Genomic DNA, 57056 nt, shown 5'->3' with positions numbered 1-57056 from the left:
TCCGCCGCTTCTCGGCGACGTGCTCCGTCTCCCGCCGCGCCAGCGTGGTCTCGAAACCGGCGCTCTCGACCGGATACGCCGCGCCGTGCGTGCGCCGGATCAGCCCGCGGCGCTCCAGCTCGCTCAGATCGCGCCGTACGGTCTCGCGGGCCACCCCGAACTCCGATGCCGCATCGGCGACCTCGACCCGTCCGGTCTGCCGGGCGAGCGCGAGGATGCGGCTCTGGCGTTCCTCGGCCCTCATGGCTCTCTCCTGCCCTGTGTGATCCGCTTGGCGTGCCCGGCCCACCGTGTTCCGTTCGGTCACGGCACTGCCCGTTTCTGCCCGCATGCAGGTTTATAGCAACCGGGCCGGTGCGCGGAGCTGCCCGTAACAGCACCGAACATGCCCGTTTCTGCCCGCCCTCAGACGCTTCTCCACCGGCTTCCGGCCCGGTCCGGTGCCCGTACGGGCCGGTGGCCGGGCCCGGGCCGCGCGCCGGGGCCGGTCCGGGTACGCCGGGGCCGCGCCGGTGGTGCGAGCCACGGTGGCACTTAGGCTGGACGGCATGAGTGCGGAGATGCGGTCGTTGGCGGTCACTGCGATCGTCCAGGAGGAGGAGTGCGCGGTGCTGCGGGTCAGCGGAGAGCTGGACCTCCGCACCGAGCAGGCGTTCCTCGCCGAGGCACGGTCCATCGTCTCGGCCGGCCACCGCTTCCTCGTGCTCGATCTGACCGCGCTGCGCTTCTGCGACTCCCGGGGGCTGAGCTGCCTGCTCGCCCTGGAATGGCTGTGCCGCCGCCTGGAGGGCCGGCTCTTCCTGGCGTCACTGGGCGTACGGATGCTGCGGCTGCTGGTCGGCACCCAGTCCCTCGGCGTCTTCTCCTGCTACCCCACGGTCGGCCATGCGCTGGCCGCCGTCCCCGACGGCAGCCGCCCGTCCTGGCCGCCCGGACCGGAGAGCCCCGCGAGCTGACGGGGCCATGTGGGGGATCGATCACGCCTGTGAGGGAAGGTCCCGTCACGGCCGGTCTGACACCTGAGTGTGACGTTCCCCAGGCCCGGCCCGGCCGGCCCCTCGCCCGGCCCCCTCACGGCGCCGCGCCGGCCCGCAGCGCGTCGATCAGCGCCGCCACCGACGGCCGGTCGCGGGCGGCGGCCCCGACCGCGACCACGATGTGCCGCTCGACCACCTCCCGCAGCGGCAGCGACACGATCCCCTCCGACCGCAGCCGCAGCATCAGCTCGGTCAGCGGTGCGACCCCCAGACCCGCCCCCACCATCGCCAGCGACGTCGCGGTGTCCGTCACCTCGTGCGCCACCCGCGGCTCGAATCCGGCCCGCCGGCAGGCCGTCCGGACGGCCCGCCCGTAGTACGAGCCGGGCGCGGGCAGGATCCAGTCGCAGTCCGCGGCCCCGCCGAGCGGCAGCGGCGTCCCGAAAGCGCCGGACCGCTCCTCCGGAACCGCCAGCGAGAACCGCTCCGAGCGCAGCCGCACCAGCTCCAGCGCGCCGTCCCGGTCCAGCGGCGCGTCCGGATAGTCCAGCCCCAGCGCCAGATCCACCCGCCCGGCGGCGACCTCCGTGTACGCCAGGTCCACGTCCACCTCACGGCTCTCCACCCGCACCCCCGGGTGCCGCGCCGCCAGCCGGCGCAGCGCCGGCGGCAGCAGAACGGCCGCCGCCGTACCGAAGACCCCCAGCCGCAGCCGCCCGGACACCTCGCCGCGGGCCCGCTCCAGGGCCGCCACCGCCTCGGCCTGCGCGCCCAGGATCCGCTCCGCGTGGACGGCGAGGGTCTGCCCGGCGTCCGTCAGCTCCACCCGTCGCCCCGCCCGCCGGACCAGCTCCGTACCGGTGGCCCGCTCCAGCGCGGCGATGTGCTGGGAGACCGCGCCCGGCGTATAGCCCAGGGCGGCAGCCGCCGCGGTCATCGTGCGGCTCCGGGTCAGCTCCCGTAGCGTCCTGAGCTGAACGCCCGGCAATTCCATGGCGGCACCCTACCGATGAGCACCGCGCGCCCCGGCGAAACCCCCGAATGCCCAGACCTCCTCATAGATCACGTCCAGCAACTCTGCATGGACGGGTGACGGCCTTCCCGCCACCATCGGAGCGACCGGCCTCCGGATCGCACCGGTGGCCGCGACGCCCGCACGACCGCGCGGTACGCGACGACGGGAAGACAGGAAGGCGCTCCGCATGGCCCCGAGTACGGCTTCTGGTCCCTCAACCCCCGACCCCCTGCCCGATCCCCTCCCGGAGGCCGCCGATGTCGTGATCATCGGCGGCGGGGTGATCGGTGCCAGCATCGCCTTCCACCTGGCCGAGGCGGGCGCCGGCCGGGTGCTGCTCCTGGAGCGCGAACTGCCCGCGTCCGGTTCGTCCGGCAAGCCGATCGGCGGGGTACGCGCCCAGTTCTCCGACCCGCTCAACATCCGGCTCGGCCTGCGCAGCCTGGACGCCTGGCGGGACTTCACCCGGCGCCCCGGTGCCGATGTCGGCCTGGAGACCGTCGGCTATCTCTTCCTGCTCGGCAGCGAGCGCGAACTCGCCACGTTCACCGAGGGAGTCGAGGTCCAGAACGCCCACGGCGTGCCCAGCCGGATCATCACCCCCCGCGAGGCCCATGAACTCTGCCCCTACCTCGACCCCTCCGGCCTCGTCGCCGCCGCCTTCTCGCCCACCGACGGCTACGCCCTGCCCCGGGCCGCCGTGACCGGCTATCTGCGCGCGGCCCGCCGCCTCGGCGCCACCGTCCGCACCCGCTGCCCGGTCACCGCCATCGACACCGCCGACGGCGCCGTCCGGGCCGTCCGCACCCCGCACGGCACCGTCCGCACCCCCGCGGTGATCTGCTGCGCGGGCGCCTGGTCCGGCGCCGTCGGCGCGATGGCGGGCGTCGACCTCCCCGTCACCCCGCTGCGCCGCCAGATCGCCTTCACCGGCCCGCTGCGCCCGGCGCCGCCCCGGATCCCCTTCACCCTCGACTTCGACTCCACCTTCTACTTCCACAACGACGGCGCCGACGGACTCCTCATCGGCCTCTCCGACCCCGCCCAACAGCCGGGCTACGGAAGGGAGTTCAGCCGAGAATGGCTGACCTCGTGCCGCGCCGCCGCGGCCCGCCGGGCGCCGGAGCTCGCCGGACTGCCCGTCACCGGCGGCTGGGCCGGCCTCTACGAGCTGACCCCCGACCGCAACGCGCTGATCGGCGAGGCCGGCCACCTGGACCGGTTCCTCTACGCCACCGGCTTCTCCGGCCACGGCTTCCTCCAGGCCCCCGCGGTCGGCGAAATCGTCCGCGACCTCTACCTGCGCCGCGAACCCTTCCTCGACGTCGGCCCGCTCGCCGCCACCCGCTTCGGCGCCGGGCACGCCGCCCGCCCCGAGGCCCACATCATCTGAACCGCCCGCACCCGGGAGTCCCGTATGGCCTTGGTCCCCACCTGGCGGCTGCGCGCCGCGTTCGCCCGCCGGCTGTCCGACATGTACGGAACCGAAGTCCCCGCCTACACCACCCTGCTGGAGGTCGCCGGGCAGATCAACGACGAGGTCGCCGGCCGGGACCCGGACGCCGGCCGGCTCGGCAGCATCAGCCGGGTCACCGCCGAGCGGCACGGCGCCATCCGCGTCGGCACCCCCGGCGAACTCCGCCAGGCCGCCCAGGTCTTCGCCGCTCTCGGCATGCACCCGGTCGGCTTCTACGACCTCCGGGACGGCGACATCGGCGCCGTCCCCGTCGTCTCCACCGCCTTCCGCCCCACCGACACCGACGAACTGGACCGCAACCCGTTCCGCGTCTTCACCTCCCTCCTCACCGCCTCCGACCGCCGCTTCTTCGACGCCGACCTGGAATCCCGGCTCACCGCCTTCCTCGCCCGCCGCCGCCTCTTCCCGCCCGAACTCCTCGAACTGGCAGAGCAGGCGGAGAAGGCGGACGGGCTCGACGAGCCCGCCGCCGAACGCTTCCTGACCCTCGCCGTCGACGCGTTCCGGCTCTCCACCGAACCCGTGGACCGCGCCTGGTACGCGGAACTGGAGCGGATCTCCGCCGTCGCCGCCGACATCGGCGGGGTCGCTGCCACCCACGTCAACCACCTCACCCCGCGCGTGCTGGACATCGACGCCCTCTACCGGCGCATGGGGGAGCGCGGCATCACCATGATCGACCGGATCCAGGGGCCCCCGCGCTGGGACGGCCCCGATGTCCTGCTGCGCCAGACCTCCTTCCGCGCGCTGGCCGAACCCCGCGCCTTCCGCGAGCCCGACGGCCGGGTCACCAGCGGCGCGCTGCGGGTCCGCTTCGGCGAGGTCGAGGCCCGCGGCATCGCCCTGACCCGCGCCGGCCGGGCCCGCTACGACGCCCTCACGGCGGAGACCGACCGCCGGATGGCCGAGCACCCCGACGCCGACCGCGGGCAGAGCGCCCGCGCCCTGTGGCAGCGCGACTTCCCCCGCACCGAGCACCAACTGGCCGTGGAACGGCAGGCGTTCTTCACCTACCACCCGGTCCCCGACCGCCCGCGCGACGGCCACCACCCGCCCGCCGACCTCGCCGGACTGCTCACCGGCGGCTGGCTCACCGCCCGCCCCATCGTCTACGAGGACTTCCTGCCCCGCTCCGCCGCCGGCATCTTCCACTCCAACCTCACCGGCGAAGGCACCCGCGACGCCCGGCGCACCGGCACCCGCTACGACGCCCACCGCCTCTCCGCCGCGATCGACCGCCCGGTGCTCGACCCCTTCGCCCTCTACGCGGCCCAACAGGACCGCTCCCTGCGCCAGGCCCTCGGCACCCTGGGCGCCGATGCCGCACTCCGCGCCCTGGACGACGCCCCCGATATGTAGCTGATGACCCGTCAATTCACTATTGATCAAGGAGTTACGCGATGACCCCGGCCACCGCCCACCCCGCCGCCCCGCGCCTGCCCGACACCGCCGCGCTGCGCGCCCGCGCCTCGTCCGCACTGCGCCGCTGCGGCGCCCGGGACCTCGATACGTATGCCGACGCAGCGGCCACCGGCCCCACCCTCCCCGCCCGCACCCCGCTCACCGGCGCCGCCCTCGGCCATCTCCCCGCCACCACCCCCGGCCAGGCCGAGGCGGCGCTCGCCGAGGCGCACCGCACCTTCCTCACCTGGCGCACCGTCCCCGCCCCCGTACGCGGCGCCCTCGTCAAACGGCTCGGCGAACTGCTCACCGCCCACCAGGAGGACCTCGCCGACCTGGTCACCATCGAGGCCGGCAAGATCCGCTCCGAAGCGCTCGGCGAAGTACGCGAGATGATCGACATCTGCGACTTCGCGGTGGGCCTCTCGCGGCAGCTCTACGGCCGTACCATCGCCGGCGAACGCCCCGGCCACCGGCTCTCCGAGACCTGGCACCCGCTCGGCGTCGCCGGGGTGATCTCGGCCTTCAACTTCCCGGTGGCCGTGTGGTCCTGGAACACCGCCGTCGCCCTGGTCTGCGGCGACCCGGTGGTCTGGAAGCCGTCCGAGCTGACACCGCTCACCGCACTCGCCTGCACCGCGCTGCTCGCCCGGGCCGCGGCCGACACCGGCGCACCGGCCGGTGTCCACCATCTCCTGCTCGGCGGCCGGGAATTCGGTGAGATGCTGGCCGACGACCCCCGGGTGGCGCTGGTCAGCGCGACCGGTTCGGTGCGGATGGGCCGGCAGGTCGCCCCGCGGGTGGCCGCGCGGTTCGGCCGCTGCCTGCTGGAGCTCGGCGGCAACAACGCCGCCGTCGTCACCCCCTCCGCCGACCTCGACCTCACCGTGCGCGGCATCGTGTTCGCCGCCGCCGGGACCGCCGGGCAGCGCTGTACGACGCTGCGCCGGCTGATCGTCCACGAGGACGTCGCCGAACCGCTCATCGAGCGGATCGTGCACGCCTACGGCCAACTCCCGCTCGGTGACCCCTTCGACGCGGCGACCCTCGTCGGCCCGCTGGTCGACACCGCCGCCGGGACGGCGATGGCCGAGGCGCTCGCCGCCGCCCAGCGCGACGGCGGCAAGCTGCTCGCCGGCGGCGACCGCTGCCTCGCCGCGGAGGCCCCGGAGGCCGCCTATGTCCGCCCCGCCCTCGTCCGGATGCCGGCCCAGACCGAGATCGTCCGTACCGAGACCTTCGCGCCCATCCTGTACGTCCTGACCTACCGCACCCTCGACGAGGCCATCGCCCTGCACAACGGCGTCCCGCAGGGCCTCTCGTCCAGCATCTTCACCCGCGACCAGCGGGAGGCCGAACGCTTCCTGGCCCCCGACGGCTCCGACTGCGGCATCGCCAACGTCAACATCGGCACCTCGGGCGCGGAGATCGGCGGTGCGTTCGGCGGCGAGAAGGAGACCGGCGGCGGCCGGGAGTCCGGCTCCGACGCCTGGCGCGCCTATATGCGCCGGGCCACCAACACCGTCAACTACTCGGCGGACCTGCCGCTGGCCCAGGGCGTCAACTTCCTTTAGCCCAGAGGGTGTCGGCCGGGCGGACCGAAGCGATCGACCCTCCTTGTGTCAGTGCAGGGCGCGTCCCAGGTCGCGTACCAGGGTCGGTGACGGACGGGGGATCTCCCCGAAGTCCTCGTCGTCGCCCTCCACCACCAGCTGGTTGATGACGCTCTCCAGCGCGGCCGGCAGGGCGGGCGCCAGCCCGCTGTGCCACTGGACGAGGAGGTTGTGCCGGGCGTCGTCCGGCAGCAGCTGCTTCTCGTCGAAGGCGGCCACCGCCCGGCGCTCCTCGTCGGGCGCGTGTGCCGCCTGCTCGCGCCAGTAGGCCGCATCGCGGAACTCGCCGTCGCGGCGGTGGGCGAGGTACAGGCAGTAGGCGGCGGTGCGGCTGCCGGCGCCGGCGCCGAAGTGCCACCAGAAGTGCGCCGCGTCGGTGCGTCCCGTGATGTGCAGCAGGCAGGCGAAGACCAGCGCGCCCTCGGGGTCGATGTGGTGGTCGTCGACCAGCCGCTCCAGACTGGCCGCAGCCGCCGCCGCGTTGACGACCAGCGCACAGGCCAGCTGGAGCTCGTGCGTGGCCTCGTCCCGGGCGCTCGGGTAGCCGCTGGGCGCCCCGAGGTCGGGCCGGACGATCGGCGGCGGCACCGCAGCGGGCGGTACGACCGCCCGCTGATCCGGCTGATCGGGCACGCCCGCGCCGGTGCCCCGGCGGCCGAGGCCGTCGAGTGTGCCCGCCTCGTCGAGATCGCCGAAGTCGGCCAGCCCGTCGATGCCGGCCACCGCGGCGGCGGCACTGAGCAGCGTCTCGACGGTCTCCCGGCGTTCGAGCGGATCGCTGTACCACATGGTCCGTTCCCCCATATCCGTGTCCCTGATCTATCCCTGGTCGATTCCGAGCGCGCCGGCGAGCCTGCGCTTGCCCCGGCTCGCGTACGAGCGCACGGTGACCTCGTCCACCCCGAGCAGCGCGGCGATCTGCGCGTCGCTGTACCCGATGACATGCCGCAGCACGATCACGTCGCACTGCCGCTCCGGCAGCCGCGAGATCGCCGAGTAGAGGCCCAACTGGCTCTCCAGCATGGCGAATTGCTGCTGGCACTCGCGCAGCAGCGCATGTGTGACGACCGCGAACGCGGCGGTCTCGGTCAGTGCGATGGGCTGCTGGTGGTCGTAGAGCCACTCCACCACCCGCTCCTTGAGCACCGCCCAGGCGTACGCCTCCACCGACGCCTGCCGCAGGGCGTGCGGCCACACCCGGCCGAGCTGTTCGTACGCGGCGCGGGTCACCTCGCGGGCCGCGGCCTCGCTGCCGGTGTGCAGATAGGCGTAGGTGGACCACTTCCGGGCGTGGGTCGCCAGGAACGCCTCGAAGGTGATCGATAACGATCCGTCGTCGTCCTGCGGGCCGATGGCTATCTCCACTGTGGCAGCGCGGGCCGGGCTCCATGCCGGCGGATGTCGGTCCCGGTCTCTGCTCACGCACTGTCCTCGTTCCGTTCGCCGTGCACCGCCGCGATGGCGTCGGGGGCGGCGACCGCAGCGGGAGGGTGTCTGCCCTCACCTTCCAATGAACAGGAAACCGAGCCGTTTTGTGGCACCCGAACGCAAATAGTCCTGCGCTCCGTATTCATATGACTACCCATGACGAAGTTTGGTCAGGGAACCGCCCCACGTGACTGACTGTCATTGACCGTGATCCCGGCCCGACCGGAACGGGACGTCGCATGATCGGTCCCCGCCGCATGATCGGACCCGGTCAGGGGCAGTGCTCCCCCCAGCCGGGTACGCGGGGACACCGGCAGCGGGGAGGCGGCACACCATGAGCGAACACGAGCCGGTCGTGGACCTGCAACTGGACCGGGCCCATGCGTCCCGGATCTACGACTACATGCTCGGCGGCAAGACCAACTTCCTCGCCGACCGGATGGCCGCCGGCAGCGTCCTGGGCGTCTTCCCGGCCGCTCTGGTGGCCGCCCGGATCAACCGCGAGTTCATGCACCGCGCCACCCGCCATCTCGCGCGCTCGGGCCTGCGCCAGTTCCTGGACATCGGCACCGGCATCCCCACCCCGCCGAACCTGCACGACATCGCCCAGGGCATCGCCGCGGACTCCCGGGTCGTCTACACCGACAACGACCCCATCGTCCTCGCCCACGCCGCCGCCCTGCTCCTCAGCACGCCCGAGGGCCGCACCGCCTACGTACAGGCCGATGTCACGGAACCCGACAGCATCCTGACCGCACCACAACTTCGCGACACCCTCGACCTGACCAGGCCGGTCGCACTCAGTCTCAACGCCCTGATGCACTTCGTCACCGATGACGGCCGCGACCGCGCGCACGCCATCGTCGAGGCCCTCAAGGCCGCCCTGCCCAGCGGCAGCACCCTGGTGATGACCCATGCCACCGCGGACTTCAGCCCCGGAGCGATGAACAAGATCATCAGGATCTACCGCGACGCGGGCACCACCCTCCAGTTCCGCACCCGCGCCGAATTCCGCCGCTTCTTCGACGGCTGGGAGCTGCTGGACCCCGGCGTCACCCTCTCCCACCAGTGGCGCCCCGACCACCCCGAGGACGCCACCCACGTCACCGACGCCGAGGCCGCCTGCTACGCCGCCGTGGCCCGCAAGCCCTGACCCGGGCGGTGCCCCGGCTCACTCCTTCCGGTAGCCGTACGCCTCCCCGGCCGCCGCCGCGACCGCCGCCAGATCCGCCCCGGCCGAGGCGCTGACCACGGCGGCCACCGCGCCTTCCACGAACGGGGCGTCCACCAGCCGTGCCGCCTCCGGCAGTTCGTCCCCCTCCGCGATCATCGCCTTCACCGTCAGCACGGCGCTGCCGAGGTCCACCAGCAGCGCCACCCCCGCGCCCCGGTCGACCTCCCGTGCCGCCGCGGCGATCAGCTCCGCGCTCGTCCCGAGCCCGCCGTCCGGCGTCCCGCCGGCCGCGGCCACCGGAGCCGTCGCGCCACCTCCGGCCAGCCCCACCGCCAACGCCGCGACGGACGCGGCGACCTCCTTGCTGTGCGACACCAGCACCACCCCGACCATCGGGCCGCCGCTCATCGCGCCACCTCCGCCAGGGCCGCGAACAGCAGGGCCGACGACGTCGCCCCCGGATCCTGATGGCCGATACTGCGTTCCCCCAGGTAGCTCGCGCGCCCCTTCCTGGCCAGGAGCGGAACCGTGGCCAGCGCCCCCTCCTCGGACGCGGTGGCCGCCGCGTCGAACGACGTCTCCAGCGCCTCGATCCCGGGCACCAGCGCGTCCAGCATCGTCTTGTCCCCGGTCGTCGCACCCCCGAGTTCCTCCACGGCCGCCACCCCCGCCGCCAGCCCCGCCCGCAACTGGGCCGCCGTCACCTGCGGCGCCTCGCCCAGACTCTTCCCGGCCCGCCGCAGCAACGTCCCGTACAGCGGCCCGGATGCCCCGCCCACCGTCGAGATCAACTGCCGCCCGGCGGCGACCAGCACCGCACCCGGCGTCGCCGGCGGCTGTGCCGCCACCGTCCTCACCACGGCGGCGAACCCCCGCTGCATATTGCTCCCGTGATCGGCGTCCCCGATAGCCGAGTCCAGCTCGGTGAGCCGCTCGGCCTCCCGGTCGACCAGGCCGGCCGCCGCCGCCATCCACCGCACGAAAAATCCCGCGTCAAGGATCACCTCGGACACGTACCACTCCTTTTCACCGTTCTCACCCGTGAGCACCCACGCCCGCGCCGCACCGGAATCCGCGCAGGTATGCAGGAATACGGCCGCGATGCCCCTCAACACCCCCAGCGCAGCCCCGCCGTGGCCACGGGGGCGTCCCACCACCGCAGCATCTCCCCGTCCACCTGGCACAGCGTCACCGAGCAGCCGGCCATGTCCAGGGACGTCACATAGTTCCCCACCAACGTACGGGCCACCGGCACCTCCCGTTCGTCGAGCACCCGGCGCACCTCCGCCGAGAAGCCGTAGAGCTCCAGCAGCGGGGTGGCCCCCATCCCGTTCACCAGCACCAGCACCGGGAGCCGCGGTTGCAGGTCCTCCAGAATCACGTCCAGCGCGTAGTCCGCGATCTCTCCCGAGGTCATCATCGGCCGCCGCTCCCGCCCCGGCTCGCCGTGGATCCCCACCCCCAACTCCAGCTCACCGGGCGGCAGATCGAACGTCGGGCTGCCCTTCGCCGGCGTCGTACAGGCGCTCAGCGCCACACCGAAGCTCCGCGACGACTCCACCACCCGGCGGGCCACCGCCTCCACCCGCTCCAGCGGCAACCCGTCCTCCGCCGCCGCTCCCGCGATCTTCTCGACGAAGAGGGTCGCCCCGGTGCCGCGCCGCCCCGCGGTGAAGGTCGAGTCGGAGACCGCGACGTCGTCATCGACCAGCACACTGGCGACCTGGATCCCCTCGTCCTGGGCCAGTTCGACCGCCATCCGGAAGTTCAGCACGTCCCCGGTGTAGTTCTTCACCACGAACAGCACCCCGCGCCCGCTGTCCACCGCCGCCGCGGCCCGCACCACCTGATCCGGCACCGGCGAGGTGAACACCTCCCCGGGGCACGCCCCGTCCAGCATCCCCGGCCCGACGAACCCGCCGTGCAGCGGCTCGTGCCCACTGCCCCCGCCGGACACCAGCGCCACCTTCCCCACCACCGGTGCGTCCCGCCGGACGATCACCCGCTGCTCCACGTCCACCACCAGCTCGGGGTGGGCCGCGGCCATCCCGCGCAGGGCGTCCGTCACCACGGTCTCGGCGACATTGATCAGCATCTTCACGGGTACCTCCTGGTGAGAGTAGCAGCCTGGCCTCTGAGCAGTGTTTCCGCTGGTCACGGCACTTATGCCCGGCTCTGGATCTTGGCGGTCCATGTCGGTGTCGAGCGGCCCTTGGCGGGGCTGATGCTGACTCGATGCCGACTTCCCTGACGAACCGTCAATCGCCAATCGAAGTCATGCGTCACCCACTCTCGGAGCCGTCCGGCCTCAGTATCGACCCCGTGGCGATCGAGGTCACGGAAATGCGCGGAAGCACTCGGCGACTACGTCGGCGGGCCGACGCCGCAGCCCTCGTCCGCGTGATCAACAAGCTGACCATGGAGAACGTGCGACTTCGCAGGCAGCTCACCGCCCCGAACCCCGTCATCCACGTCCTGCGAGACCACCCCCGCGCCGGGCTGCGCGGTCCGCGAGCTGGCCGCCGCGCTCGTCCATGGCGCGCGGTACCAAGGGCCGCATCCGCGCAGACAGCGGCCTCGCACTAGCCGGGGGCGTTGGGCGCGGCGCCCGGCCGCCGCGCTGGCCCTGGTCGCGGAACAGGCCCGCGCCTACGCCTCCGAGGAAGCCGCTCGGTGCCGCCGGGCGGGAGTGCTTCGCTATGCGGTCCGCTGCCGGGCAGCCCCTCGCCGAAGGAACTGTGAGGGGCTTTCCGGTATGAACGGACGACATGCGCACGGCGCGGTGCCGCGGGTTTGACGAGGGTTCAAGGGATGCACTGAGCGAGTGCTCCGGTCAGGGCTGCCGCGAGGGTGAGGACTGCGGCGAAGTATTCCCCCGCAGTCCCCGGGCTGGAGTGGTCGCAGAACCAGGCGTGGTGCGAGACATCCAGTCATGGGCCTTCCAACAGGCCCATGAGAAAAGCCTCGCCCCGGTCACCACCTCGTGCGCGACCGCCGTCAACTGGTACAAGAGCCAGGGCAGGTTCTCGTACTACCTCGCGATCGGGGCGCTGGCGTTCTTCGGCCCCGGCGGCGGCGAGCAGGTCGGACTCGTCTACAAGTACGACGACGACAACGCGTACACGATCCAAGGGAATACCAACGGCAACGGTTCGACCGAAGGCAACCCCGTGGACGATTTGGGGTTGGTGCAGGACGTGCTGGAGAAGGTCATCCCGCGACCAGGTAGCGGATCGCGTCCAGCATCTGGCGGTGGCAGTAGCCTTCCGGCTGCCCGCCTCTGCCCTGGAGCCAGGCCGGCACCGGCAACAACGGCCGGATGGCCGCCCACTTCGCATCCGTCATGTCCGACGGATACCGGCGCACCCGATCGGGTCGACCGGCCGCGTTGCCGTGCACGTGGGCGAGGCAATCGCACGACACATCGGGCGAGTTGAAGTCAACGGGCTCGGGCGCCTACAACAACGACAACAGGGTCTCCGGGAACCGCTCGGAATGGGATCGCACCCCCGAGCTACCAGGAGGCCCTTCATGCGCGTACCGCCGGAAGATCACCCGACCAGGACCTCCGTTCGACTTGCACGGTCCAAGATCGGTTGAGATACGACTTCTGGTGCATCGACGCCTTGGCATGCAATCCGCTCCATCTACGGGCGCAGCTGACAATTACCCCAAGCAGCGATCAATTCCTCTTGAGTGCCAATACCATTCCTCGACGTCAACTTCAACCTGCGTTATTCAAGTTGACTGGTTATGATCGGCGCCCGCTCGGGAATGACCGACTCCGCTTTATGAGGACTGATGACCCCTACAGCATCCGAAGGCCCAGGTGAGCCGGTGCCACGGCGTCGACGGCGTGTGGTTCGCCTGCGTACCTTGCTCGTCTGGCTGGCGGTGGTGCCCACCGTGGCCATGGGCGTCCAAGTCCTCGTCACCTCGAATCAGTTGCTGCAGGAGTCGCAGCAACTGCGCCAGGCCGCGGTGGCCGGCCGCCAGACAGGCATACCGCTGTACCAGCTCGTGATCAAATTGCAGTCCGAGCGCGCGATCACCGCCGCGTGGTGGTCGGGCACGCCCGTAGCCGCGGCCGACCTGCGCAGCCACCGAGCGAACACCGACCGGGCCGTGGCCGCGTTCCTGAAGTCGTCGGACCCCGGTCAGGTTCATTCGGACGTCGCGAAGCACCACCTCCAGGAAGCCACGCGGCGTCTCAAGGACTTGGGCACCCAACGCGAGCGCGCCGACACACGCCACGGCAGCCTGGCTGACACCCTCGACTACTACACCGGCGTGATCAACGAGACGATCCGCAGCTACGCGGACTCCAGCTCCGTGGACGACGGTGGGCTGACGCAGGAGAGAACGTCGTTGGTCTCCCTGTTCTCGGCATCGGAGGTGGTGTCGCGCGAGGATGCGATCCTCTCGCTGGCAGACACCTCCGGGAAACTGACGTCCGCCAGGTTCGGTGATTTCATCGAAGCCGCCGGCTCCGGCAACTACTTGTACGACACGATCGTGCTCGATCTGCCGGATGAGGGCCGGCAGGCCCTCCGGCGGATCCTGGCCTCGAACGCCTGGAAGACCAAGTCCCGCATCGAGCAGGCGGTCATCTCCGAGCACCGGGACACTCCATCCGGCGTCGTACTGCCGCCTGACGTCCACGACTGGGATGCGACCGAGGACGCCTTTTCGGCCCAGTTGAACGCCTTCAACGAGAGCAGACTGCACGAGCTGCTTGCACACGCCGACGACCGGGCAGCGCAGTTGGAGAGTCAGATCGCGCTGCTGGTGGCGGCAAGTGGTGCCGCCCTCCTGCTGGTCGTCGCCGTCGTGGTCTTCACCACGCGCTCCGTCCTGCGCCGTTTGCGGGATCTCCACGACCGCACGGTGACGGTCGCCGAAGAGACCCTGCCGGACATCGTGGACCGCCTGCAGCGCGGACAGGCAGTCGGCGCCGACGCGCTGCCGCACCCGGAGGGCAAGCAGGACGAGGTCGGACGGATCAGCGACGCCTTCGCCCGGGTCGTCGCCGTGTCCCTCGAGGGGCACCGCAAGCTCGCCGACGAGCGACAGGGCTTCAGCATGTTCGCCTCCGGTATCGCCTCACGGACCGGGAACCTGGTCAGCCGGCAGCTCGCCCTCACCGAGCACCTTCAGGACACCTTCGGCCACGACGAGCCACTCCTCGCCGACCTCATGAGGTCCGATCAGCTCACGGTGGGCATGCGGAGACAGATCGAGAACCTGCTCATCCTGGCGGGCGGCGAGATCCCCGACCCGCACACCGAGCCCATGCGCATCGCCGACCTGCTCCGGGAGGCTGCCGCTGAAGTCGAGGACTTCCGGCGCATCGACCGTCACGCCATGGACGAGACCAGTGTCGAACCCAGCGTGATCAGCCAGCTCAGCCACCTGCTGGCAGAACTGCTGGACAACGCCACGCGCTTCTCCCCGCCGACGACGAAGGTCTCCATCCGGTCCGAACTCGTGGGCGACGGCCTCTGCATCGAGATCGAGGACCGTGGCCCGCGGGTGACCGCTGAGAGGTACGAGGAGATGAACGGCCGCCTGCACTCGGCCCCGCCGTACTCCGTACTGGCCGAGAACGCGCACCGGCTCGGCCTCTTCGTGGTCGGCCACCTCGCCGACCAGCTCGGAGCGAAGGTCACGCTGCGCCGGTCGGCGTTCGGCGGAACATCCGCTGTGGTGATCGTCCCAGGTGAGCACCTCGCGGAGACCCAGGAGCGCACTGCGGTGCCCGAGCCGACGAAGCGGCCCGCGCCCGTACCGCAGTCCGCCGGGGGACACCAGCCCGAGCTCGTCCCACAGGAGCGGTCCGACGATCCGGCGGACGACCCCGCTCCCACCGCGTCGGGACTGCCGCGCCGACAGCGGGGAGAACTGGTTCGGCCGGCCCGGACCACGGCGCCGGGGACATCGCCCCGGTCCGGCTCCGGGGGCGTCCCCGCCCGGCCGGCCCTCCCCGAGCGCGTCCCGCAGACCCACATGGCCCAGCAGCTCCACGAGTCGCGTGCGGCCGAACCGGTCGGTCAGGACGCCGCCACGCCCGAAGAGGTGGCCGACGCCTGGGCGGACTACGAAGACGGCACCAGGAAAGTGGAACTCGAGCTCCGACAGGACCAGCCATGACGACGACACAGAACGACGCGATCTACAGCATCCTGGACAACAACCTGAGCAGGATCGCCGGGATCCAGGGAGCCGTACTGCTCTCCAACGACGGGATCAAGCTCAGCGCCTACCTGCTCGAACAGGACCAGGCCGAGCGGGTGGCCGCGGCAGCCTCCGGTATCGCGTCCACCATGAAAGCCATCTCGCGAGAGATCGACGGCGGCGGGGTGATCCGCCAACTCGTCGAGATGGACGACCGATACCTGTGCATCGTCGGGTGCGGCTCGGGCAGCACGCTGATCGTGGTGGCCTCCCGCAAGGCACGGCTCGGGGAACTGGGCGGCGAGACGGTCCGCGCCGCGCAGGCGCTCGGCGAGTGGCTGGGCACCCCGGAACGCACACAGGCGTCCACGTCGTAATGGCAGCCGATCCCCAGCCCGGACGGCGCCGCCGGACGCGGCTGTACGCCCTCACCGATGGGCGTATGGCGGCATCCCGCCATGACCTGACGATGGACACGATGATCACAGCGACTGCTGACGCCGACGGTCACGGCAGCCTGCCCACAGAGTGGCAAGAAATCCTCGCCATGTGCCCGGCACCGAACGGACGGGCGGTCGCCGAGATCGCCGCCCGGATGCAGATGCGCCTGACCCCCATGGTGGTCCTGCTCGGCGAACTGCTGGACCGCGGTCTGATCCGCCACCGGCCGCCGCTGGACGCCTCCGAGACCTCCAATGTCCACCTGCTCGTGAAAATCAGGGACAACCTTGCCCGACTATGACACCACCGCACCGGAAGCGTCCCCCGTCAAGGTCCTCATCGCCGGGGGCTTCGGCGTCGGCAAGACGACCCTGGTCGAAGCGATATCCGAGATCGATCCGCTGCGCACCGAAGAGCGGCTGACGGCCGCGGGCGTCGGAGTCGACGACCTCGACGGCATCGAGAGCAAGACTGCGACCACGGTCGCGATGGACTTCGGCCGTATCACCCTCACCGACGCCGGAGTGGTCCTGTATCTCTTCGGTACACCGGGACAGGAGCGCTTCTGGTTCATGTGGGACGACTTGCTGCATGGGGCACTCGGGGCGATCGTCCTGGTCGACACCCGGCGACTGGACCGCAGCTTCCCCGCCATCGACTTCTTCGAGAACCGCGGACTGCCGTTCATCATCGGCGCGAACTGCTTCCACGGCGAACAGCCGTACACCGCCGAGGAGATCAAAGCGGCCCTGCACCTGCGGGACCCGAACACCCCCGTCCTCCTGCTCGACGCCCGCTCCCGGGAGGACGTCCGCAGCGCCCTGCTCTCGCTGCTGGAGCTGCTCATCGCCAAGGTGCAGGTCCCTGCGCCCGTCTGACCGTGGACGGCCGGAGACCGTCGGCAGGCAGCCGGAGGACGGGTGGACCGTCTCAGCCGACTACGGTTGGGCGGTCGGCCCGCCAAGGGCGCTGAGTACCCGCTGCTCCCCGAGCCTTTCCAGCAGCGCCGGCAACGCGGTCCCGATCGGCTCGCGGATGATTCGTCCGCCAGTGTGTCGTACGGCGTCGGCCATGCCTTGACGATCAGCAGTCGTGCCCGTTCCCGGCGGCGATCCCGGCGTTCCGCCAACCACATGGCGGGGTCGCCCGGGAAACACGACGCATCGAGCGAGCGGAGGCACCCATGGCCCGGATCTGGGCGGGAACGGGCATCGGCAAGACCCCACCATCACTGCGTTGTCCTGGACGGTGACGGCACTGTCGCGCCAGGTGTTGAACGACGCGCCGGAGCTGCTGGCCCTGCTTGCCGACGTGCTGACCCTGGACGAGGACGTGCTCCGGGCCGATCGACGTCGCCGACGGCATGGCCGCCCTGTGGGTCATCCGACCCAATGAGGCCGGTTGCCACGACAGTTTGTTGGGGCAACCGGCCTTGTTGTTTTTCTTGATCACGGAACGGCCTCTTGCGGCTAACAGGGGCCCGTTGGTGTTCCCGCTGGTCAGGTGAGGGCAGGGGGCCGGTAGGTATCCGCCTGGCGTCCAGCGGCAGAGGTCTTGGCGCTTGGCATGGTTGGTGGGGCAGCGCTTGGCGGGCTGGTGGTGGGTTGGGAAGGCGTCAAGCCAGCTGGTGGCCCTTCAGTAGGAACCCGAGGGTGCGTTGCCCTGATTTGGACCTCGTCCCGCGGGTTCATGGTGGAACGAAGACGCCCGGACAGAGAACGAAAAGCCGTGCGCAAAGGCTATTTCCACGCTTGACAGGCCCGGCCCTCACGGGCGGGAGTTCGCTGTCGAGCACCGGGAGGGCGTGAACTCCGGACAGTCCGAAATCACCTTCATTGCGGTCGAGTTGGCCACAATCTTGTGCGTAGTGGAGGAGTTGCGGATGGCTGATGGGCCAGTGGCGCGGGTGTCGCCCCGGGGGTGTTGCCCGGGCAAAATGCTGCCTGTTGCAGGTATGCGAAGGGGTGGTCGTGGCCGCGGATGCTGAACTGGCGATTCTTCCAGGGACGGGCAGGTTCGACCCGGAAGAGGAGCGGTGGCGCGACCAAGTCGCGGCGTTATATGCCGCGCTGCGTGAGGAGGCTGGGACGGTCCTCTTGCGCGGCGCGCCCGAGCCGGGCCGTAAGGGCGACATCGACACTGTGGTGCTGGCGTTGGGCTCCTCCGGGGCGTTGACCGCCGCCGTGACGTGTTTTCGGGCCTGGCTGGCCCGGGACAAGACCAGGACACTGACCGTGACCTGGGCCGACGAAGCCGGGGACCAGCGGACGATCCAGGTCAGCGGCGACAATATCGACCAGGCATCCTTCCAGGCTCTGACCGAAGGTGTGCCCAGCCGCCTGGGAGAAGGCGGCTGATGGGGGAGGGGAGACGCTACCGGGGGCTGCTGATCGGCAACGCGACCTTCCCTCTCGACCCGCACGCCCTCCCTGATCTGAACGGACCCGGCGTCGACATCGAACAGCTCAAGCAGGTGCTGACGGACGAGCGGGTCGGACTGTTCCGCACCGACGATCTCCGCAAGCTGCCCGACCACGGCATCCAGAACATCAGAGGGCAAATCGACGGACTCTTCACCACGGCCACCCGCGAGGACGTACTGCTGCTGTACTGCCGAAAAGTCCGAGGCGCTGGGACCCTGGTCAGGCCCCTTAGGCTTGTCGTTCGAGGTCCGGCTGTCGAACGCGCCTCACACGCCCGACCGTCGCCAGCGAAGAACGGCGGTCAGCGTTGGTAGGTGCCCACCAGCGTGCCACTCGCCAGCGCCTGGCCCTTCACGGCATGATGCACTGCATCGGCTGTCGGCCGGCCGTGCAGGGAAAGTGGCCCCGACACGGCCCACAGGCGGAAGAAGTAGCGGTGCACACCATGCCCCGGCGGAGGCATCGGACCAGCCCAGCCCACCCGGCCGAATCCGTTGGGCCACTCCTGGCCACCACGAGGGATCTCCCCCTCCGCCGCACCGGAACTCTCCGGATCGATGCCGGTGACCAGCCAGTGCAGAAACGCCCCGCCCGGGGCGTCAGGGTCCTCGCAGAGCAGGACCAACTCCGCCGTACCGTCCGGTGCCGCGGCCCACGTCAGCGGTGGCGAGACGTCGTCCCCCTCCCCGCTGTGGCGTCGAGGGATCGCCGCATGGTCGTCGAACGCCACGCTTCTGAGCTCAATTCCAGTCATGCGCGCGGCTCTACCCGGAACAGCCCGGTCGGCACCGATCGAAGCGGGCAAAAAACCCGATCGGCCGAGCACCCCGGCCACCGCGCCGGGAACCTCGTAAGGCGGACCTGATCGGAGCTCACATTGCCAACGAGAATTCTGCTCGAAGGACGTCCCGGCTCGGGCAAGACGACCGTTATCCGCCGACTGGCCGCACTCCTGCGCACCCGTAGGGCTGTCGGCTTCACCACGGAGGAGATCCGGCAAGGCGGCACCCGGGTCGGTTTCGCATTGGAAACACTGGGGGGCGGCCCGCGAGCAGTGCTCGCCCATGTCGACTTCCCGGGGCCACCGCGGGTGGGCCGGTACGGCGTCGACCTGGGAGTCATGAAGCGGCTAGCATGGCCGCCGCTCAGGTCGACGGCAGCGGATCCGGCTCCTGGGGAACTCGTGCTGATCGACGAGCTCGGGCGTATGGAGCTGACGTGCACGGCGTTCCGGGACACAGTCCGCTCCCTGTTCGAGTCCGACATCGACATCGTCGCCACGGTCCACGCCAAGAGTGACCCGTTCACCGACGCCCTCAAGCGGCGCGCGGACATCGAACTCGTCCAGGTGACCCGGGCAAACCGGGACACACTCCCTGCCGATCTGGCAGCACGGCTGGAAAGCCGATGACGACCGCCATCTGCGCACAGGCCCCGGCCGCGAAGCTGCCGGGGCCTGAGACCACCGTCCGCGCTCAACCCAGCGCGCCCCGTTCCCACGGGCCGAGGCGCTGACCAGCACCGTAAAGGGCTGGACACCGGCAACCGTGCCGGTTATGGCTGGTTGAACAGAGACATGGAGACGATGCCGATGCTCAGCAAGAAACTTCAGGCCCCGAGAACCGTCCCGCCCGAGACGGCATCCGGCGATGACCCGCTGCTGCGGCTTCAGCAGGAGACGCAGCCCGCGGGCGGGAACATCGGTCTGCGCGGCCACCACACACCCCGAGGAAATCCGCATCACAGGCATTACCGTCATGTGCTCCCAGCGCGGCGCCCGGCGCGACTGGATGGTCATCTGCGACCGCAACGAGATCAGCATCCGCTGCCGCTGCGCGCACCAGTGGGTCGAGCGCGAACTGACCCGCGCGGACTACATGGCAATGATCGGCGAAGGCATCGGCCAGGACTACCCGAGCCTGGAGGCCGCAGCCCAGGCCGCTGGATACGACGGCACACTGGCCGGCACCTATCTCGCTGAGCCCCGTGCGGACTGAGTAGGGCTGGGCAGACGCAGTAGCCGCTGCTCCGCTTCCAGTCCCCGCCAGAGCATGCGTGAGGGCCCCACACCCCGGGATGTGGGGGGTGGGGCCCTCATTCGACGGACACGACTGCCTGCTCAGGTCAGCTGGCGGGCCCCTGCTTGCGGCGGCGCATCCACCAGGTGAGTGCTGCGCCGGTCGCGGCGAGCGCTGCGGCGATGCCCGCGATCAGGCCCACGGGGATGTTGTTTCCGGTGTGGGCGAGGTCGCCGTCGGGGTTCTTCGTCGCCGGCGGCTGGCTGTGGCCGCCGGCGGGTGTGGACGGGGTCGGCGCTGGAGTCGACGGGCTGTGCGTCGGTGTGGGCTTGCCGGTGTCCGTCGGTGTGGGCGTCGGGGTGGGGTCGCCACCGCTGCCTCCGCGTTCACCGTCGGCTCCCAGGAAGACCTGCTCGGTGTTGCGGTAGGTGGTCTCCGCCTGTGTGGAGGTCTTGGTGGTCTTGTCCAGGTCCTGGTGCTGAGCGTTGAACTGGGCGTGCGTGATGTTGCGCTTGGGGGCCTTGGAGAAGTCGACCCCGCCCATGGACAGGATCCACACCTTGCCGCCGTAGGTCCGCTTGAACTTGTAGTCGCCGTTCTTGAACGAGTAGACGTACTTGTCGTAGACGGTCTTCTTGTCCCAGTTCTGGTTCGGGGCGCGCAGCTTCCACTTGGAGATGTCGTTGCTGTTGATGATCTTGTGGAAGTCGGTGGGTTGGGTGGCGTCCGCGCGGCGCACGTGCTCGGCCGCGACGCGGGAGCGGTAGACGTAGCGCAGGTCGGCGTAGGACGGGTCGTTGTTGACGCGCCGTTCCAGCTCGGGCTGGATCACCGTCTTGATGAGGGTTTCGGCCTGCCGGGTCTGCGCCTCGTCGATCTTGCAGGTGTTCGGCGGTACGTCGGGGCCTGTCGGCACCTCCATGTTGACCTTGAGGGGTGCGTCGAGGATGTAGATGCCGCCGTCCTGTTCACGGACGGTGGCGGGCTTGGGGGTGATCCACTGGCGGATGATGGGCAGGCACGGCTGACCCTCCGCGGTGCGGGGAGCGGCCTGCCAGAAGCGTTCCCCGCGCTCGTACTTGTCGGGGTTCATCGCGTCGGCGTAGTCGTGCTTGAGGGTCAGGTCTGCTTCCAGCAGGATGCGGCCGGCGTCGGTCTTGGCGAACTCGCTGTCCAAGATGAGGTCCGGTCGGATGGGGTTGAGGTTGACCCAGAACTTGTCGGGGGTCAGGGCGAGCCAGGTGAAGAAGGCGTCGTCGGCCAGGTTGAGGCGGGCCTCGCCGCCGTAACCGGGCTTGGTGTCCGGGTCCTTGGCGTAGTCGGCCTTCAACGAGTACTTCATCCCCTGGCCCTTGACGGGCGTGGAGACGTAGTTGAGCTGCATCGTGGAGAAGTCGATGCCGCCGGGGCCGCGCATGAAGTAGCCGCCGCGGTTGCTCGCCTGGTACTGCTTCTGGATGCGGAAGGCTTCCTCGGGGGTCTTCCCCGAGCGCAGCGCCTCGTCCATGATCGGGGAGCGTCCGCCCCTGAGCGGGTCCGCGTTGAAGCGCGGGTCGTACTTGGTGTAGACGTTCGGCTTCTGTGGGCGCTCGATGGCGTTGGATCGGCGTTCGACGATGCCGGCCTGGGGCTCGTTGGTTCCTCGTGCCTTCTTCAGCTCTTCGTCGAAGGCTTTGATCTTTTTCTTGCTGGGGTCGTCGGTGGCCGCGCCGGTCAGGTACTGGAACTTGTCGTTGGGGCGCTGTTTGGCGAGTTGCCGGTCGGCCTTCATCTGGTCGTCTTCGACGTGGCCGTTCGACTTGATCTCGACGTTGCGGCTTTCGGCGCGGTTGCGGGCGTCCACGTACCGCTTCTGCGGCTTGCCGTCCTCGTCGGTGTACTGGAGGGTGTCCTCACACCACCAGTCCGGGCCGACCATGTTGTACTTCTTGACCATACGGGCCATGAACGCGTCACCGCGGGGCGGGCTTCCATGAGGTGCCAGCCAGCGGATGTCCATCCACCGGTTCCACTCCTTATATCCGGTAGGCGAGTTGTACTGGCGCTGGTAGCGCGCGTACATCTCCATGACCCGGTATTCGGGATCGCCGGTCTTCTCGAACTTCTTCTGCCATGACCTGTAGTCAGTTCCGGCCTTGTCGAGCTGGGCTTGGGTGGGTGCAAGGACGCCGTCAAAGTCCCTGGCCGGATTGACGTAGGTGTAGTTCTCGTCGGTCGGGTACGGGTCGTAGTCGCCGTTGAGTGGCGGCCCGGAGTTGGGCGGAGTGGTGCCGTAGCTGTGCCCGAGGTACTTCTCGTCGCAACGCTGTGGTTTGGCCGCGGCCTCGGCCTGGCCGATGTGGAGTCCGGGAAGTCCGGCAACGGTGATGGCGGCTGCTGCGCCGATGGCGAGCGTGAGGCGCCCCCGCAGGCGCGATGGACGGCCCGGCGGCCGTAATGTCGGGATGGTCACGTAGTCTCTCCCCCTGAGAAGCTCGTGCCAGACGCGCCGCGTAGGGCTTCCGAGTCGTCTCGAAAGAGCGCGGCGCCGGCGACTTGCCAACCTTAGACTCGTCCCCGCCTCAGAGGCGTGAGAAGCGGACGATTGTTTCGGCCAACAAGCCGTTGTGGTCGGATCGTTACTCTTCGAGCCAGGTCTCCTCCAGGTTCACGGCCACCTCTCGGGGACGCCGCACACGGAAGGTGGACAGCATCCCTTCGTGCCACCTGACGGGCATGACGGTGCGCAAGATGGCGTCTTCCAGCTCGCTCCAGGCCATGGTGCGGGGTTCTACGTCAGCGTTGAAGTCGACGTCTTCCAGGGCGTTGTGGGCGGCGAAGGCGTCGATGATGTCGTGGACGTTCCCGTCGACGGTCCATGGGTCTTCACCGGCCCATCCATCGGCCCACAGACGGGTTCCGTCGGGGTGAATGAAGAGGAAGCACCGGTAGCGGATGGAGAAGTCGACGGTGGCTGATCCGATGAGTGCCGCGTTGGGATGCAGCTTGGCCAGGGCTTCGGTGTGGTCGGCCAAGGGGGTGAACTCGCCGCGGTGCGCGAAGGCTGCATCTGTGATCTCGGCAACCGGTCCCCAGCAGCCGACTTGGATCTGTTCGAGATCGGCCCGCGTCTCGTGAGGGAACTCGTCGCCGGCGCGGCGGGATTCCAGCTCGGCGGTGATCTCCTCGACGGTGGTGAGGCTTGCGGCGATCTCACGAGCTCGGGCGTGGTCATGGGGAGGCAGAGAGCCGCATGCGCCGGGAAAGGGCCGCTCGATCATCGTCAGGCGAAACGTGCCGGTGTGGGCTGTGGGGGTGTCGGGGGGATAGTCCCAGATGTTGTCGTCAGTCATGGCAGCCCACGGTAGTGGCAGGCGCCAGCGGTGGGGTGGGGTTCATGCCCGCCGCGAAGCGGGCAGTTGAGGGTCCACTCTCCGGACGGAAGGGTGAGCCCCTCCTCTTGGTACCGCCGTAGGTCGGCGACCATCGACTGACGAGGAAGATTGGTCTGGGGCTGGTTTATCTGCGTGCTGCCCGAGGTTCCCCCGCATCCTCGCCCATCCCATCGGACTCATTCATCTAGGCGTTGCCGTCCTTGTCGGGCTTGAGCATGGTGTCCACGGTGAGCGCACCCGCCAGCGCCAGCGAGCGCAGGGGTTCGTCCATCGGACGCAGTACCTGGATGTAGTAGTAGTCCTGGCCACCGATGCCTTCCAGGATCACGTCGAGCAGCGTCCGGGCGATCCGGGCCACCGGCGTACCCGTGTGGTCGGTGATCGTAAAGCTGAAGTGGATCCAGTTCTCCGCTCGGATGTGCCCGACGGTGTGGCCGTTGGCCACCAGGTCGAAGCTGATCCGGCCGATCACTTCCTGCTGGACAATCTCGCCCACCGGCGACCCGTCCGGGCGGGCGACCGCCACCCGGGCCTTGAGGACCTTGGTACCTCGGCTCAGCACCAGGAACGGGACACCGGCCGCGTCCCGGATCTCGAACTTGCGGGAGAGGTAGCGGTCCATGCTGCTCATGAAGCGCAGCGCCTTGCGAGCGGCGTTCTGGCCGGTCTCAGCGACCGAACCGATCTGGTTGCCCTGCTGATCGCAGACCGCGTAACTGGTGCTGATGTCGACCCACTTGAAGTCCTGGTCGACCCTGAAGATCTCGGCCGACAGCAGGGCCTCGGGACCGCCGCCCGCCTGCTGATAGGCCGGCTGTGGCTGCGGGTACTGCGGTTGCGCGTACTGCTGCTGTTGAGCCGGCGCCGCCTGCGGGTACTGTTGCTGAGCCGGGACCTGCGGGTATTGCTGTTGCTGAGCCGGCGCCGCCTGGGCGTACTGCTCCTGCTGAGCCGGGGCCTGCGGGTACTGCTGCTGGGCGGGCGCCTGCGGCGGATACTGCTGCTGGGCCGGCGGTTGCGGATACGCGGGTGCCGGGGCGGCCGGCTGCGCGTACACCGGGGCCTGCGGCGCGGGCGGCGGCGACGCCTGGGTGTGTTCGGTCCAGCGATAGCCGTCCCACCAGCGCACAACCGGCGCACCGTACGGATCCTGATACCAGCCTGGGGGAACTGCTGTCTGCGTCACGCCGAGAGCCTAGCCGCCGCCACTGACACCGGGTACAGCGGGCACCACCCGTTCCCGCTCACGCGCCTTGACGGCACGTCAGCGGCGGCATCCGGCAGCGAAAGCGTCCCGGGGCAACGCGTCTAACGCCCGTCGGTGGGGGGAGCAAGCCCCGTTCCAACGCCGTCACGACGGCGGCGCTCCGGTCCGTCACCTTCAGTTTCCGGTAGGCGCGCCCGGACCGTCGATCATCACCGCCGCACCCGACGACGCCCTGTGGTTCACCGAATTCCGCGCCCATCGGATCGGCCGCATCACCACCACCGGACAGGCCGAATCATTCGCACTGCCCACACCGGACGCCGGGCCGTTCGGGATCGCGACCGGACCCGATGACGCACTGTGGTTCACCGAGGCCAGCGTCGACCGCATCGGCGGCATCACGACTGGTGGTCAGGTCACCGAAGCTCCCGCTCCCGCTCACGGGAGCCTTCCCCTCAGCCATCGCCGCCGGCCCCGACGGCAGGCTGTGGTTCACGATGAACCAGGCCAACGCGATCGGCACGATCGGAACCCGGCGGTGACATCGCCGTCCACCCGCTGCCCACCCCCGCCGCCGCCCCGGTCGGCATCACCGCAGGCGCCGATGACGCCATGTGGTTCGTTGAGATCGGCGCAGGCCAGATCGGGCGGATCGCCCCCCTTCCTCTCCTTCGACGTCGAGATACGCAAGGTCATCTGCAGCACGAACGCGATCGAGAACGTCAACGCCCGCATCCGCAAGGCCGTCCGCGCCCGCGGACATTTCCCCAACGAGGCCGCCGCCCTCAAGTGCATCTACATGGCGCTGATGAGCCTGGACCCGACGGGGAAGGGCCGCAAGCGGTGGACCATGCGCTGGAAGGCACCCCTCAACGCGTTCCAGATCGCCTTCGAGGGCCGCCTGACCCCGAGCAACAACTGACCACTCAACAAACAAGATCAGCTGTTAAATTGACACACCCGGTCGGCCATGGACGTCAACCCCCTCTGACAGCTGGGCCATTCAGTCCAGGAAGGGAGCGGCTTGACGCGATGCACTTGAGCGCTTCGATCGGGAGCCGCCGCCAACTGCGCGTCGATCGCCAGCAGGAAGCTGACATTCCGATACCGACTACCCGGGCCGCATCGTTGCCGTGGCGCTGGCACAGACGGGGTGGGTGCGGGCGGCATAGGAGCGGGCGGCCACGATGAGGCCGATGCCCAGACCGGCGAATGCCAGGCCGCCGAACTCGACAAACCAGGTGATCCCCGAGCTGGTGGTGAACGGCGGGTCCGGCTTGATCTTGGGCAGCACACCGGCAGCCATGAGCGGGGCCATGATGAGGAGGGCGGCCCCGTACATCGCCAGTGGGATACCGGTCAGCCAGGCTGGAATCAACGGCAGCAGGCGCGGGACCCGTCGTCCGGACAAGAACAGCGTCCAGCGGGGGAACACCTGCCCCCACACGTACAGCAGCCCCAGCAGCAGGAAGATCCCGACCATCGCGGCCAGCACGGTCACGTCGATCCCCGCCGACGCGGTTGCCTTCGACGGCCCCGACGCGCTGGCGATCGACGTCCTCTGCCAATCATCGCCCGCGACGCCGAGCGCGTTGCCGCCCAGCGTCCAGATGGTCTTGGTTCCCGCCCACGGCAGCAGTCCGCACATGAGCAGGTACACCGCGATGCGGGTCCGCCTCGGGGTTCGGGAGGCGGCTGGGTGGGCAAGCGGGCCGTCGCTGGTGCCGGCGTGCGGCCGCCCGCATCGCGGGCAGTCTCCGCGCAGCCGTCGGCGGTACGACAATCCGACGAGGAGCAGGAGGGCGGCGCCGGCCGTGTTCAGCAGCACCTGGGCCAGCCCGGTGGCGCTCTCGATCCCCGAGAGCGTCGCAATCGTCACGAAATAGATCGGCAGCCCGTTCATTCCCACGACGAAGACCGGGAGCGCCACGATCAGTGCCGTCGCCACCACAACCCGGCCGAGCTTGGCGAGCGTTCGGGTGCTGGCCAGGCAGGCGCCGCCGGCCAGGAGCGCGAGGGCCGCCAGGAAGAGCTGGACCCTTGGCGCGTACGCGGAGTGCTCCTTCCATTGCACGGTGGTGCCCGTCACCGCCCAGGTGACCTCGACAGCGGCGTACAACACGCCCCAGGATGCGGCTGCCACGGGCGCCCACACGGGCCACCGCCGCCACCACAACATCCGCCGTGGGCTTACGGCCGGTGGCCCAGGAACGCCGCCTACCTCCGAGTTCGCAGGAACAACCACCGTGACCCCCGTATATCCGGATTGCCGACACTCCAAGACTCCCCGTCACCCGCGCTGATCACATCCATCCCACGGATCATCCGGCCTCCCCCGCGCGGGGGGAGGCCGGATCGTGAGCGTCAATCCGTCAGGTAGCCATGAGAGAGCAACCGACCCGAACACTGAGGAATACTCCGCAGATCGAAAAACCCCACTGCACCAGTTGAAGCGCACCCCCAAGGCGCCCTGACCCAGGACGACTTCACCCTCGCTGGCCCCGAGGAATGAGAACAGCACACCCGGGCAGACCGGGCCCGAACACAGAACAAGGTGGTTGCGCCATCGAAAACCCGATGACGCAAGCACCCTTGACTTCTACTCAGCCCGCTTCGGCGCTCTGCCGGATGAGGTCACCGGCTGGTGCGAGATCCTCACCCGATCTGATCCGCACCTCGACGCCATCCTTGATCCCGAGGCAGCCCAGACCGCGTACGTCCCGGGAGAAGCCCTCCTCCAGCTCCACCGCATCCGGGTCCAACCTCAGGTTGACCACGAGCATTCGGTTCCGCGGCTGGACGCGCACTGTGGCGACATTTTTGATCCGCCGGTACGCGATGTAGTGCAGCAGCGGCTCTTTCCGAACATCCTCGTGCGACAGGAGCACCTCGTCGAGGCCCGCGTACAGATCCTGGAGATCCGGCGGCGACTCGTCGAGGTACTGCTGCACCGACTTCGGCGAAGCCGCACTGGAGACTTGGGTCGCGATGGGTGCCTTTCCCCGAGCCGGAGCCGCAGCGCCAGCAACGGAGGCCACCAGCTGCAGCGTCAGCACATCGTCGAAGACCCGATAACTCACCAGGTCGATACGACGGCCGATCATCTCGATCGCAACCGTGTCATGGTGAGTGAAGTCCCCGGCGATGCAGACGAGTCGGGGATTGCTCCAGTCGATCGCCTCGGCCGCTTCGGTGCCGAGCTTCTCCTTGACCAGGTTCTCGAACTCATGGTGATGGTCATGGAGCCACGACAGATACGACAGCGCCTGATTCGTCACATTCTGGTCGCGGGAGCGCTTGTACTCCACGATGACCGGCGTCCCGTTCTCGTCCAGGCCCAGGGAGTCGATCCGGCCCCGGTGCCGGCCCGTCGCGTACTCACTCACCAGGAAGCGGATGCCCAGCATCGCCTCCATGCTGCCCTCGATCAGCGACTGCAAATGACGCTCCAGCGCCACGGACGAGCCCGGAATCTCCGCAGCCTGCCCGCCGCTCACCCTGAACGCCTTCAGGCTGCTCATAGGCCTCCCCCGACTCCACCTCGATCACTGAGATCTAACAATCCGTCCCAGGAGGTATTTATTCCGGCAGAAGCTCGGAGTCGACGAGTATCACCCCCTGGTTGACTTCGCGTAGCGCGGCTTGGAAGACGCCCCCGGTCCCGTGCACCCTCGCCAGGACCTGGTGTTCGTCAACGGTGCAGCGACCAGCAAGGACTGGGCGGAACACCACTGGTGCGAACACCACGGTCGGCGTGAGGTAAGGCACCGCTCCCACCAGGTCGACTGGTCTGCCGAGAAAGAGCGATCTCCCGCCCCAGGCAGCTATGGCCCGGCGCCGTCATCGCCGGGAGGGTCCCGGACTGAGTGGCCCGGGGCAAGCCGCTAAAGGGACCACCCCCGCAGGTGTGGATAGCACAGAACTGCGACACAGAGTAGAGCAAGCCAGCACGGGCCACGCCTGTGGGGTGCGGGGATCACCAGGTCCAGAGTTCCACCGCTGTCATGACGAAGAGGCCGCCACAGGCGTGGGCACCACAAGGGCTGGCAGCCCCGGACACCTCACGTGGCTGGTGCACAGATGAGCATCCGGCGGACTGACGGTGCTTCGCGTCGCCGGAGAATGTGCCCGCTGGAGCCCTGCTCACTGGGATTGCTCAGGGACTTTTCAGGGACTTTCAGCTCTGTCCGAGGGACTTTTCAGGGACGTTCCGCCGCGTAAGCAGGGAAGGCCCTGACAGCGCTGAAAGAGACGAAAACGCTGGTCAGGACCTCTTCCCTCAGCACTCGATGATGTTCACCGCCAGCCCGCCCCGCGCCGTCTCCTTGTACTTGACGCGCATGTGGCCCTCATGCCCGCAGCAGGTTTAGCCTGAGCGGGCTCAAGTGGTCTATGCGCAAGGCGCCGCTATCGCTTCCGCGAGCTGCCCGTCTGCCGATGCCAAGACTCGGCATGCCCGTCCATGAGGTTCGGCCGGGATCTGCGATTAACCTTAAGCCGGCAACGGCAAGGAGGGATCGATGGACCGTCGATACGTAGGTATAAGCGACGCTGCGCAGTACCTCGACATGACGCCCCGATGGATGTACCGAAGAGTCTCGTCGGCACGGGATTCCGCGGTACTACTTCGGTGGCAAGCTGAAGTTCCGGATCGAAGATCTGGATCGGTGGGCGGAACAGCAGAGGGTCACCTGAAGGGGGCCGAGCGGATGCTCGGCCCCCTTCAGGCGTGTTAAAGGCCCTCGTTGAGAACCTTGGCGGCCCGGCCGATGGAGGCAGGCATGAGGTGTCGATAGATGCGGAACGTCATGCCGATGTTCTTGTGGCCATCCATTCGGCCACGTCCGTGATGGGGATGCCCTTGGAGAGGCAGTTGGACGCGAAGTAGTGGCGGAGAGAATACGGGTTGAGCTTCCGGGTGATGCCGGCCCTCTTCCTTGCTGCGTCCCACTGGTATTGCAGGGTGGTGTGAGCCCAGAAGGGGCTGCGCTGGGTGCGGAGAAGGTAGCCGTCCGGGTCTGCCCCGTGCTTCGCCTCGTACATCAGCAGCGACTCACGAACAGTTGCGGGCATCGGAACTTCCCGGAACTCGCCGGGTTTCCGGTGCTTGAGCTGTGCTTTTGCACGGCTCAAGCCGTCTATCTGCTCGGTGATGCGGTAGACGTCGTCGGCGACCATGCGGTTGATGTTCGCTGCGTACCCTTCGCCGTTATGGTGGCCGCAGCCGGACATGAGGTCGATGAGCAGGCGCAGCGCGTCGGATGCCACGTCCTTGAGGGCGTGGATCTCGTCGAGTGTGGGGATGGTGACCTGCCGAGGAATGTACTCGGGCGGCACGACGCCCTCGAAGAGGTCTTCGGAGATTGCACCCTTGCGTCGAGCGTCGAGGAGGATCTTCTTGAGGGTGTCGAACGCGTTCTGCTGCGTCGCGAGCCCTACGTCCCCCTCCTCCATCGACATGATGAAGTCCTCGACAACGGTCGAGGTGAAGGTGTTGATTCGACGTGACTCCAGTGCCGGGAGGATCTGGCCCTGGAGTAATGTATTGACGGTCCGGGTGCTTCCTGCCGTGTAATGGCGCTGCCGGGCCAGCCATGCCGACGCGTACTCACCGAAGCGCTGTTTTCCGAGCTCCCGTTTCAGCTCGGCCTGCTGCCGGGGAGTGTTGCGCTTTTCGTTGTAGATCTCGGTGAGGCGATCCAGGGCGCCCTGCTGTGTGGAATAGCCCGTCTCTTCACGCTGCCGGCCGGAAGCATCGCGGTAGCGGATGGCGTACGGGTGCGCGCATCGGCCTTGCCTGGTGCAGGAGCAGGTCTTGAAAGAGCTGCCCATCCCACGTATGAGTTTGGTCGCCAACGTGCATGTCTCCTGACTCATGCTGGGAATCTGCTGACCTCTGGGGCCTCAGCATGGTCCTGACCTGCGGCCGCACCAAACTAGGACACTTTGATCAGCATCTTCACGGGTACCTCCTGGTGAGACGGGCGAGCGGGGCCGGGGCCGGTCTGCTTCCGGGCCGGCCTCAGTCTCGCCGGTGCCCGGCCGTGGCGCGCAACGGCGCTCCGGTGCGGGCTCCGGCGGGACCGGACCGATGTGATGCCGACTTCCCTGACCAACGATCAGCCAATCGGGCGGGCCTGCCGCGAGACCGCTTGGGTGGGTCGGCTGCCGGGCCGGGGCGATATCCACTGGCGGCGCCCCAGTTGGCCGCGTTTAGGGTGCAGCTGACCAACTTCCCTCTGCGAAAAGGGCGTTACATGCCGATCGCACGCAGATCCCTCCTGACCGGTTCGACGGTGGCCGCGGCTGCCACCGCCCTCGGCGCCGCGGGGAGCGCCGAGGCCGCCGGCCCGGCACGGCCCGCGCAGGTCCCCCTGCTCCCGCGCACACCGGGCCGCCTCGGCGTACCCGGCGTCACCGGGCTGCACCTCCAGTTCGGCGCCGACCCCGCCACCGAGATGACGGTCTCCTGGATCAGCCCCCGCTCCGTACGCCGCCCGCAGGTGCGCCTCGGCTCCCCGGACGGAGGCGCCGGCAGCGTGGTCGACGCCGAGACCCGCACCTACCGCGACGGACTGACCCGCGAGGAGGTCCACGTCCACCACGCCCGCCTCACCGGGCTGCGGCCGGACACCACCTACCTCTACTCGGCCGGGCACGACGGCGCCGCGCCGGAGACCGGCGCGTTCACCACGGCGCCGCGCGGGCGCACCGCGTTCACGTTCACCAGCTTCGGCGACCAGGGCGCGCCCAATCTGCGCCGGGCCGTCACCTGGCCGGCGGGCGGCGCCCCGTCTCCCTCGGGGCGCTTTCCGCTCTACACCAGCAGCCAGGCCGGCTCGCCCGCCTCCGCCGACATCGTGGCCGCGGTGGAACGGGTCGGACCGCTGTTCAACCTGGTCAACGGCGACCTGTGCTACGCCTCCGCGGCCGGCGTCTTCGGCCAGAACCGCGTCGCGACCTGGGCGGACTGGTTCATCGGCAACAGCCGGTCGACGCGGCTGCGCCCGTGGATGCCGTGCGTCGGCAACGGAGAGAACGAGAAGGGCAACGGCCCCCTGGGACTGACCGGCTACCAGACCTATTTCACCCTGCCCGGACCGACGGGCACCGACCCCGAGACCCAGGGCCTGTGGTACGCCTTCACGGTCGGCGCGGTCCGCTTCATCAGCCTGGCCAATGACGACGTGGCGATCCAGGACACCGGCGACACCTATGTGCACGGCTACTCAGGCGGCGCGCAACGACGCTGGCTGGAGCGGGAGTTGAAGGCCGCACGCGGCAGCGCGGGCATCGACTGGATCGTCGTCTTCATGCACCACCCGATGATCTCCAGCAGTCGCAGCGGCAGCGGCAGCGACCTCGGGATCCGCACGGCATGGGGCCCGCTCTTCGACGCGTACGGGGTCGATCTGGTGCTCTGCGGCCACGAGCACTACTACGAGCGCTCGCTGCCGCTCCGCGGCGCCCTGCCGAACGAGGCCCGTACCCCGGTCCCGGTGTCCACCAGGACCGATGTCGCGGACACCGCCAAGGGCACGGTCCACATGATCATCGGAGGCGGCGGCAACTTCGCGACCACCCAGGACAACCTGTTCCAGGAGCCCAAGGGGCGCGTCGTGGTCGACCTGAGCAAGGAGACCGAGGGCCGCCACCGCAAGGCGGTCTTCGTCACCGAGGACGCCCCCTGGCGCGCCGTCCAGGACCGCGTCCACACCCACGGTTTCGCCGCCTTCGACGTCGACCCGGGCGACCGCCGCACCGGCCGCACCCGTATCCACGTCACGTACTACACCTTCGACGGCCCCTACGGAGACCTGACCCCCGTCGACACGTTCACCCTGGAACGCCCCCGCGGGGACGCCCGTCACTGAGCAACCGTCACTGCGCAACAGCGCCTTCCTGCACGGGCGGTGCCGCGGCATCCGGCTCGGGTTGCTCACCGGGTGCCTCGGCGATGACGGTCGAGGGGCCGGTGATGCTCTTGGTGGCCAGATAGCCGGAGCCCCAGGTGATGGCGACGGCCAGCACGGGGGCGTCGGTCAGCCGGCCGCGGTGCGACGAGCGGGCACGAGTCATGGAGGTTCCCAACGGGCGAAGCTGCTCACCATGTGGACGGGCCCCTGCCGTCCGTCCCCGCCACACAGGAGCGTGGCCACGAGGGTGCGGGTGGACGTGGGCCGGCTCCCCGCAGGACCGGCGGCGTACGGGACGGGCGGACGGTGCGCGACCATCGCGCCCCTCGGTGCTCCGGTGCCGGCACGAGCCGGACCGTCGGCTGCCGCGGCGGCTGTGTGCCATGACCGCATGGCTGCCGCGGTGCCGGCCCTCGTGAGCCGCGCCGGACGGCGCCGCTACACCGCGGAGTGGAAGAGCGCCGCCGCCTCGCCGCGCGAACCGACGCCCAGCTTGGTCAGGATGTTGGCGACATGGAACTTCACCGTGGACTGGCTGATGTGCAGCTCCTCGGCGATCACGCGGTTGCGGTGGCCCAGCGCGAGATGCGCCAGCACCTCCAACTCCCGCTCGCCCAGGCTGGTCAGCGGGTCGGGCGCCGGATCCCGGAAGGCGGCCAGCGGGATGGTCGCGGTGACCGTGGAGCCCCATCCGGGGACCGCGTCGACGTCCAGCCGGCCGTCCAGGACGTCGAGCCGTTCCCTGACCCGGCCGGGGGTGAGGGCGTGCGCGGTGAGGGTGCCGGGGCCGTCGTCCCGTACGGTCGCGCGCAGTTCGCCGTCGGTGAGCTGCCAGCCGACGTGGACCCGGCTCACCGCGTCCTGCGCCAGCGCTTCCAGCAGCACCGTCCGCACGACGGCCCGGGCGGTGTGGGCGACATCGGCGGCCAGGCTGCGGGCGGAGTCGGGCGCACCGAACTCCAGCCGCACCGGGCTGTAACGCACCAGTGGCCGCAGCGAGTCGGCGAGCCGGGCGAACGCCTGGCCGGCCGGCTCCTCGGCGATCTCCCGGTCGCGCTCGGCCTCCGCACGCAGCTCCACCAGCGCCGAGGCGGCCAGATCGGTGGCGGTGGCGCGGGCCGCCGCGTCGTCCAGGCTGCGGCTGCGCAGCACGCCCAGCAGACCAGTGAGGACGGCCGAATACGCCTCGCCCAGCTCGGCGATGACCCGCGCACGGGTCCCGGCGGCGGTCCGTGAGCGGGCCAGCGCACCGGGCATCGCCTCCGCCGCCAGCCGGTCGAAGTGGCTGGTCACGATGTCCCAGAGGGCCTGCACGACGGCGGTGACGGTGTCATCGAGGGGCGGCGCGGGGGCACCGTCCGGCGCCGTCCGTACCAAGAGGAGTACGGCGCCCCTGGGGGTGGCGTGGCTGGTGACGGCGAGTACGGCGCGCTCGGCGCCGGCGAGCGGGAGGGTGCCCTGCCAGGGCCGGCCGGGCACGCCCGAGGCGAGCAGCGGGGTCAGATCGGCGGTGGAGAGCCGGCCGGTGATCTCCGGATCGCCGGACGTCTTGAACGGTGAGTGGGCGCAGTGCGTGGAGAGTTCGGCCGCCGCGTGGTGCGGGACCAGCCCGGCCAGCACCCCGGACAGCCGGGGCAGGATCTCGCCCAGGGGCGCGCGGATCACCTCGTGGGCGGCGGTCAGGGCGGGCAGCGGGCCGGTCAGCTCCATGCGGCTCAGCGTAGTCACCGGGCGGCGTGCGGGACCTGGCCTTTCGGCCAGGTGGGACTGGTCCGACGACCGGCCGCGGCACCGCGTGCCGCGGGGCAGGCTGAAGCCGTCCGACCCATCAACTCAACGCCTCATGCAGGGCAACGGGGAGATCGATATGCGAGCGATTGTGTACCGCGAGTTCGGCGGCGCGGAGGTGCTGTCCCACGAAGACGCCGGCAAGCCGGAGCCGGCGGCGGGCGAGGTCCGGGTCAAGGTGGTCGCCGTGGGCGTCAACCCGCTCGACCACAAGCGGCGTTACGGCTGGGTCGAGCAGTACTACCCGACGACCTTCCCCGCCGTCCCGGGCCTGGAGTTCGCCGGCGTCGTGGACGCGCTCGGCGCCGACGCCACCGGATTCGCCGTGGGCGACGAGGTGTTCGGCTGGACGAGGACCGGTGCGTACGCCGAGTACGCCATCGCCGCGGAGATCGCACCCAAGCCCGCCGGGCTGAGCTTCGAGGCCGCCGCCACACTGCCGGTCGCCGGCGAGACCGCCCAGCGGGTCCTCGACGAACTCGGCCTGAAGAGCGGCGAGACGCTGCTGCTGCACGGCGCGGCGGGCGCGGTCGGCCAGGTCGCCGTCCAGCTCGCGGTGGCCGCCGGTGCCACCGTGATCGGCACCGCCTCCCCGGCCAACCACGACTTCCTGCGCACCCTGGGCGCGACCCCCGTGGCGTACGGGGAGGGCCTGGCGGAGCGGGTCCGCACGGCCGCTCCGCAGGGTGTCGACGCGGTCTTCGACGCGGCCGGCAAGGACGTGCTCCCCGTCTCGGTCGCGCTGCGCGGCGGTAGCACCGACCGCATCGTCACCATCGCCGACATGAAGGCCGCCGAGCACGGCATCCCCTTCTCCGCGGGCGGTACGCCGCCGGAGAAGATGGTGGAGGGGCTGGCCCGGCACGCCCGGCTCGCGGTCGAGGGCAGGCTGGCGGTGGCGGTCGCCGGCACCTTCCCGCTCGCCGAGGCCGCCGCCGCGCAGCAGGTCAGCGAGGCGGGGCACGCACGCGGCAAGCTGATCCTCACGGTCTGAGCCGCCGCCGGCGGGCCGGTGCGGGGAGCCGCGGCCCCGCTCCGTGCCCCAACCGGTCCCTCCCGGCGGGCAGTCGCGGGGCCGCGGCACCGTCCGGATGCCCGTACGGTGCCGCGGTCCTACGCTCGGTGTATGCGGGGATGCCGCGCACCGTGGCGACCCGCGGCGCCGCGCAGGGCCGCCGGGGGAGGGCGGAGTGTGCGCGGAGCCGTCGCCGTGCTGGCGGTGTGCGCCCTGGTCGGTGGCCTGACGGGGGTCGTCGCCCCGGCGCCGGCCGATGGTGCGACGCCGGTTGCGGCCCCGCCGCCCGGCCTGGCGCGCTTCTACGAGCAGCGGCCGGCCTGGGAGCCGTGCCCGCGCGATGTGCTGCGGTCCGGCTCGTCCGGCCGGGACGCACCGCCGCCCGGCCCCGCGGACCGCTTCCAGTGCGCCCGGCTGGAGGTGCCCCGCGACTACGGCCATCCCGAGGAGGCCACGCTCCGTGTCCAGCTGATCCGGCTGGCCGCGACCGGCCCCGGCAAGCGGCTGGGGTCGCTGGTCATCAACCCGGGCGGCCCAGGTGATTCGGGCGTCAACTACCTTGTCGACAGTGCCGACACCTTCGCCCACCTCGGCCAGCGCTACGACCTGGTCAGCTTCGACCCGCGCGGTACCGGCCGCACCGACCCCATCTCCTGCGGCACCTCCTACACCCCGGCGACCGGCGGCGGCGCCGAGAGCCTCGGCGCGAGCGAGAAGCGCCTCAACGAGGCGTGCGGCCGGTACTCCGGCCCGCTGCTGCCCTGGGTCGGCACCCCCGACGTCGCCCGGGACATGGACGTGCTGCGCTCCGCCGTCCGCGACGCCAAGCTCAGCTACCTGGGGTTCTCGTACGGCACCCGGCTCGGCGCGGTCTACGCGCACGAATTCCCCCGCAACGTCGGGCGGATGGTCCTGGACAGCGTCGAGGACCCGACCAAGAACACCTGGCAGACCGCAGTGGCCCAGGCCCGCGGATTCCAGCGGGCAGTCGACGCCTTCGCCGCCGACTGCGTGCACGGCCGCGACTGCCCGCTGGGCAGAGACACCAAGGCGGCGCAGACCCAACTCACCGACTGGTACCACAAGTTGAGGGACAAGCCGATGCAGACGCAGGGGACGACGGTCGACGCCACGACCTATGTCTACGCCCTCCGGGAGTCCCTCTACAGCAGGGACAACTGGCCCGCGCTGCGCCAGGCGCTGGCCGGGCTCCGGAACGGCGACGGATCGGGCATCCTGAACCTGAGCCGCAGCGGGAGCGGCAGCGGCACGGGACGCACCCGGCGCAGCGCGACCGGCCAGCTGCCCTCCCAGGACCAGCTGGCCCTGCGGGCGATCAGCTGCCGCGACACCTCCGAACGCTACGGCCCCGCCGACTACCCGCGCGCCGAGCGCGAACTCACCCAGGCGTCCCCGCTGTTCGGCCCGGACATCGCCCCGACCCTGCTGGACTGCTACGGCTGGCCCGTCGCGGGCGACGACTCCTCCCGCCACGTCGCGGCACCGGACGCACCGCCCCTGCTCCTCGTCGCCACCACCGACGACCCGGCCACGCCGTACGAGGGCGCCGCGAACATGGCCCGCGCGCTGGGGAACACCAGCCCGGTGCTGACGTACCACGGCGAGGGGCACGCCGCGTACACCTCCGGAAACCCCTGCGTCCTTCGGAACGTGGACGGCTTCCTCATGGACGGCGTGCTGCCGGTCGGCGGCTCGGGCTGCCGCTGACGGCCGTCCCGCGGCCGGAGCCCGCAGGAGCCCGCAGTGCATCGCCCGGCGGGGCCCCCGCTCAGCCCGCCCGCCGTCCGCGCCCGGCGCCCGCGGCCTTCTTCGCCACAGCCGCCGGCTTCGCGTCCTTGGCGCCCGAAGCCGTCCTCGCCGCGGTCTTCTTCGCGGCGGCGGTCTTCTGCGCCGCGCCCTTGCGCGCCGCGGACCTCTTCGCCGCGGTCTTCTTCGCCGTCCCCCCGGTTCCCGCCTTTTCGCCGTCCGCCGCCTCACCGCGGGACTCCTTCGCCGCCCGGACGCTGTCCTGGAGGGCCGCCATCAGGTCCATCACCTGGCCGGCGGGCCGATCCTCGCCGGCCGCGAACTCCGGTGCGCGATGGGCGAGCTTGGCAGACACGATCTCCTCCAGCGCCTCGCGGTAGTGATCGTGCACATCGTCCTCGGACAGCTCGCCGAAGGAGTCCATCAGGGTCTCGGCGGCCCGCACCTCGTTGGCGGCGACCCTCACCTCCCGCTCCGGCAGCACGCCGTCCATCGGGCGGATCTGATGCGGCCACAGCAGCACCTGCATGACCAGCGCGCCCTCCACCGGCCGGATCATGGCCAGCGTCTCGCGGCCGTGCAGCGCGATCTTGCCGAGCCCGACGCGCTGGTGCCGCTCCATGGCGTCCCGCAGCAGGACGTAGGGCTTGGCCGCGGCGGGGCCGTCGATGCCCAGGTAGTAGCCCTTGCCCATCTGGAGCGGGTCGATGTCGCCGCCGGCGACGAAGGCCAGGATGGTCAGGGTCTTCGCGGTCGGCAGCGGAAGGGCGCCGAGATCGTCGTCGGAGAGCGGTACGACGGTGTCGTCCTTTGTCCGGTAGCCCCGGCCGATCTCGTCCGGGGAGATCTCGACGCCTTCGCGCGAGCAGACCGGCTGGTTGCGCACCCGGCCGCCGTCCGCCGTATGGATCCGGACGAAGCTGACCGAGGCGGAGGTGTCCGTGGCGTTGTACGCGGCCACCGGGATCGTGACCAGGCCGAAGCTGATGGAGAACTTCGCCGTGGGGCGCATGGGAGCCGCCTTCATCGGTGCCGGGGCGGTGCGGACCGCTGCCGTTCCATGCTAGGTGGACCGGACGGCCGGCACCTCCCGTGGCACTCGGGCGGGGCACTCAGGCCGGCGCGTGGTGATCGGCCGCGCACAGCGCCCAGATGATGAAGACGTCGATGGCGACCAGCACCATCGCCCAGAACGGGTAGTGCGGAATCCACAGGAAGTTGGCCACCGCACTGAGGCCGGCCAGCACCACGCCGACCGTCCGCGCCCACATCGCACCGGTGGCGAGCAGCGCACAGCCCGCGAGGAGGATGACGATGCCCAGGATGAGGTGGATCACGCCCCAGCCGGTGAGGTCGAAGGAGAAGACGTAGTTCCGGGTGGCGACGAAGACCTTGTCCTTGAGGAGGGCGGAGATGCCCTGGAGGAAGGTCATCGCGCCGCCGAAGATCATCAGGACCGCGGCGAATGCCGTCCAGCCGGTGATCATGGCGTTCCGAGTACCCATGGGTCGCTCCCTCACGTGCGGAACCCGGCGACCCCCGAGAAATCAAGCCATCACGTCAACCGTTCCACAGCCCCCGGTCACCCGCATCTCTGCGCGCCCCCGCCCGCAAGCGCCCGCCGCGGCCCGCCGCCACCCGGACGCCGGAGCGTACCGCCGCACGGACCGGGTACCCCGCCCGCAGGGACCCCCGGCCCCGGCACGGCCACCGCGTGCGCCGGCCGTGGGCGCCCACATGTCCCCGCCTCACCCGCCCACCCCGCTTCCTCAGGAGTGATGCCATGAGCCGGCGACCGTCCCAGCAGGACATCGTCCGCGCACTGCTCGACCGGCACGGCCGGACCTACGCCGCCGAGGCCGGGGTCCCGTTGCGCAACGCCCCGCAGCCGCTCTACCAGGCCCTCGTCGTGGCCGATCTGCTCAGCGCGCGGGTCCGCGCCTCCGTGGCGGTGGCCGCCGCCCGCGCGCTGTTCGGCGCCGGGCTGCGCACCCCGCGCCGGATGGCCGACGCGCCGTGGCAGCAGCGGGTCGACGCGCTCGGCGAGGGCGGCTACCGCCGCTACGACGAGAGCACCGCCACCCGCCTCGGGGAGGGCGCGGTGCTGCTGCTCGACCGGTACGGCGGCGATCTGCGGCGGATGCGGGACGCGGCCGGCGGCGACACCGCGGCGCTGCGCGGCGCACTCCAGGAGCTGCCGGGCATCGGGCCCGCGGGGTCCGGCATCTTCGTACGCGAAGTACAGGGCGTATGGCCCGAGTTCGCCCCGTTTCTCGACGCCAGGGCGCTCCGGGGCGCGGCGGAGCTGGGGCTGCCCGACGACCCCGGGCGGCTGGCCCGGCTGGTCGGCGCGGACCGGATCGCCGCCTTCGCCTCGGGGCTGGTGCGGGCGGCACTCGACCCCGCGGTGGTCGACGACGTACGGGAGCGGACCCCCGCCTGACCGCCGCGCCGCCCGGGCACCTGCCACCCCGGGCCGGCACCCCTAGCCCGGCGCGCACCCCGCCCAGGTCCACTCCGCGACCTCGGGAAGATCGGTCCCGTGCTCGCGGATCCAGTCGTGGTGGCGGGTCCGGATGTCCGCCATCGCCTGCCGCAGCGCCACCGCGCGGACCCCCAGGCCCGGCACCCGGTCCACCACGTCCATCACCAGCCGGAAGCGGTCGAGGTCGTTGCGCACGACCATGTCGAAGGGCGTGGTCGTGGTGCCCTCCTCCTTGTAGCCGCGGACGTGCAGATTCGCGTGTCCCGCGCGCCGGTAGGCGAGGCGGTGGATCAGCCACGGGTAGCCGTGGTAGGCGAAGATGACCGGCTTGTCGCGGGTGAAGAGCGCGTCGTACTCGGAGTCCGGCATTCCGTGCGGGTGGACGCCCGCCGGCAGCAGCCGGGCCATGTCGACGACATTGACCACCCGCACTGCCAGATCGGGCAGATGGCGGCGCAGCAGATCGGCGGCGGCCAGTGTCTCCTGGGTGGGGACGTCGCCGGCGCAGGCCAGCACCACGTCCGGGTCGCGGCTGCCGTCCTCGGTGCCCGCCCAGTGCCAGACGCCGGCGCCGCGGGCGCAGTGGGCGCGGGCCTCGTCGAGGGTGAGCCAGTCGAAGCTCGGCTGCTTGCCGGCGACGATGACATTGACGTAGTCGCGGCTGCGCAGCACATGATCGGCCACCGAGAGCAGGGTGTTGGCGTCCGGCGGCAGATAGACCCGGACCACCTCGGGGCTCTTGTCGAGGACGTGGTCGACGAAGCCGGGGTCCTGGTGGGAGAAGCCGTTGTGGTCCTGCCGCCAGACGTGCGAGGTGAGCAGGTAGTTGAGGGAGGCGATGGGGCGCCGCCAGGGCAGCCGGCGCGCGGTCCGCAGCCACTTGATGTGCTGGTTGACCATCGAGTCGACGATATGGGCGAACGCCTCGTAGCTGGAGAAGAGGCCGTGCCGCCCGGTGAGCAGATAGCCCTCCAGCCAGCCCTGGCACAGATGCTCGGACAGCACCTCCATCACCCGGCCGTCCCGCGCCAGATGCTCGTCGGTGCCCAGCGTCGCCGCCTGCCACGCCTTGCCGGTGGCGCGGTAGACCGCGTCCAGCCGGTTGGACGCGGTCTCGTCCGGGCCGACGAGCCGGAAGTCGCGGCGCGCGGCGGTCGCCGCCATGACATCGGCGAGCAGCCCGCCGAGCACCCGGGTCGGCTCGTGCAGCGAGGCTCCGGGGCTGGCGACGTCCACCGCGTGCCGCTCCAGCGGCGGCAGCGGCAGCGCGCGCAGCAGCAGCCCGCCGTTGGCATAGGGCGAGGCGCCCAGCCGGCGCCGCCCCTCGGGCACGCACGCCAGCACCTCCGGGCGCGGCCGGCCCGCCTCGTCGAACAGCTCCTCCGGCCGGTACGAGCGCAGCCACCGCTCCAACTGGTGCCGGTGGTCCGCGTGATCCCGTACGCCGGCGAGCGGCACCTGATGGGACCGCCAGGTGCCTTCCACCGGCTGCCCGTCGACCTCGTGCGGACCGGTCCAGCCCTTGGGCGTCCGCAGCACGATCACGGGCCAGCGCGGTCGGTCGGTCGCGCCCTCCTCGCGCGCCCGGCGCTGGATCGCCGCGATCCGGTCCAGCGAGCGGTCCATGGCGGCGGCCATCGCCTGATGCACCGCGGCCGGGTCGTCGCCCGTGACATGGACCGGATCGTGGCCGTAGCCGCGCAGCAGCGCGTCCAGTTCGGCTTCCGGGATGCGGGCGAGCACCGTGGGATTGGCGATCTTGTAGCCGTTGAGATGCAGGATCGGCAGCACGGCCCCGTCGTGCACCGGGTCGAGGAACTTCGTGGCGTGCCAGGACGCGGCGAGCGGCCCGGTCTCCGCCTCCCCGTCGCCGATCACGCAGGCGACCAGCAGCCGCGGGTGGTCGAACGCCGCGCCGTACGCATGGGTGAGGGAGTAGCCCAGCTCACCGCCCTCATGGATGGAGCCGGGCGTCTCCGGCGCGACATGGCTGGGCACCCCGCCCGGGAACGAGAACTGCCGGAACAGCAGCTCCATCCCCGCCCGGTCCCGGCTCACGTCCGGGTACGTCTCGGAGTACGTGCCGTCCAGCCAGGAGTTGGCCAGGACGGCCGGCCCGCCGTGCCCCGGCCCCCATACGCACAGCGCGTCCAGGTCCCGGGCCGCGATCACCCGGTTGAGATGGGTGTGCACCAGGTTCAGCCCCGGTGAGGTGCCCCAGTGCCCCAGCAGCCGCGGCTTGATGTGCTCGGGGCGCAGCGGCTCCTCCAGCAGCGGATTGGCCATCAGGTAGATCTGCCCGGCGGAGAGGTAGTTCGCGGCCCGCCAGTGCGCGTGCAGCGCCGCGAGCTCCGCCGCACCGAGATGGTCCGCGACCGCCGGCGCCGCCGACACCGCGGCGCCCGCCCGTCCCGCGTCGTCCCCTGGCATCTCCTCGCCCTCCTCGCCTTGCGGTCGCTCGCCCGTACCGGTCCCCGGCGTTCCGCTAGCCCTTGGGCCGGTCGGCCGTCCGGGGGACGGTCCGGCCGGCCGCGAGATAGCGCTCCGCCTCGATGATCGCCTCCTGGACGGTGCGCCGGCCCATCAGCACGCACAGGGTGTAGGCGATGTCCTCCAGCCGCTGCCGGGCCGCCGGATCGTGCGGATCCGCGAGCACCATCCGCTCCCACACGCGGTACCGCCGCAGCAGCGAAGCGAGCACAGACTTGTCCGGCAGCAGCATGCCGTCTCTCTCCCGACATCGGCCCGGCGTACCCGGGGCGGCTGACCGGCGCGCGGATGCGACGCCCGAACCGGAGTGGCTCCCACCTTGCGTCGGCGGTGCGGCACCTGCAACCGGACGCGGGGCATCGGGGGACGTGGCCGGTGGCCGCCGGCCGTTCAGTCGGGTGGCTCGGGGGCCGGGTACGCACCCGGCGCGGCCCCGGGCGGCTCTTCCGGGGCGGTCGCCGGCGCTTCCGGTGCGATCCCGGGTTCGGATTCCGGCTCCGGTTCGGCCGGTACCGGATCGCGCGGTACCGGATGCGGATCCCGGGGCACCGGTCCCGGCCCGTCACCCGTCGTTCCCCTGGTCATGACCGGCCCCCTGCCTGCCCGTATCTCCCTGCTCTTCCATGGTGCGCCGGCCGCCCACCCGCCGCTCCTCCGGGCAATTACCCCGCACCGCGGCGTCCGGCACGCTACGTTCGCCGCATGGAAGCACGCACGTGCGACGGCAGCGCCGGAGACGTGGACTACGGTTCGGTGGGCGGCGGTTACGCCGCCTACCGGCAGCCCGATCCGCGCATCGCCGCCCGGATCCTCGCCGCCCTCGGCACCGCCCGTACGGTCGTGAACGTCGGTGCGGGCGCCGGTTCCTACGAGGCGACCTCGCTCGACGTCACGGCCGTCGAGCCCTCCGCGTCGATGCGCGCACAGCGGCCCGCCCACCTCCCTGCGGCAGTTGACGGGGTCGCCGAGCAACTCCCGTTCCCCGACGGCTCCTTCGACGCGGCGATGACGACGTTCAGCGTGCACCAGTGGAGCGACGCCGCGGCCGGGCTGCGCGAGATGCGCCGGGTGGCCCGCGGCCCGGTCGTGGTGCTGACCTGCGACCCCGCCCTCGTCCGCGACTTCTGGCTGTACGCGTACGCGCCCGAGGTCCTGGACACCGAGGCCCGCCGCTATCCGGAGATCGCCGAGCTGACGGCCGCACTCGGCGGCCGGGCCAGCGTCGAGACCGTCCCGATCCCCCTCGACTGCTCCGACGGCTTCAACGAGGCGTACTACGGCCGCCCCGAGCGGCTGCTCGACCCGGGTGCCCGGCAGGCGTGCTCCGCCTGGAGCTTCACCGACGACGCGACCCGGGCCCGGTTCGGCGCCGGGCTGCGCCGCGACCTGGCCGACGGCAGCTGGGACGCCCGCTACGGCGCACTGCGCCAACAGCCCACCCTGGAAGGCTCGTTGGTCCTCCTCCGCGCCGTCCCGGACTGACCGGGCGGCGGCCGGCCGGCAGCAGCGATCGCACTTTCCGGGCGGCTGTGCTCCTCTGGTACGGAGGACGATCCGCACCGAGGAGCACCGCGCCATGCCCGCCACCACACTCCGTATCGCGATCATCGGCGCCGGTCCCGGCGGGCTGGTCTGCGCCCGCGTGCTCCAGCACCACGGCATGCCGGCGGCGGTCTTCGAGCAGCAGCCCGGCGCGGACGCGCGCCCGCAGCGCGGGACCCTGGCGCTGTGGCCGGAGTCCGGGCAGGCGGCCCTGCGCGCGGCCGGGCTGGAGCGGGAGTTCCGTGCGCTCGCCCGGCCCGAAGGGCAGGAGACCCGGCTGCTGGACCGCACCGGCGCGGTGCTCGCCCGGCACGCCGCGGAGCCCGGCGCGGCCGGGACCTCCGGGCCCCCGGAGCTCCCCGGGATCGGCCGGCAGGAGCTGCGCCGGCTGCTGCTGGACTCCCTCGCCCCGGGGACCGTCCACTGGGGGCGGTACCTCCGTACGCTGCACCCGCGCGGCGACGGCCGCCATGAGGCCGAGTTCGACGACGGCCGCGGGGCGACCTTCGACCTGGTCATCGGCGCCGACGGGGCCTGGTCGCGGGTGCGGCCGATGGTCTCCGACGCCACCCCGCACTACTCCGGCGTGACCTTCGTCGAGACCGGCTTCGAGGACGTCGACGCCCGCCATCCGGAGATCGCCCGGCTGGTCGGCCACGGCCGCATGGCGGCGTTCTCCGGGGCCAGAGGCCTGATCGCCCGGCGCGACGGCCGCGACCGCATCCAGGTCCACGCCGCCTTTCGCGGCTCCGAGGACTGGGCGCTCACGGCCGGGCTGGACCTGGCGGACACCGCCGCCGTCCGCACCGCGCTGCTCGGCCGGTTCGCCGGGTGGGACGCGCGGCTGCTCGCGCTGCTCCGGGACAGCGACAGCGGCTTCACCAACCGGCCGCTGTTCGCGCTCCCGGTGCCGCACACCTGGCCGCACACACCGGGCCTGACCCTGCTGGGCGATGCCGCGCACCTGATGACGCCGCTCTCCGGGCCGGGCGCCGACCTCGCGCTGCTTGACGGCTGCGAACTGGCCCGGTGCCTCGCCGAGGCGCACACCTGGCAGTCCGACCCGGACCAGGGGGTGCGCGCGTACGAGGCGGCGCTGTTCCCCCGCTCGGCCGCGGTCGCCGGGAGCGCCGCCCGCGCCCTGGACAACGCCCTTGCCCCGGAAGCCCCGCAGCGCACCCACCGCCCGCCGCGCCACCGCTTCACCCGCCACCTGCACCGCCGCTGACCGGCCCCGCCGGCCCGGGTTGCGGCCCGGTCCCGCCCGTCGGACGATCGGCAGCGTACGGAGGCGGCGGGCGGCGGACCCGGACGGACCGCGGCCCGTCCCGCGGTGCGCGGAGGGACGGAACCGACCGTGAAGATCACTGAGCCCACGCCCGGAGCGCCCTGCTGGGTGGAACTGGGCACCTCGGACGTGGACGCCGCCAAGGTGTACTACCGCCAGGTCTTCGGCTGGCACGCCGAAACCGATCCGCGCCCCGAGGCCGGCGGGTACACGACCTTCTCGGCGGGGGACGCCCCGGTCGCCGCGGTCACCCCGCTGTACGCGCCGGGGCAGCCGACCGCCTGGACCGTCTCGTTCGCGACCCGGGACGCCGATGCGCTGACCGCGGCCGTCGCCGAGGCCGGCGGCCGGGCGCTGATGGGCCCGATGGACGTCTTCGACCTGGGCCGGTTCGCCGTGCTGGCCGATCCGGCGGGGGCGGTCTTCTCGGTCTGGCAGGCCCGGGAGTTCGCCGGTGCCGGGCTGCTCAACGCGCCCGGCTCGCTCGGCTGGGTCGAACTCGCCACCGGCGACGCCGAGGCCGCCACGTCCTTCTACCCGCAGGTCTTCGGATGGACCGTCAGCGCCCATGGCACCTACACACAGTGGGGCATCGACGGTGCCGACTTCGGGGGGATGAGCACCCTGGAGGCGCGCGACCGGGAGGACGTCCGGCCGCACTGGCTGCCGTACTTCGCGGTCGCGAGCGTGGACGGGACCGCCGCCCGCGCCGCCGAGTCCGGGGGCATGCTGCTGCTGGCCCCGACGGACGTCCCGGACGGGCCCCGGATCGCGATGGTCCGCGATCCGCAGGGCGCCGTCTTCGGCATCCACCAGGTGGGCACGGAGGGCTGACGGCTCCGGCGGGGGCGCGCCGACGGACGGGTGATTTTCCTCGTCCACCGGGCGTCCGGACCTCACACGATTGGCTCCCCGGTCGTCGTTTCACCACACTGCGCAACTGATTTGCGCGTAATGTCCACAACGCGCCAATGGGTGGCATTGCGCGTCAAGTGATCGCGCGTCAAGAACAGGAGACCCCCTATGTCCACGACCGACGTCCTCGTGGTCCGAGGCAAGAAGCTCGCAGCCGGTGCGGGCGCACTGACCATGGCTGTCGCCCTGGGGGCGACGCTGCTCGCGGCGGCTCCGGCGCAGGCGACCCCGAAGCCGCAACCGCCGCAGCCGTACCAGCAGTCGCAGGGCGATCTCGGTGGGCCGTACGGCACCGTCAACGCCTCGCGCGGCATCTCCGAGCGCATGGCTCCGAGCACCGACGCCCCCACGAAGGGCTTCTTCCGCAACCGCGAGGCGGTGGTCCTGGACTGCAAGGTCCGCGCCCAGGGCATCCGCGGCAACGACGTCTGGTTCCGGGTCCACGGGCGCGGCTGGGTGTCGGGCAAGTACGTGACCAACAACGGCTACGTCAGGTACTGCAAGGACGCCCAGCGCACCACGGGCCGGGACAGCGACGGGGCGCGGCGCGCCGGCTGAGCCGCGACACCGAGGAGGCCCGGCGCGGTGCCGAAGGGGTACCGCGCCGGGCCGTAGTGTGCCCCGCCGTCTCCCGGCCGCCGCCCTTCCGTATCACTGGAACAAGTTCTACTGTGCCCCTCGACCTGGAATCCGACGGACCGTCAGGACGAACGGGAGGGGCCGTGCACCTCGAATACACCCCGGAGCAGCAGCAGTTGCGCGCCGAGCTGCGGACGTACTTCGGCGAACTGGTGCCGGACGACGCCTACACCCGGTATGCCGAGCCGGCAGACCAGAAGCGCTTCTACCGCCGGACGGTGCGCCGGCTGGGCGCGGACGGCTGGCTCGGGGTCGGCTGGCCGAAGGAGTTCGGCGGGCGCGGGATGACGCCGATGGAGCAGTTCATCTTCTTCGACGAGGCGGCGCAGGCGGGGGTGCCGCTGCCGCTGATGGCGCTGAACACCGTCGGCCCGACGATCATGCAGTTCGGCACGGACGAGCAGAAGGCGTACTTCCTGCCCAGGATCCTGTCCGGTGAGATCGACTTCGCGATCGGCTACAGCGAACCGGAGGCCGGCACCGACCTGGCCGCCCTCAAGACCCGCGCGGTGCGCGAAGGCGACGAGGAGACCGGCCGTTACGTCGTCAACGGCCAGAAGATCTGGACGACCAACGGCGACACCGCGGACTGGGTCTGGCTGGCCGTACGCACCGCGCCCGTGGCGGACGGCGTCCCGCCGCACAAGGGCATCACCATGCTCCTGGTCCCCACCAGCGACCCCGGCTACTCCTGCACCGTGATCAACACCCTCGCCTCACACGACACCACCGCCAGCTACTACGAGAACATCACCGTCCCCGCCACCCGCCGGGTGGGCCAGGAGAACAAGGGATGGCGGATCATCACCAACCAGCTCAACCACGAGCGGGTCACTCTCGCCGCCCACGGCACCATGGCCATCCGCGCGCTGCACAACGTCCAGCGGTGGGCCGCCGGGACCAAGCTCGCCGACGGCCGCCGGGTCATCGACCTGGCCTGGGTCCGCGGCCGGCTGGCCCGTACGCACACCAGGCTGGACGCCATGAAGCTGCTGAACTGGCGGATGGTCGACGCGCTCCGGACGGGCACGCTGACCCCGCAGGACGCCTCGGCCGTCAAGGTCTACGGCTCCGAGGCCCGGCGGGACGCGTACGCCTGGCTGATGGAGGTCGTGGGCGCGGCCGGTCCGCTCAAGGAGGGCTCGGCCGGCGCGGTGCTGCACGGCGAACTGGAGCGCGGCTACCGCTCCGCCGTCATCTTCACCTTCGGCGGCGGCAACAACGAGATCCAGCGCGAGATCATCTCGTGGATCGGGCTCGGAATGCCCCGCGTACGGCGTTGAGAGGGCAACGGGCGATGCGGCGACGGCGGGCGACGACGAGGGGAGGAGCGGTGGCGGCGGGTGACCCGGGGCTCTTCGGCCCGCGTTCGGTGACCTGGCAGATGCACGGCGACCCGATGATGTGGATCGCGGGCGTCCGCGCGCTGTACCTCCAGGCGCTGCATCCCCGCGCGGTGCGCGGCGTCGTCCAGAACTCGGCCGCCTTCCGCATGACCGAACGGGGCCGGCGCGACGCCTGGGGCCGGCTGATGCGGACCGCGAACTTCGTCGGGACGGTCACGTACGGGACGACCGGCGCCGCCGAGCAGGCCGGTGCCGCGGTCCGCGGGATCCACCGCCGGCTGACCGCCACCGACCCGGCCACCGGCGAGCGCTACGGCGTCGACGACCCCGCGCTGCTGCTCTGGGTGCACTGCGCGGAGGTGGACTCCTACCTCCAGGTGCTCCGCCGCTCCGGCTACCCGGTCGGCGACGCCCAGGCCGACCGCTATCTGCGGGAGCAGCGCGCCAGCGCCCGGCTCGTCGGGCTCGACCCGGCGCGGGTCCCCGCCGACCGGGCCGCGCTGGCCGCCTACTTCGCACGCGTACGTCCCGAGCTCGCGCTCACCCCCGAAGCCCGGCAGATCGACGACTTCCTGCGCCGCCCGCCGACCCCGGCCCCGCTCGTCCCGGCCCGCGCGCTGCTCTGGCGCCCGGTGGCGGCCCTGGCGTACGGGGCGCTGCCCGCCTACGCCCACGAGCTGTACGGCCGGCCGGCGCCGCCGCCCGCCGCCGTCACCCGCAGGCTGCGCGCCACCGGCCGGGTGCTGCGGGCCGTTCCGCCCACCCTCCGTTGGCAGCTGCCGCCGCAGCACATCCTGCGCGCGGTGGCGCGGCTCGGACCCGGTACCCGGCCAGGGCCCTACAAGCTCCGCGATTCCGCGGCCATACTGGACGGGCAGGGCACGCAGGGGGATCCACGCGGCTGAACGCGGGGGGGCGGGGGCGGCGATTCAGGATGGCGGAGAACAGGCTGATCAGGGGACGTTACCGGCTGCTCGACATCATCGGGCGCGGCGGAATGGGGGAGGTGTGGCGGGCCCGTGACGAGTCGCTGGGCCGGCAGGTCGCCGTCAAGTGCCTCAAGCCCATGGGCCAGCGGCAGGAGCCGGGGTTCCTGCGGGTGCTGCGGGAACGCTTCCGGCGCGAGGCCCGGGTCGCCGCCGCGCTCCAGCACCGCGGTATCACCGTCGTCCATGACTTCGGCGAGGACGACGGCATCCTCTTCATCGTCATGGAGCTGCTGAGCGGCCGTAATCTCAGCCAGCTGCTGGACGACAACCGGCGCCAGCCGCTGCCCGTCCCGGACGTCATCGAGATCGCCGAACAGGTCACAGCCGCGCTCGCCTACACCCATGAACAAGCCATTGTTCACCGCGATCTGAAACCGGCGAACATCGTCCGCACCACCGACGGCACGGTCAAGATCTGCGACTTCGGCATCGCCCGCCTCGGCCACGACATAGGCTTCACCGCCCGGCTCACGGGCACCGGCGTCGCCATGGGCAGCCCGCACTACATGTCGCCCGAGCAGATCGGCGCCGGCACCGTCGACCACCGCAGCGACCTGTACTCCCTGGGCTGCGTGCTCTACGAAATCGCCACCGGGGCCCCGCCGTTCGCCCAGGGCGACGCCTGGGCGGTGCTGGTCGGGCACCGCGACACCGCCCCCGAACCACCGCGCCGGGTACGCCCGGACCTGCCCGAGGTGTACGAGCGGATCGTCCTGGACCTGCTCGCCAAGGAGCCGGACGACCGCCCGAGGGACGCCGACGAGCTGGGCAAGCGCCTCGCCGACGCACGCCATCCGCGCGCCGTCCGCGGCGCCGGCGGTGGCCCCGGGGACCTCACGGTGCCCACCCCGCGGCTGCCCTCCTGGACCCAGGGGATAACCGTCGGCTCCCCGGCCGCCGGCGCCCGGCGCCGCCGCCGTACGGCATCGGACCGGGCCGCCGCGGTCCTCACCGACGCCTGGACCATCGGTGGCGACCCGCAGCGCGGCGAGTCGTCACCGGCCGTGGGACTCGTCCGGCCGGCAACCTCCGAAGGCCACCACGCCACCCTCGCGGCGCTCGCCGACCGCCTGGCGACCGCCCGGCAGCTGGCCGGGCTCGGCCGGCACTTCGAGGCGCACCAGCTCTTCACCGAGGTGCTGGCCGGCCGGGAGCGCACCCTGGGCCCCGACCACCCCGACACGCTCGGCTGCCGCCACCACCTCGCGGTCGGCCTCGGCCGGCTGGGCCGGCTGGAGGACAGCCGGGCCACCGCCCGCGAGGTGGCCGCCGCCCGCGCCCGGGTGCTCGGCGCACACCACCCCGACACTCTGGCGAGCCGCTTTCAACTCGCCTCCGTACTAGGGCAGTTGGGTGCCTGGCCGGAAGCGCTGTGCGCGTACCGGGAGGTGGCCGCGGCGCGCGCCGAGTCGCTGGGCCCGGATCACCCGGACACCCTCGCCGCCCGCTACGAGGTCGGCATCTGCCTGGGCCGGCTGGGCCGCAGCGCGGAGGCCCTGACGCACTACCGCGAGCTGGTGGCGGCGCGCACCCGCGCCCAGGGCCCCGACGATCCGGAGACGCTGCGCGCCCGGCACGGACTCGGCGTCAACTACGGCCGCCAGAACCGCTGGGAGGAGGCGCTGACCGAGGCCCGCCAGGTGACCGCAGCGCGCGCCCGGGTGCTCGGCGCCGACCATCCCGACACCCTGGCCAGCCGCCGGGAGACCGCCGTGGCGCTCGGCCGGCTCGGGCGCTGGGGCGACGCGCTGGAGGTCTACCGCCAGGTGGCCGACGCCCGCGAACGGGTCCTCGGCCCGGCCCATCTCGACGCGCTGGCCAGCCGCGGCGACCAGGCCCAGTGCCTGGAGCAACTGGGCCGTACGGACGAGGCAGCCGCCCTCTACCGCCGGGTCGCGGTGCTGCGCCAGGAGCGCGCGCAACGCCGGAGGTAGTGGGCGGCCGAGGGTTGTCAGTGCGGGGTGACCCGGTAGAGCACCGTGCCGTGCGGCGGGATGTTCCGGGCGATCAGGTCCCGCCGGGTGAGCCCGCTGCGGCCGGTGACCAGATCCCGCACCCGGTACGCACCGGCCTCCGGCAGCCCCGCCGCGCCGGCCGTGACGGACAGCGTGCGGGCGGTCTTGCCCGAGTTGAACAGCGCGATCGCCCAGTCGCCGTTCTTCAGCGGCTTGGACAGCACCACGCCGTCGCCGTCCTGCTGCACGATGTGCCCCTGGACGCCGAGCGGGTCCTGGTCTACGGCGATGACCTCGCGGTTGCCCAGGATCGCGCGTGCCTCGGGGGAGATCTCGCCGAGGTCCGTACTGGAGATCAGCGGCGCGGCCATGACCGACCACAGCGACATCTGGCTCTGCATCTCGGCCCGCGACAGACCCGCGTCACCGACCAGCAGGAAGTCGGGGTCGTTCCAGCGTCCGGCCCGCTGGAGGTCGGCCAGGTTGGCGTTGTAGCGGAAGTTGAAGGCGATGGAGGCCCACTTCTTGGCCGGGGTGCTCTGCTGCACCGCGATGTCCGCCCCGCCCCGCCACAGGTTGCCCAGCTGCGCCGACCAGCCGATGACCTGGTGCCAGACCTTGTCCCCGGAGTACTGGAAGTAGGCGGGCGCGGAGACGGAGAAGGTGATGGGACGCCCGGTGGCCCGCAGCGCCCGGCTCTGCTGGCGGTACAGGTCGTGGTACGCCTGCTCCTTGCTCTGCCCCTTGGGGACCGGCACATTGCAGCCGTCGGCCTTGAGGTAGTCGACCCCCCAGCTCGCGAACAGCTTGGCGTCCTGGGGGAAGTGCCCCAGGCTGCCCGGGAACTTGCCGCAGGTCAGCGTGCCGACGTCCTCGTAGATGCCGAACTTCAGGCCCATCTTGTGGAGTTGCCGGCCGAGGTAGGCCATGCCGTGCGGGAACTTCGCCTTGTCCGGCACCAGCTCGCCCTTGGGACCGCGCTGCTTGGCCATCCAGCAGTCGTCGACGGTGACGGTGCGGTAGCCCTTGTGCGCCAGTCCGCTGCGCACCAGGGCCTGCGCGTTGTCCAGGACCACCTTCTCGTTGAGGCCGCACATGTAGTACGACCAGTTGTTCCAGCCCATCGGGGGCGTCGGGGCCAGGTTCGGGTACTGGCCGTCGCGCTGGGGCCCGGGAGCGCGGGCCGGATCGGGGGCGGCGGAGGCGGGGGCGGTGGCCGAGAGCAGTCCCGCCGTGCAGGCGGCGACGGCGGTGAGTCCGGCGAGGGTGCGGCCGATGCGGGATACCGACGAATGGGACACGGGTCACCTCACGTGGTGGGTGGGACGGCCTGGTCGATCGGCCGTCGGGGCGGTTCCATGGCGGCGCACGGCCGGACGCTAGGAGCCCGTACGGGTCCGGTCAAGAAGCCGCACCGACCGAAGTGGGGCATTCAGCCGCGCGGGCCTGGCGACCGCGATCACCGCGTGCTACCAAGGGGCATGCCGGAACGGACTTCGTATGACGCGGTCATCGTCGGCGGCGGGCACAACGGACTGGTGGCCGCCGCCTATCTCGCACGCGCGGGACGCAGCGTGCTGGTGCTGGAGCGGCTGGACCACACCGGTGGGGCCGCCGTGTCGACCCGGGCCTTCGCCGGGGTCGACGCCCGGCTGTCCCGCTACTCCTACCTCGTCAGCCTGCTGCCACCGAAGATCGTGCAGGACCTCGGGCTGCGCTTCGCGGTCCGCAAGCGCACCATCTCCTCGTACACCCCCACCGTCCGCGGCGGCCGGCCCACCGGGCTGCTGGTCGGCGGCGGCGCGGACCGCACCCGTGCGTCCTTCGCGCAACTCACCGGTTCCGAACGGGAGTTCACCGCCTGGCAGCGCTTCTACGACACCACCCACCGGCTCGCCGGCCGGGTCTTCCCCACCCTCACCGAACCGCTGCCCACCCGCGCCGCGTTGCGCGCCCGCATCGACGACGACGCCACCTGGCACGCCCTCTTCGAACGCCCCCTGGGCGAGCTGATCGAGGAGACCTTCGACGACGACCTGATCCGCGGGGTGGTCCTCACCGACGCCCTCATCGGCACCTTCGCCACCGCCCACGATCCGTCACTCCGCCAGAACCGCTGCTTCCTCTACCACGTCATCGGCGGCGGCACCGGCGACTGGGACGTCCCGATCGGCGGGATGGGCGCCCTCACCGACGCGCTGGCCGACGCCGCCCGCCGGGCCGGCGCCGAGATCGTCACCAGCTGCCCGGTGACCGCCGTCACCACGGACGGCCGTACCGCGGAGGTCATCTGCGACCAGGGCACCATCGGGGCCCGCCGCGTCCTGGTCAACGCCGCGCCCCGGGAACTGGCCCGGCTGCTGGGCGAGGCGGAGCCGCCGCCCGCCGAAGGCGCCCAGCTCAAGGTGAACATGCTGCTCACCCGGCTGCCCCGGCTCCGGGACACCGGCGTCGACCCGCGCGAGGCCTTCTCCGGCACCTTCCACATCGCCGAGGGATACGGCCAGTTGGAGACCGCCCACCGGCAGGCCGCGGCCGGCGAACTGCCCGCCGCGCCCCCCTCGGAGATCTACTGCCACTCCCTGACCGACCCCTCCATCCTGGGCGCCGACCTGGTCCGCCAGGGCTACCAGACCCTCACCCTGTTCGGCCTGCACACCCCCGCCCGGCTCTTCACGGCCGACACCGCCGCCTCGCCGGCCACCCGCGACCGCCTCCTCGCCGCCACCCTCGCCCAGTTGGACGCCCACCTCGCCGAACCGCTCGCCGACTGCCTGGCCCGGGACGCCGAGGGCCGGCCCTGCATCGAGGCCCGCAGCCCGCTCGACCTGGACCGCGAACTGGGCCTGCCCGGCGGCAACATCTTCCACCGCGAGCTGGCCTTCCCGTACGCCGACGAGGAGGACGGCGCGGCCGGCGCCCCCGCCCGCTGGGGGGTGGCGACCGGCCACGCCAACGTCCTGCTGTGCGGCGCGGGCGCGGTCCGCGGCGGGGGAGTGAGCGGGATCCCGGGGCACAACGCGGCGATGGCGGTGCTGGAGGAAGGATGAGCGGCCCCGCCCCCCGTTCCCGGGGCCGCTGGCGATTTCTGACGCTGCATCAGAAAATCTCTTCCCTCGTACGGTCCGCTGCGGCATCCTGCGCCCATGCAGACGGAGCTGAGCAACGCGCTGGGAGTCGAGCACGCCGTCTTCGGGTTCACGCCCTTTCCCGCGGTCGCCGCGGCGATCACCCGGGCCGGCGGGTTCGGGGTGCTCGGCGCGGTCCGCTACACCGCGCCCGGCGAACTGGCCCGCGACCTCGACTGGATGCAGCAGCACACCGACCAACTGCCCTACGGCCTCGATGTCGTGATGCCCGCCACGAAGGTGGAGGGCGTCACCGAGGCGGACGTCGAGGCGATGATTCCGCCCGGGCACCGGCGGTTCGTCGACGGGATCCTGGCGAAGTACGACGTGCCGCCGCTCGCGCCGGGGGAGGCGTCCGGCTGGCGGATCACCGGCTGGATGGAACAGGTCGCCCGCACCCAGCTCGACGTCGCCTTCGACTACCCGATCAAGCTGCTCGCCAACGCCCTCGGCCCACCGCCCCCGGACGTCGTCCGGCGCGCCCACGACCACGGCATACGGGTCGCCGCGCTGGCCGGCAGCCCCCGGCACGCGCTGCACCACAAGGCCGCCGGGATCGACATCGTCGTCGCCCAGGGATACGAGGCCGGCGGCCACACCGGCGAGATCGCCACCATGGTGCTCACCCCCGAAGTCGTCTCCGCCGTCGACCCGTTGCCCGTGCTGGCCGCCGGCGGGATCGGCACCGGTGAGCAGATCGCCGCCGGACTCGCCCTCGGCGCCCAGGGCGTCTGGCTCGGCTCCCTCTGGCTCACCACCGAGGAGGCCGATCTGCACTCCCGGCGGCTGACCGCGAAACTGCTCGCCGCCGGACCCGGCGACACCGTCCGCTCCCGCGCCCTGACCGGCAAACCCGCCCGCCAGCTCCGTACCGCATGGACCGACGCCTGGGACGACCCGGACGGCCCCGGCACCCTCCCGATGCCGCTCCAGGGCCTGCTGGTCGCCGAGGCCAACTCCCGTATCCAGCGGCACGAGGTCGAGCCGCTGCTCGGCACCCCGGTCGGCCAGATCGTCGGCCGGATGAACACCGAACGCAGCGTCCAGGCCGTCTTCGACGACCTCACCCGCGGCTTCGAGCGGGCCATCGACCGCATCAACCGCATCGCCGGCCGCGCCTGATCTGCCGATCCGACACTGCCCGAGGAGGGAACACCCATGACCGCCACCCCCAACGGCTTCTGGGGCCAGGCCACCGCCGACCCCGGCCGGACGGTCCTGATCGCCCCGGACGGCGAGGAGTGGACCGCCGGCCGGCTGCACGCCGCGGCCAACCAGCTCGTCCACGGGCTGCGCGCGGCCGGGTTGGAGCGCGGCGACGCCTTCGCCGCCGTCCTCCCCAACGGCGTCGAGTTCTTCACCGCCTACCTCGCCGCCTCTCAGGCCGGCTTCTACCTCGTCCCCGTCAACCACCACCTGGTCGGCCCGGAGATCGCCTGGATCGTCGCCGACTCGGGCGCCAAGGTGCTGATCGCCCATGAGCGGTTCGGGGAGGCGGCCCGGCAGGCCGCCGACGAGGCCGGGCTCCCGGCCGGGCAGCGGTACGCCGTCGGCACCGTCGACGGCTTCCGCCCGTACGGCCGACTCCTCGGCGGGCAACCGGAGTCCGCGCCCGCCGACCGCACCCTCGGCTGGGTGATGAACTACACCTCGGGCACCACCGGACGCCCCCGCGGCATCCGCCGCCCGCTGCCCGGCAAGCCGCCCGAGGAGACCTACCTGGGCGGCTTCCTCGCCATCTTCGGCATCCAGCCGTTCGACGACAACGTCCACCTGGTCTGCTCTCCGCTCTACCACACGGCCGTACTCCAATTCGCCGGCGCCTCACTGCACATCGGCCACCGCATCGTCCTGATGGACAAGTGGACGCCCGAGGAGATGCTGCGCCTCGTCGACCGGCACCGCTGCACCCACACCCATATGGTCCCGACCCAGTTCCACCGGCTCCTCGCCCTGCCGGAGGCGGTGCGGTCGGCGTACGACGTGTCCTCGATGCGGCATGCCGTCCACGGCGCCGCGCCCTGCCCCGACCACGTCAAACGCGCCATGATCGAGTGGTGGGGAAGCTGCGTCGAGGAGTACTACGCGGCCAGTGAGGGCGGCGGCGCCTTCGCCACCGCCGAGGACTGGCTGAAGAAGCCCGGCACGGTCGGCCGCGCCTGGCCGATCAGCGAGCTCGCCGTCTTCGACGACGCCGGCAACCGGCTGCCCGCGGGCCGGCTCGGCACCGTCTACATGAAGATGAGCACCGGCGGCTTCTCGTACCACAAGGACGAGGGCAAGACGCGGAAGAACCGCATCGGCGACTTCTTCACCGTCGGCGACCTGGGCTTCCTCGACGAGGACGGCTACCTCTTCCTCCGCGACCGCAAGATCGACATGATCATCTCCGGCGGGGTCAACATCTACCCCGCAGAGATCGAATCGGCCCTCCTCGCCCACCCCGCGGTCGCCGACGCCGCCGCCTTCGGCATCCCGCACGACGACTGGGGCGAGGAGGTCAAGGCGGTCGTCGAGCCCGCCGAGGGATACCCGGCCGGGCCCGCGCTCGCCGCCGAGATCCTCGCCCACTGCGCATGCCGGCTGGCCGGCTACAAACGCCCGCGCTCGGTCGACTTCACCGACGCCATGCCCCGCGACCCCAACGGCAAGCTCTACAAGCGGCGGCTCCGCGACCCGTACTGGGCGGGCCGGGAGCGCGCCGTGTAGCCGTGCCGGGGAACCCTCCCCGGATTCTTCAGCGCTCGGTGACCCGTATGACGCGCAGCTGCGGCGAGGCCAGGACGTCCCGTTCGCAGTACCGCTCGCGCACCATCCGCCCGGCCGAGAACAGCCTCGTCTGATCGCTGTAGTGCGAGGAGGTCGGGTCGGACGACTGCGCGTACGTCAGGAGCGTACGGGCCACCGGGCAGCCGCTGCCGTCGAAGCCGACCGCCTGGATGAAGCTGGAGCCGGTGCTCACCTCGGCGTACCCGCCCTTGGCCGCGTCCCAGACGCCCTCGACCTTGTTCCACACCCCGAGCCCTTCGGTGCCCCCGCCGAGCGGGATACGCCGACCGTTGCGGACCACG

At 71.3% G+C, this 57056-nt stretch carries 51 protein-coding genes and 2 pseudogenes (1 of these 53 only partly in view); 30 read left to right on the top strand and 23 right to left on the bottom strand.

Annotated features, from left to right (window positions below; all coding sequences use genetic code 11):
* Window positions 1–244, bottom strand: the 5' portion of a protein-coding gene (locus IEZ17_RS23030; RefSeq protein ID WP_189303122.1) for a DeoR/GlpR family DNA-binding transcription regulator. 518 nt of this gene lie to the left of the window's left edge; 244 of the gene's 762 nt are visible here — the first part of the coding sequence; the start codon lies at window positions 242–244; its stop codon lies beyond the left edge, outside the window.
* Between the two features lie 304 nt (window positions 245–548).
* Between IEZ17_RS23030 and IEZ17_RS23025 the strand changes: the two genes are divergently transcribed.
* A complete protein-coding gene (locus IEZ17_RS23025; protein WP_229852539.1) occupies window positions 549–956 on the top strand; it encodes an STAS domain-containing protein in 408 nt (135 codons plus the stop codon).
* A gap of 115 nt (window positions 957–1071) precedes the next feature.
* Here IEZ17_RS23025 and IEZ17_RS23020 read toward each other — a convergent pair whose 3' ends face one another.
* Complete coding sequence (locus IEZ17_RS23020; RefSeq protein ID WP_189303120.1) at window positions 1072–1971, bottom strand: LysR family transcriptional regulator; 900 nt, start codon at window positions 1969–1971, stop codon at window positions 1072–1074.
* Window positions 1972–2179: 208 nt separating this feature from the next.
* Here IEZ17_RS23020 and IEZ17_RS23015 point away from each other — a divergent pair, with 208 nt between their 5' ends.
* From IEZ17_RS23015 to amaB, 3 genes are read left to right on the top strand one after another with little or no spacing between them, the layout of a single operon-like run.
* Complete coding sequence (locus tag IEZ17_RS23015) at window positions 2180–3385, top strand: NAD(P)/FAD-dependent oxidoreductase (RefSeq protein WP_189303118.1); 1206 nt, start codon at window positions 2180–2182, stop codon at window positions 3383–3385.
* A 24-nt stretch (window positions 3386–3409) separates the two neighbouring features.
* On the top strand, window positions 3410–4828 hold the full coding sequence (gene hglS / locus IEZ17_RS23010) for a 2-oxoadipate dioxygenase/decarboxylase (RefSeq protein ID WP_373299899.1): 1419 nt from the start codon (window positions 3410–3412) through the stop codon (window positions 4826–4828).
* Window positions 4829–4869: 41 nt separating this feature from the next.
* Window positions 4870–6444 (top strand): L-piperidine-6-carboxylate dehydrogenase, encoded by a 1575-nt coding sequence (gene amaB / locus IEZ17_RS23005; RefSeq protein ID WP_189303116.1) that lies wholly within the window; start codon window positions 4870–4872, stop codon window positions 6442–6444.
* 48 nt (window positions 6445–6492) lie between these two features.
* Here amaB and IEZ17_RS23000 read toward each other — a convergent pair whose 3' ends face one another.
* On the bottom strand, window positions 6493–7287 hold the full coding sequence (locus tag IEZ17_RS23000) for a hypothetical protein (RefSeq protein ID WP_229852538.1): 795 nt from the start codon (window positions 7285–7287) through the stop codon (window positions 6493–6495).
* A gap of 15 nt (window positions 7288–7302) precedes the next feature.
* Complete coding sequence (locus IEZ17_RS22995; protein ID WP_189303114.1) at window positions 7303–7905, bottom strand: RNA polymerase sigma factor; 603 nt, start codon at window positions 7903–7905, stop codon at window positions 7303–7305.
* 340 nt (window positions 7906–8245) lie between these two features.
* Between IEZ17_RS22995 and IEZ17_RS22990 the strand changes: the two genes are divergently transcribed.
* A complete protein-coding gene (locus IEZ17_RS22990) occupies window positions 8246–9064 on the top strand; it encodes an SAM-dependent methyltransferase (protein WP_189303113.1) in 819 nt (272 codons plus the stop codon).
* An 18-nt stretch (window positions 9065–9082) separates the two neighbouring features.
* On the opposite strand, the gene IEZ17_RS22985 is transcribed toward IEZ17_RS22990, so the two are convergent.
* From IEZ17_RS22985 to IEZ17_RS22970, 4 genes are all read right to left on the bottom strand, one after another.
* Window positions 9083–9493 (bottom strand): PTS-dependent dihydroxyacetone kinase phosphotransferase subunit DhaM, encoded by a 411-nt coding sequence (locus IEZ17_RS22985; protein WP_189303111.1) that lies wholly within the window; start codon window positions 9491–9493, stop codon window positions 9083–9085.
* Entirely contained in the window at window positions 9490–10086 is a 597-nt protein-coding gene (gene dhaL / locus IEZ17_RS22980; protein WP_229852549.1) for a dihydroxyacetone kinase subunit DhaL, read from the bottom strand. The genes IEZ17_RS22985 and dhaL overlap by 4 nt, the downstream gene beginning before the upstream one ends.
* A gap of 107 nt (window positions 10087–10193) precedes the next feature.
* Window positions 10194–11186, bottom strand: coding sequence for a dihydroxyacetone kinase subunit DhaK (gene dhaK / locus IEZ17_RS22975; RefSeq protein ID WP_189303109.1), 993 nt, complete (start codon window positions 11184–11186; stop codon window positions 10194–10196).
* 1109 nt (window positions 11187–12295) lie between these two features.
* Window positions 12296–12430, bottom strand: a complete 135-nt coding sequence (locus tag IEZ17_RS22970) for a transposase (protein ID WP_373299898.1) — start codon at window positions 12428–12430, stop codon at window positions 12296–12298.
* A 531-nt stretch (window positions 12431–12961) separates the two neighbouring features.
* On the opposite strand from IEZ17_RS22970, the gene IEZ17_RS22965 reads away from it, so the two are divergent.
* The 7 genes from IEZ17_RS22965 (at window position 12962) to IEZ17_RS22935 (ending at window position 18437) form a co-directional block, all read left to right on the top strand.
* Window positions 12962–15235, top strand: coding sequence for a sensor histidine kinase (locus IEZ17_RS22965; protein WP_229852536.1), 2274 nt, complete (start codon window positions 12962–12964; stop codon window positions 15233–15235).
* Window positions 15232–15636 (top strand): roadblock/LC7 domain-containing protein, encoded by a 405-nt coding sequence (locus tag IEZ17_RS22960; protein WP_189303103.1) that lies wholly within the window; start codon window positions 15232–15234, stop codon window positions 15634–15636. The genes IEZ17_RS22965 and IEZ17_RS22960 overlap by 4 nt, the downstream gene beginning before the upstream one ends.
* The gene (locus IEZ17_RS22955) at window positions 15636–16001 is read left to right on the top strand and encodes a DUF742 domain-containing protein (RefSeq protein ID WP_189303101.1); all 366 of its coding nucleotides are present in this window, start codon (window positions 15636–15638) and stop codon (window positions 15999–16001) included. The genes IEZ17_RS22960 and IEZ17_RS22955 overlap by 1 nt, the downstream gene beginning before the upstream one ends.
* On the top strand, window positions 15988–16578 hold the full coding sequence (locus IEZ17_RS22950) for a GTP-binding protein (protein WP_189303099.1): 591 nt from the start codon (window positions 15988–15990) through the stop codon (window positions 16576–16578). Before IEZ17_RS22955 ends, IEZ17_RS22950 begins: the two co-directional genes overlap by 14 nt.
* A gap of 358 nt (window positions 16579–16936) precedes the next feature.
* The gene (locus IEZ17_RS22945; protein WP_229852533.1) at window positions 16937–17095 is read left to right on the top strand and encodes a hypothetical protein; all 159 of its coding nucleotides are present in this window, start codon (window positions 16937–16939) and stop codon (window positions 17093–17095) included.
* Window positions 17096–17670: 575 nt separating this feature from the next.
* The gene (locus tag IEZ17_RS22940) at window positions 17671–18057 is read left to right on the top strand and encodes an effector-associated constant component EACC1 (protein WP_189303097.1); all 387 of its coding nucleotides are present in this window, start codon (window positions 17671–17673) and stop codon (window positions 18055–18057) included.
* Window positions 18057–18437 carry a hypothetical protein gene (locus IEZ17_RS22935; protein ID WP_189303095.1) on the top strand — a complete coding sequence of 127 codons (381 nt, stop codon included), beginning with the start codon at window positions 18057–18059 and terminating at the stop codon, window positions 18435–18437. The genes IEZ17_RS22940 and IEZ17_RS22935 overlap by 1 nt, the downstream gene beginning before the upstream one ends.
* Here IEZ17_RS22935 and IEZ17_RS22930 read toward each other — a convergent pair.
* The gene (locus IEZ17_RS22930) at window positions 18425–18877 is read right to left on the bottom strand and encodes a YbhB/YbcL family Raf kinase inhibitor-like protein (protein ID WP_189303094.1); all 453 of its coding nucleotides are present in this window, start codon (window positions 18875–18877) and stop codon (window positions 18425–18427) included. The two genes, IEZ17_RS22935 and IEZ17_RS22930, sit on opposite strands and share 13 nt — an antisense overlap.
* A gap of 123 nt (window positions 18878–19000) precedes the next feature.
* Between IEZ17_RS22930 and IEZ17_RS22925 the strand changes: the two genes are divergently transcribed.
* Both IEZ17_RS22925 and IEZ17_RS42690 read left to right on the top strand, forming a co-directional pair.
* Window positions 19001–19534: a nucleoside-triphosphatase gene (locus IEZ17_RS22925; RefSeq protein WP_189303092.1), complete on the top strand. Its 534-nt coding sequence runs from the start codon at window positions 19001–19003 to the stop codon at window positions 19532–19534.
* Between the two features lie 346 nt (window positions 19535–19880).
* Window positions 19881–20120, top strand: a complete 240-nt coding sequence (locus IEZ17_RS42690; protein WP_229852532.1) for a hypothetical protein — start codon at window positions 19881–19883, stop codon at window positions 20118–20120.
* 127 nt (window positions 20121–20247) lie between these two features.
* Here IEZ17_RS42690 and IEZ17_RS22915 read toward each other — a convergent pair whose 3' ends face one another.
* From IEZ17_RS22915 to IEZ17_RS22905, 3 genes are all read right to left on the bottom strand, one after another.
* Window positions 20248–22593 (bottom strand): hypothetical protein, encoded by a 2346-nt coding sequence (locus IEZ17_RS22915; protein ID WP_189303090.1) that lies wholly within the window; start codon window positions 22591–22593, stop codon window positions 20248–20250.
* Window positions 22594–22759: 166 nt separating this feature from the next.
* Entirely contained in the window at window positions 22760–23473 is a 714-nt protein-coding gene (locus tag IEZ17_RS22910; protein WP_189303088.1) for a DUF6333 family protein, read from the bottom strand.
* Window positions 23474–23699: 226 nt separating this feature from the next.
* Window positions 23700–24701 carry a phospholipid scramblase-related protein gene (locus tag IEZ17_RS22905; RefSeq protein ID WP_189303086.1) on the bottom strand — a complete coding sequence of 334 codons (1002 nt, stop codon included), beginning with the start codon at window positions 24699–24701 and terminating at the stop codon, window positions 23700–23702.
* Window positions 24702–24858: 157 nt separating this feature from the next.
* On the opposite strand from IEZ17_RS22905, the pseudogene IEZ17_RS44525 reads away from it, so the two are divergent.
* Both IEZ17_RS44525 and IEZ17_RS22900 read left to right on the top strand, forming a co-directional pair.
* Window positions 24859–25376: pseudogene (locus IEZ17_RS44525) on the top strand (Vgb family protein); the annotation flags it as partial.
* A gap of 4 nt (window positions 25377–25380) precedes the next feature.
* A pseudogene (locus IEZ17_RS22900) lies at window positions 25381–25644 on the top strand (transposase); the annotation flags it as partial.
* A gap of 189 nt (window positions 25645–25833) precedes the next feature.
* Here IEZ17_RS22900 and IEZ17_RS22895 read toward each other — a convergent pair.
* From IEZ17_RS22895 to IEZ17_RS22885, 3 genes are all read right to left on the bottom strand, one after another.
* Window positions 25834–26865 (bottom strand): hypothetical protein, encoded by a 1032-nt coding sequence (locus tag IEZ17_RS22895; RefSeq protein ID WP_229852531.1) that lies wholly within the window; start codon window positions 26863–26865, stop codon window positions 25834–25836.
* 460 nt (window positions 26866–27325) lie between these two features.
* Window positions 27326–28243, bottom strand: a complete 918-nt coding sequence (locus tag IEZ17_RS22890; protein WP_189303084.1) for a transporter — start codon at window positions 28241–28243, stop codon at window positions 27326–27328.
* 1285 nt (window positions 28244–29528) lie between these two features.
* Window positions 29529–30578 carry a tyrosine-type recombinase/integrase gene (locus tag IEZ17_RS22885; RefSeq protein WP_229852530.1) on the bottom strand — a complete coding sequence of 350 codons (1050 nt, stop codon included), beginning with the start codon at window positions 30576–30578 and terminating at the stop codon, window positions 29529–29531.
* A 401-nt stretch (window positions 30579–30979) separates the two neighbouring features.
* Between IEZ17_RS22885 and IEZ17_RS22880 the strand changes: the two genes are divergently transcribed.
* Window positions 30980–32596, top strand: a complete 1617-nt coding sequence (locus IEZ17_RS22880; protein ID WP_189303082.1) for a purple acid phosphatase family protein — start codon at window positions 30980–30982, stop codon at window positions 32594–32596.
* A gap of 7 nt (window positions 32597–32603) precedes the next feature.
* On the opposite strand, the gene IEZ17_RS22875 is transcribed toward IEZ17_RS22880, so the two are convergent.
* Window positions 32604–32801 (bottom strand): hypothetical protein, encoded by a 198-nt coding sequence (locus IEZ17_RS22875; protein WP_189303080.1) that lies wholly within the window; start codon window positions 32799–32801, stop codon window positions 32604–32606.
* Window positions 32802–33076: 275 nt separating this feature from the next.
* Window positions 33077–34348 (bottom strand): helix-turn-helix transcriptional regulator, encoded by a 1272-nt coding sequence (locus IEZ17_RS44215; protein ID WP_189303078.1) that lies wholly within the window; start codon window positions 34346–34348, stop codon window positions 33077–33079.
* 157 nt (window positions 34349–34505) lie between these two features.
* On the opposite strand from IEZ17_RS44215, the gene IEZ17_RS22865 reads away from it, so the two are divergent.
* Both IEZ17_RS22865 and IEZ17_RS22860 read left to right on the top strand, forming a co-directional pair.
* Window positions 34506–35420, top strand: coding sequence for an NADP-dependent oxidoreductase (locus tag IEZ17_RS22865; RefSeq protein WP_189303076.1), 915 nt, complete (start codon window positions 34506–34508; stop codon window positions 35418–35420).
* Window positions 35421–35618: 198 nt separating this feature from the next.
* Window positions 35619–37169, top strand: coding sequence for an alpha/beta hydrolase (locus IEZ17_RS22860; protein ID WP_229852529.1), 1551 nt, complete (start codon window positions 35619–35621; stop codon window positions 37167–37169).
* Window positions 37170–37230: 61 nt separating this feature from the next.
* Here IEZ17_RS22860 and ku read toward each other — a convergent pair whose 3' ends face one another.
* Together ku and IEZ17_RS22850 are read right to left on the bottom strand one after the other, a co-directional pair.
* Window positions 37231–38220, bottom strand: coding sequence for a non-homologous end joining protein Ku (gene ku / locus IEZ17_RS22855; RefSeq protein WP_189303073.1), 990 nt, complete (start codon window positions 38218–38220; stop codon window positions 37231–37233).
* A gap of 100 nt (window positions 38221–38320) precedes the next feature.
* The gene (locus tag IEZ17_RS22850; protein WP_189303071.1) at window positions 38321–38713 is read right to left on the bottom strand and encodes a DUF7144 family membrane protein; all 393 of its coding nucleotides are present in this window, start codon (window positions 38711–38713) and stop codon (window positions 38321–38323) included.
* 278 nt (window positions 38714–38991) lie between these two features.
* On the opposite strand from IEZ17_RS22850, the gene IEZ17_RS22845 reads away from it, so the two are divergent.
* The gene (locus IEZ17_RS22845; protein WP_189303069.1) at window positions 38992–39651 is read left to right on the top strand and encodes an endonuclease; all 660 of its coding nucleotides are present in this window, start codon (window positions 38992–38994) and stop codon (window positions 39649–39651) included.
* A gap of 42 nt (window positions 39652–39693) precedes the next feature.
* Here IEZ17_RS22845 and IEZ17_RS22840 read toward each other — a convergent pair whose 3' ends face one another.
* Both IEZ17_RS22840 and IEZ17_RS22835 read right to left on the bottom strand, forming a co-directional pair.
* On the bottom strand, window positions 39694–42123 hold the full coding sequence (locus IEZ17_RS22840; protein WP_229852528.1) for a phosphoketolase family protein: 2430 nt from the start codon (window positions 42121–42123) through the stop codon (window positions 39694–39696).
* A gap of 55 nt (window positions 42124–42178) precedes the next feature.
* Entirely contained in the window at window positions 42179–42415 is a 237-nt protein-coding gene (locus tag IEZ17_RS22835) for a DUF5133 domain-containing protein (RefSeq protein WP_189303068.1), read from the bottom strand.
* A gap of 470 nt (window positions 42416–42885) precedes the next feature.
* Between IEZ17_RS22835 and IEZ17_RS22830 the strand changes: the two genes are divergently transcribed.
* The 7 genes from IEZ17_RS22830 to IEZ17_RS22800 all read left to right on the top strand — a co-directional run bounded on the left by IEZ17_RS22830 (window position 42886) and on the right by IEZ17_RS22800 (window position 50836).
* Entirely contained in the window at window positions 42886–43665 is a 780-nt protein-coding gene (locus IEZ17_RS22830) for a class I SAM-dependent methyltransferase (RefSeq protein WP_189303066.1), read from the top strand.
* Between the two features lie 94 nt (window positions 43666–43759).
* Window positions 43760–44953: an FAD-dependent oxidoreductase gene (locus tag IEZ17_RS22825; RefSeq protein WP_189303064.1), complete on the top strand. Its 1194-nt coding sequence runs from the start codon at window positions 43760–43762 to the stop codon at window positions 44951–44953.
* A 129-nt stretch (window positions 44954–45082) separates the two neighbouring features.
* Window positions 45083–45847 (top strand): VOC family protein, encoded by a 765-nt coding sequence (locus tag IEZ17_RS22820; RefSeq protein ID WP_189303062.1) that lies wholly within the window; start codon window positions 45083–45085, stop codon window positions 45845–45847.
* A gap of 189 nt (window positions 45848–46036) precedes the next feature.
* Window positions 46037–46486: an SH3 domain-containing protein gene (locus IEZ17_RS22815; RefSeq protein ID WP_189303060.1), complete on the top strand. Its 450-nt coding sequence runs from the start codon at window positions 46037–46039 to the stop codon at window positions 46484–46486.
* A gap of 164 nt (window positions 46487–46650) precedes the next feature.
* A complete protein-coding gene (locus tag IEZ17_RS22810; RefSeq protein ID WP_189303058.1) occupies window positions 46651–47850 on the top strand; it encodes an acyl-CoA dehydrogenase family protein in 1200 nt (399 codons plus the stop codon).
* A 14-nt stretch (window positions 47851–47864) separates the two neighbouring features.
* Window positions 47865–48818, top strand: a complete 954-nt coding sequence (locus IEZ17_RS22805) for an oxygenase MpaB family protein (protein WP_189303056.1) — start codon at window positions 47865–47867, stop codon at window positions 48816–48818.
* A 29-nt stretch (window positions 48819–48847) separates the two neighbouring features.
* Window positions 48848–50836 (top strand): serine/threonine-protein kinase, encoded by a 1989-nt coding sequence (locus IEZ17_RS22800; protein ID WP_189303054.1) that lies wholly within the window; start codon window positions 48848–48850, stop codon window positions 50834–50836.
* A gap of 17 nt (window positions 50837–50853) precedes the next feature.
* Here the strand turns inward: IEZ17_RS22800 and IEZ17_RS22795 are convergent, their stop codons facing one another.
* Window positions 50854–52158, bottom strand: coding sequence for a glycoside hydrolase family 27 protein (locus tag IEZ17_RS22795; RefSeq protein ID WP_189303052.1), 1305 nt, complete (start codon window positions 52156–52158; stop codon window positions 50854–50856).
* 180 nt (window positions 52159–52338) lie between these two features.
* Here IEZ17_RS22795 and IEZ17_RS22790 point away from each other — a divergent pair, with 180 nt between their 5' ends.
* The 3 genes from IEZ17_RS22790 (at window position 52339) to IEZ17_RS22780 (ending at window position 56694) form a co-directional block, all read left to right on the top strand.
* Complete coding sequence (locus IEZ17_RS22790) at window positions 52339–53907, top strand: phytoene desaturase family protein (protein ID WP_189303049.1); 1569 nt, start codon at window positions 52339–52341, stop codon at window positions 53905–53907.
* Window positions 53908–54003: 96 nt separating this feature from the next.
* Window positions 54004–55107 carry an NAD(P)H-dependent flavin oxidoreductase gene (locus tag IEZ17_RS22785; protein ID WP_189303047.1) on the top strand — a complete coding sequence of 368 codons (1104 nt, stop codon included), beginning with the start codon at window positions 54004–54006 and terminating at the stop codon, window positions 55105–55107.
* A gap of 36 nt (window positions 55108–55143) precedes the next feature.
* Window positions 55144–56694: an acyl-CoA synthetase gene (locus IEZ17_RS22780; RefSeq protein WP_189303045.1), complete on the top strand. Its 1551-nt coding sequence runs from the start codon at window positions 55144–55146 to the stop codon at window positions 56692–56694.
* 28 nt (window positions 56695–56722) lie between these two features.
* Here IEZ17_RS22780 and IEZ17_RS22775 read toward each other — a convergent pair.
* Window positions 56723–57056, bottom strand: a 334-nt coding sequence (locus IEZ17_RS22775; protein ID WP_189303043.1) for a penicillin acylase family protein, incomplete at its 5' end; no start/stop codon positions are given.

Source organism: Streptomyces albospinus, from assembly GCF_014648695.1.
GTDB lineage: Bacteria > Actinomycetota > Actinomycetes > Streptomycetales > Streptomycetaceae > Streptomyces > Streptomyces albospinus.
The sequence above is the reverse complement of the archived record's forward strand: the minus strand, read 5'-3'. Positions and strand labels throughout refer to the sequence as shown.

Bases quoted from the DNA above. Each gene is read 5' to 3' on its own strand.
- IEZ17_RS23025 (WP_229852539.1), top strand. From the start codon at position 549: ATGAGTGCGGAGATGCGGTCGTTGGCGGTCACTGCGATCGTCCAGGAG.
- IEZ17_RS23020 (WP_189303120.1), bottom strand. From the start codon at position 1,971: ATGGAATTGCCGGGCGTTCAGCTCAGGACGCTACGGGAGCTGACCCGG.
- IEZ17_RS23015 (WP_189303118.1), top strand. From the start codon at position 2,180: ATGGCCCCGAGTACGGCTTCTGGTCCCTCAACCCCCGACCCCCTGCCC.
- hglS (WP_373299899.1), top strand. From the start codon at position 3,410: ATGGCCTTGGTCCCCACCTGGCGGCTGCGCGCCGCGTTCGCCCGCCGG.
- amaB (WP_189303116.1), top strand. From the start codon at position 4,870: ATGACCCCGGCCACCGCCCACCCCGCCGCCCCGCGCCTGCCCGACACC.
- IEZ17_RS23000 (WP_229852538.1), bottom strand. From the start codon at position 7,287: ATGGGGGAACGGACCATGTGGTACAGCGATCCGCTCGAACGCCGGGAG.
- IEZ17_RS22990 (WP_189303113.1), top strand. From the start codon at position 8,246: ATGAGCGAACACGAGCCGGTCGTGGACCTGCAACTGGACCGGGCCCAT.
- IEZ17_RS22985 (WP_189303111.1), bottom strand. From the start codon at position 9,493: ATGAGCGGCGGCCCGATGGTCGGGGTGGTGCTGGTGTCGCACAGCAAG.
- IEZ17_RS22970 (WP_373299898.1), bottom strand. From the start codon at position 12,430: ATGACGGATGCGAAGTGGGCGGCCATCCGGCCGTTGTTGCCGGTGCCG.
- IEZ17_RS22960 (WP_189303103.1), top strand. From the start codon at position 15,232: ATGACGACGACACAGAACGACGCGATCTACAGCATCCTGGACAACAAC.
- IEZ17_RS22955 (WP_189303101.1), top strand. From the start codon at position 15,636: ATGGCAGCCGATCCCCAGCCCGGACGGCGCCGCCGGACGCGGCTGTAC.
- IEZ17_RS22935 (WP_189303095.1), top strand. From the start codon at position 18,057: ATGGGGGAGGGGAGACGCTACCGGGGGCTGCTGATCGGCAACGCGACC.
- IEZ17_RS22930 (WP_189303094.1), bottom strand. From the start codon at position 18,877: ATGACTGGAATTGAGCTCAGAAGCGTGGCGTTCGACGACCATGCGGCG.
- IEZ17_RS42690 (WP_229852532.1), top strand. From the start codon at position 19,881: ATGTGCTCCCAGCGCGGCGCCCGGCGCGACTGGATGGTCATCTGCGAC.
- IEZ17_RS22910 (WP_189303088.1), bottom strand. From the start codon at position 23,473: ATGACTGACGACAACATCTGGGACTATCCCCCCGACACCCCCACAGCC.
- IEZ17_RS22890 (WP_189303084.1), bottom strand. From the start codon at position 28,243: ATGAGCAGCCTGAAGGCGTTCAGGGTGAGCGGCGGGCAGGCTGCGGAG.
- IEZ17_RS22880 (WP_189303082.1), top strand. From the start codon at position 30,980: ATGCCGATCGCACGCAGATCCCTCCTGACCGGTTCGACGGTGGCCGCG.
- IEZ17_RS22875 (WP_189303080.1), bottom strand. From the start codon at position 32,801: ATGACTCGTGCCCGCTCGTCGCACCGCGGCCGGCTGACCGACGCCCCC.
- IEZ17_RS44215 (WP_189303078.1), bottom strand. From the start codon at position 34,348: ATGGAGCTGACCGGCCCGCTGCCCGCCCTGACCGCCGCCCACGAGGTG.
- IEZ17_RS22865 (WP_189303076.1), top strand. From the start codon at position 34,506: ATGCGAGCGATTGTGTACCGCGAGTTCGGCGGCGCGGAGGTGCTGTCC.
- ku (WP_189303073.1), bottom strand. From the start codon at position 38,220: ATGCGCCCCACGGCGAAGTTCTCCATCAGCTTCGGCCTGGTCACGATC.
- IEZ17_RS22850 (WP_189303071.1), bottom strand. From the start codon at position 38,713: ATGGGTACTCGGAACGCCATGATCACCGGCTGGACGGCATTCGCCGCG.
- IEZ17_RS22845 (WP_189303069.1), top strand. From the start codon at position 38,992: ATGAGCCGGCGACCGTCCCAGCAGGACATCGTCCGCGCACTGCTCGAC.
- IEZ17_RS22840 (WP_229852528.1), bottom strand. From the start codon at position 42,123: ATGCCAGGGGACGACGCGGGACGGGCGGGCGCCGCGGTGTCGGCGGCG.
- IEZ17_RS22835 (WP_189303068.1), bottom strand. From the start codon at position 42,415: ATGCTGCTGCCGGACAAGTCTGTGCTCGCTTCGCTGCTGCGGCGGTAC.
- IEZ17_RS22830 (WP_189303066.1), top strand. From the start codon at position 42,886: ATGGAAGCACGCACGTGCGACGGCAGCGCCGGAGACGTGGACTACGGT.
- IEZ17_RS22825 (WP_189303064.1), top strand. From the start codon at position 43,760: ATGCCCGCCACCACACTCCGTATCGCGATCATCGGCGCCGGTCCCGGC.
- IEZ17_RS22815 (WP_189303060.1), top strand. From the start codon at position 46,037: ATGTCCACGACCGACGTCCTCGTGGTCCGAGGCAAGAAGCTCGCAGCC.
- IEZ17_RS22805 (WP_189303056.1), top strand. From the start codon at position 47,865: ATGCGGCGACGGCGGGCGACGACGAGGGGAGGAGCGGTGGCGGCGGGT.
- IEZ17_RS22800 (WP_189303054.1), top strand. From the start codon at position 48,848: ATGGCGGAGAACAGGCTGATCAGGGGACGTTACCGGCTGCTCGACATC.
- IEZ17_RS22790 (WP_189303049.1), top strand. From the start codon at position 52,339: ATGCCGGAACGGACTTCGTATGACGCGGTCATCGTCGGCGGCGGGCAC.
- IEZ17_RS22785 (WP_189303047.1), top strand. From the start codon at position 54,004: ATGCAGACGGAGCTGAGCAACGCGCTGGGAGTCGAGCACGCCGTCTTC.
- IEZ17_RS22780 (WP_189303045.1), top strand. From the start codon at position 55,144: ATGACCGCCACCCCCAACGGCTTCTGGGGCCAGGCCACCGCCGACCCC.